This window comes from Streptomyces sp. NPDC005266 (genome assembly GCF_040607655.1).
GTDB lineage: Bacteria > Actinomycetota > Actinomycetes > Streptomycetales > Streptomycetaceae > Streptomyces.
This window is the reverse complement of the sequence record NZ_JBEXHC010000018.1, coordinates 99078-156340: the sequence shown is the minus strand read 5'-3', so window position 1 is coordinate 156340 and position 57263 is coordinate 99078. Positions and strand designations below refer to the sequence as shown.

Annotated in this window: 50 protein-coding genes, 2 pseudogenes and 2 CRISPR repeat arrays (1 of these 54 only partly in view); of the genes and pseudogenes, 25 read left to right on the top strand and 27 right to left on the bottom strand. The window is 70.8% G+C overall.

From position 1 onward, the window contains the following. The 3 genes from ABZU99_RS26720 to ABZU99_RS26710 form a co-directional block, all read right to left on the bottom strand. Positions 1–455, bottom strand: partial view of an acyl-CoA dehydrogenase family protein gene (locus ABZU99_RS26720; protein WP_356049164.1) — the start only. Its footprint begins 760 nt before the window's first position; only the first 455 of its 1215 coding nucleotides appear in the window; the start codon lies at positions 453–455; its stop codon lies off the left edge, out of view. A gap of 8 nt (positions 456–463) precedes the next feature. Beyond that, positions 464–1486 (bottom strand): phosphotransferase family protein, encoded by a 1023-nt coding sequence (locus tag ABZU99_RS26715; RefSeq protein ID WP_356049166.1) that lies wholly within the window; start codon positions 1484–1486, stop codon positions 464–466. A 99-nt stretch (positions 1487–1585) separates the two neighbouring features. After that, positions 1586–1984: a helix-turn-helix domain-containing protein gene (locus tag ABZU99_RS26710; RefSeq protein WP_356049167.1), complete on the bottom strand. Its 399-nt coding sequence runs from the start codon at positions 1982–1984 to the stop codon at positions 1586–1588. A gap of 109 nt (positions 1985–2093) precedes the next feature. Here ABZU99_RS26710 and ABZU99_RS26705 point away from each other — a divergent pair, with 109 nt between their 5' ends. Then, positions 2094–2744 carry an NAD(P)-binding domain-containing protein gene (locus ABZU99_RS26705; protein WP_355949461.1) on the top strand — a complete coding sequence of 217 codons (651 nt, stop codon included), beginning with the start codon at positions 2094–2096 and terminating at the stop codon, positions 2742–2744. Between the two features lie 402 nt (positions 2745–3146). Next, the gene (locus ABZU99_RS26700) at positions 3147–4073 is read left to right on the top strand and encodes an NADP-dependent oxidoreductase (protein ID WP_356049168.1); all 927 of its coding nucleotides are present in this window, start codon (positions 3147–3149) and stop codon (positions 4071–4073) included. A 492-nt stretch (positions 4074–4565) separates the two neighbouring features. Here the strand turns inward: ABZU99_RS26700 and ABZU99_RS26695 are convergent, their stop codons facing one another. Genes ABZU99_RS26695 through ABZU99_RS26680 form a run of 4 tightly spaced genes read right to left on the bottom strand, consistent with a single transcriptional unit; the run spans position 4566 to position 6681 of the window. After that, positions 4566–4901, bottom strand: coding sequence for a DUF202 domain-containing protein (locus ABZU99_RS26695; RefSeq protein ID WP_356049169.1), 336 nt, complete (start codon positions 4899–4901; stop codon positions 4566–4568). A gap of 4 nt (positions 4902–4905) precedes the next feature. Further along, positions 4906–5334: a DUF202 domain-containing protein gene (locus ABZU99_RS26690; RefSeq protein WP_356049170.1), complete on the bottom strand. Its 429-nt coding sequence runs from the start codon at positions 5332–5334 to the stop codon at positions 4906–4908. Further along, a complete protein-coding gene (locus tag ABZU99_RS26685) occupies positions 5331–5876 on the bottom strand; it encodes an NUDIX domain-containing protein (RefSeq protein ID WP_356049171.1) in 546 nt (181 codons plus the stop codon). The genes ABZU99_RS26690 and ABZU99_RS26685 overlap by 4 nt, the downstream gene beginning before the upstream one ends. A gap of 28 nt (positions 5877–5904) precedes the next feature. Next, positions 5905–6681, bottom strand: coding sequence for a hypothetical protein (locus ABZU99_RS26680; RefSeq protein WP_356049173.1), 777 nt, complete (start codon positions 6679–6681; stop codon positions 5905–5907). 198 nt (positions 6682–6879) lie between these two features. Here ABZU99_RS26680 and ABZU99_RS26675 point away from each other — a divergent pair, with 198 nt between their 5' ends. The 4 genes from ABZU99_RS26675 (at position 6880) to ABZU99_RS26660 (ending at position 11314) form a co-directional block, all read left to right on the top strand. After that, positions 6880–8535, top strand: coding sequence for an FAD-binding dehydrogenase (locus tag ABZU99_RS26675; protein ID WP_355949446.1), 1656 nt, complete (start codon positions 6880–6882; stop codon positions 8533–8535). A 185-nt stretch (positions 8536–8720) separates the two neighbouring features. Further along, positions 8721–9452, top strand: a complete 732-nt coding sequence (locus tag ABZU99_RS26670) for a molybdopterin-dependent oxidoreductase (RefSeq protein ID WP_356049174.1) — start codon at positions 8721–8723, stop codon at positions 9450–9452. Further along, entirely contained in the window at positions 9436–10134 is a 699-nt protein-coding gene (locus ABZU99_RS26665; protein WP_356049175.1) for a cytochrome b/b6 domain-containing protein, read from the top strand. Before ABZU99_RS26670 ends, ABZU99_RS26665 begins: the two co-directional genes overlap by 17 nt. A 139-nt stretch (positions 10135–10273) precedes the next feature. Next, positions 10274–11314: a glycoside hydrolase family 6 protein gene (locus ABZU99_RS26660; RefSeq protein WP_356049176.1), complete on the top strand. Its 1041-nt coding sequence runs from the start codon at positions 10274–10276 to the stop codon at positions 11312–11314. Positions 11315–11326: 12 nt separating this feature from the next. Here ABZU99_RS26660 and ABZU99_RS26655 read toward each other — a convergent pair whose 3' ends face one another. Beyond that, entirely contained in the window at positions 11327–13225 is a 1899-nt protein-coding gene (locus tag ABZU99_RS26655) for a glycosyltransferase family 2 protein (protein WP_356049177.1), read from the bottom strand. Positions 13226–13504: 279 nt separating this feature from the next. On the opposite strand from ABZU99_RS26655, the gene ABZU99_RS26650 reads away from it, so the two are divergent. Then, a complete protein-coding gene (locus ABZU99_RS26650) occupies positions 13505–14704 on the top strand; it encodes a glycosyltransferase (protein WP_355949432.1) in 1200 nt (399 codons plus the stop codon). 261 nt (positions 14705–14965) lie between these two features. Here the strand turns inward: ABZU99_RS26650 and ABZU99_RS26645 are convergent, their stop codons facing one another. Beyond that, complete coding sequence (locus ABZU99_RS26645) at positions 14966–15916, bottom strand: AraC family transcriptional regulator (RefSeq protein WP_355949430.1); 951 nt, start codon at positions 15914–15916, stop codon at positions 14966–14968. A gap of 90 nt (positions 15917–16006) precedes the next feature. Here ABZU99_RS26645 and ABZU99_RS26640 point away from each other — a divergent pair, with 90 nt between their 5' ends. Further along, entirely contained in the window at positions 16007–16852 is an 846-nt protein-coding gene (locus ABZU99_RS26640) for an NmrA family transcriptional regulator (RefSeq protein ID WP_355949427.1), read from the top strand. 73 nt (positions 16853–16925) lie between these two features. On the opposite strand, the gene ABZU99_RS26635 is transcribed toward ABZU99_RS26640, so the two are convergent. Next, on the bottom strand, positions 16926–17894 hold the full coding sequence (locus ABZU99_RS26635; RefSeq protein WP_356049178.1) for an NADP-dependent oxidoreductase: 969 nt from the start codon (positions 17892–17894) through the stop codon (positions 16926–16928). Between the two features lie 142 nt (positions 17895–18036). Between ABZU99_RS26635 and ABZU99_RS26630 the strand changes: the two genes are divergently transcribed. After that, the gene (locus tag ABZU99_RS26630; RefSeq protein WP_355949423.1) at positions 18037–18405 is read left to right on the top strand and encodes a helix-turn-helix domain-containing protein; all 369 of its coding nucleotides are present in this window, start codon (positions 18037–18039) and stop codon (positions 18403–18405) included. 196 nt (positions 18406–18601) lie between these two features. On the opposite strand, the gene ABZU99_RS26625 is transcribed toward ABZU99_RS26630, so the two are convergent. From ABZU99_RS26625 to ABZU99_RS26600, 6 genes are all read right to left on the bottom strand, one after another. Beyond that, positions 18602–19687 (bottom strand): hypothetical protein, encoded by a 1086-nt coding sequence (locus tag ABZU99_RS26625; RefSeq protein ID WP_355949421.1) that lies wholly within the window; start codon positions 19685–19687, stop codon positions 18602–18604. Between the two features lie 13 nt (positions 19688–19700). After that, positions 19701–20615: an NAD(P)H-binding protein gene (locus tag ABZU99_RS26620; RefSeq protein WP_356049179.1), complete on the bottom strand. Its 915-nt coding sequence runs from the start codon at positions 20613–20615 to the stop codon at positions 19701–19703. 1 nt (position 20616) lies between these two features. After that, on the bottom strand, positions 20617–21009 hold the full coding sequence (locus ABZU99_RS26615) for a hypothetical protein (RefSeq protein WP_356049181.1): 393 nt from the start codon (positions 21007–21009) through the stop codon (positions 20617–20619). Positions 21010–21155: 146 nt separating this feature from the next. Next, positions 21156–23285, bottom strand: coding sequence for a xanthine dehydrogenase family protein molybdopterin-binding subunit (locus ABZU99_RS26610; protein WP_355949415.1), 2130 nt, complete (start codon positions 23283–23285; stop codon positions 21156–21158). Next, the gene (locus ABZU99_RS26605) at positions 23282–24271 is read right to left on the bottom strand and encodes a xanthine dehydrogenase family protein subunit M (RefSeq protein WP_355949413.1); all 990 of its coding nucleotides are present in this window, start codon (positions 24269–24271) and stop codon (positions 23282–23284) included. The genes ABZU99_RS26610 and ABZU99_RS26605 overlap by 4 nt, the downstream gene beginning before the upstream one ends. Further along, on the bottom strand, positions 24268–24774 hold the full coding sequence (locus ABZU99_RS26600) for a 2Fe-2S iron-sulfur cluster-binding protein (RefSeq protein WP_356049182.1): 507 nt from the start codon (positions 24772–24774) through the stop codon (positions 24268–24270). Before ABZU99_RS26600 ends, ABZU99_RS26605 begins: the two co-directional genes overlap by 4 nt. A 273-nt stretch (positions 24775–25047) precedes the next feature. Between ABZU99_RS26600 and ABZU99_RS26595 the strand changes: the two genes are divergently transcribed. Next, complete coding sequence (locus tag ABZU99_RS26595; RefSeq protein WP_355949407.1) at positions 25048–25734, top strand: GntR family transcriptional regulator; 687 nt, start codon at positions 25048–25050, stop codon at positions 25732–25734. Between the two features lie 957 nt (positions 25735–26691). Here the strand turns inward: ABZU99_RS26595 and ribA are convergent. Next, a complete protein-coding gene (ribA, locus tag ABZU99_RS26590; RefSeq protein ID WP_355949401.1) occupies positions 26692–27348 on the bottom strand; it encodes a GTP cyclohydrolase II in 657 nt (218 codons plus the stop codon). Between the two features lie 99 nt (positions 27349–27447). On the opposite strand from ribA, the gene ABZU99_RS26585 reads away from it, so the two are divergent. Together ABZU99_RS26585 and ABZU99_RS26580 are read left to right on the top strand one after the other, a co-directional pair. After that, positions 27448–28197, top strand: a complete 750-nt coding sequence (locus tag ABZU99_RS26585) for a creatininase family protein (protein WP_355949398.1) — start codon at positions 27448–27450, stop codon at positions 28195–28197. Continuing rightward, positions 28194–28826: pseudogene (locus ABZU99_RS26580) on the top strand (RibD family protein); the annotation flags it as partial. The gene ABZU99_RS26585 and the pseudogene ABZU99_RS26580, both read left to right, overlap by 4 nt. A 186-nt stretch (positions 28827–29012) precedes the next feature. Here the strand turns inward: ABZU99_RS26580 and ABZU99_RS26575 are convergent. The 5 genes and pseudogenes from ABZU99_RS26575 to ABZU99_RS26555 all read right to left on the bottom strand — a co-directional run. Beyond that, a pseudogene (locus ABZU99_RS26575) lies at positions 29013–29951 on the bottom strand (lysylphosphatidylglycerol synthase transmembrane domain-containing protein); the annotation flags it as partial. Then, positions 29948–30787, bottom strand: coding sequence for an SAM-dependent methyltransferase (locus ABZU99_RS26570; protein WP_356049183.1), 840 nt, complete (start codon positions 30785–30787; stop codon positions 29948–29950). The gene ABZU99_RS26570 and the pseudogene ABZU99_RS26575, both read right to left, overlap by 4 nt. Further along, complete coding sequence (locus ABZU99_RS26565) at positions 30784–31890, bottom strand: glycosyltransferase family 4 protein (RefSeq protein WP_355949393.1); 1107 nt, start codon at positions 31888–31890, stop codon at positions 30784–30786. The genes ABZU99_RS26570 and ABZU99_RS26565 overlap by 4 nt, the downstream gene beginning before the upstream one ends. Then, the gene (locus ABZU99_RS26560) at positions 31887–32285 is read right to left on the bottom strand and encodes a 6-carboxytetrahydropterin synthase (RefSeq protein ID WP_355949390.1); all 399 of its coding nucleotides are present in this window, start codon (positions 32283–32285) and stop codon (positions 31887–31889) included. The genes ABZU99_RS26565 and ABZU99_RS26560 overlap by 4 nt, the downstream gene beginning before the upstream one ends. 102 nt (positions 32286–32387) lie before the next feature. Next, positions 32388–33365, bottom strand: a complete 978-nt coding sequence (locus ABZU99_RS26555; protein ID WP_355949388.1) for a zinc-binding alcohol dehydrogenase — start codon at positions 33363–33365, stop codon at positions 32388–32390. A 196-nt stretch (positions 33366–33561) separates the two neighbouring features. Here ABZU99_RS26555 and ABZU99_RS26550 point away from each other — a divergent pair, with 196 nt between their 5' ends. From ABZU99_RS26550 to ABZU99_RS26535, 4 genes are all read left to right on the top strand, one after another. Then, positions 33562–34413: a CDP-alcohol phosphatidyltransferase family protein gene (locus ABZU99_RS26550; protein WP_356049184.1), complete on the top strand. Its 852-nt coding sequence runs from the start codon at positions 33562–33564 to the stop codon at positions 34411–34413. A gap of 138 nt (positions 34414–34551) precedes the next feature. Then, positions 34552–35577 (top strand): cation diffusion facilitator family transporter, encoded by a 1026-nt coding sequence (locus ABZU99_RS26545; protein ID WP_356049185.1) that lies wholly within the window; start codon positions 34552–34554, stop codon positions 35575–35577. A 212-nt stretch (positions 35578–35789) separates the two neighbouring features. Further along, positions 35790–37232 (top strand): cytochrome ubiquinol oxidase subunit I, encoded by a 1443-nt coding sequence (locus ABZU99_RS26540; protein WP_356049186.1) that lies wholly within the window; start codon positions 35790–35792, stop codon positions 37230–37232. Then, the gene (locus tag ABZU99_RS26535; protein ID WP_355949377.1) at positions 37229–38221 is read left to right on the top strand and encodes a cytochrome d ubiquinol oxidase subunit II; all 993 of its coding nucleotides are present in this window, start codon (positions 37229–37231) and stop codon (positions 38219–38221) included. The genes ABZU99_RS26540 and ABZU99_RS26535 overlap by 4 nt, the downstream gene beginning before the upstream one ends. 32 nt (positions 38222–38253) lie before the next feature. On the opposite strand, the gene ABZU99_RS26530 is transcribed toward ABZU99_RS26535, so the two are convergent. The 5 genes from ABZU99_RS26530 to ABZU99_RS26510 all read right to left on the bottom strand — a co-directional run bounded on the left by ABZU99_RS26530 (position 38254) and on the right by ABZU99_RS26510 (position 43626). Next, positions 38254–39120, bottom strand: a complete 867-nt coding sequence (locus ABZU99_RS26530) for a nuclease (RefSeq protein ID WP_356049188.1) — start codon at positions 39118–39120, stop codon at positions 38254–38256. A gap of 178 nt (positions 39121–39298) precedes the next feature. Continuing rightward, a complete protein-coding gene (locus ABZU99_RS26525; protein ID WP_356049190.1) occupies positions 39299–40564 on the bottom strand; it encodes an APC family permease in 1266 nt (421 codons plus the stop codon). Between the two features lie 176 nt (positions 40565–40740). Then, a complete protein-coding gene (locus ABZU99_RS26520; RefSeq protein ID WP_356049192.1) occupies positions 40741–41547 on the bottom strand; it encodes a methyltransferase domain-containing protein in 807 nt (268 codons plus the stop codon). Between the two features lie 701 nt (positions 41548–42248). Then, entirely contained in the window at positions 42249–43097 is an 849-nt protein-coding gene (locus ABZU99_RS26515) for a protein kinase (RefSeq protein ID WP_356049194.1), read from the bottom strand. Between the two features lie 82 nt (positions 43098–43179). Then, positions 43180–43626, bottom strand: coding sequence for a hypothetical protein (locus ABZU99_RS26510; protein WP_356049196.1), 447 nt, complete (start codon positions 43624–43626; stop codon positions 43180–43182). A gap of 1150 nt (positions 43627–44776) precedes the next feature. Here ABZU99_RS26510 and ABZU99_RS26505 point away from each other — a divergent pair. The 9 genes from ABZU99_RS26505 to cas2 all read left to right on the top strand — a co-directional run bounded on the left by ABZU99_RS26505 (position 44777) and on the right by cas2 (position 55571). Next, the gene (locus ABZU99_RS26505; RefSeq protein WP_356049198.1) at positions 44777–46114 is read left to right on the top strand and encodes a tetratricopeptide repeat protein; all 1338 of its coding nucleotides are present in this window, start codon (positions 44777–44779) and stop codon (positions 46112–46114) included. Positions 46115–46487: 373 nt separating this feature from the next. Continuing rightward, positions 46488–47171: a CRISPR direct-repeat array (repeat unit 29 nt; unit sequence GTTTCGACCCCTCCAGGGGTGATGAGGAC). A gap of 372 nt (positions 47172–47543) precedes the next feature. Further along, positions 47544–48221, top strand: coding sequence for a CRISPR-associated endoribonuclease Cas6 (gene cas6 / locus ABZU99_RS26500; RefSeq protein WP_356049200.1), 678 nt, complete (start codon positions 47544–47546; stop codon positions 48219–48221). After that, positions 48218–49657, top strand: a complete 1440-nt coding sequence (locus tag ABZU99_RS26495; RefSeq protein ID WP_356049202.1) for a hypothetical protein — start codon at positions 48218–48220, stop codon at positions 49655–49657. Before cas6 ends, ABZU99_RS26495 begins: the two co-directional genes overlap by 4 nt. Beyond that, positions 49658–50716, top strand: a complete 1059-nt coding sequence (gene cas7i / locus ABZU99_RS26490) for a type I-B CRISPR-associated protein Cas7/Cst2/DevR (RefSeq protein ID WP_356049203.1) — start codon at positions 49658–49660, stop codon at positions 50714–50716. It begins immediately after the preceding gene. Further along, entirely contained in the window at positions 50716–51396 is a 681-nt protein-coding gene (locus ABZU99_RS26485; protein WP_356049205.1) for a CRISPR-associated protein Cas5, read from the top strand. The genes cas7i and ABZU99_RS26485 overlap by 1 nt, the downstream gene beginning before the upstream one ends. Then, on the top strand, positions 51378–53804 hold the full coding sequence (gene cas3 / locus ABZU99_RS26480) for a CRISPR-associated helicase Cas3' (RefSeq protein WP_356049207.1): 2427 nt from the start codon (positions 51378–51380) through the stop codon (positions 53802–53804). Before ABZU99_RS26485 ends, cas3 begins: the two co-directional genes overlap by 19 nt. Further along, a complete protein-coding gene (locus ABZU99_RS26475; protein ID WP_356049209.1) occupies positions 53801–54322 on the top strand; it encodes a CRISPR-associated protein Cas4 in 522 nt (173 codons plus the stop codon). The genes cas3 and ABZU99_RS26475 overlap by 4 nt, the downstream gene beginning before the upstream one ends. Beyond that, positions 54322–55302 carry a type I-B CRISPR-associated endonuclease Cas1b gene (gene cas1b / locus ABZU99_RS26470; RefSeq protein ID WP_356049211.1) on the top strand — a complete coding sequence of 327 codons (981 nt, stop codon included), beginning with the start codon at positions 54322–54324 and terminating at the stop codon, positions 55300–55302. The genes ABZU99_RS26475 and cas1b overlap by 1 nt, the downstream gene beginning before the upstream one ends. Further along, a complete protein-coding gene (gene cas2, locus ABZU99_RS26465; RefSeq protein ID WP_356049213.1) occupies positions 55299–55571 on the top strand; it encodes a CRISPR-associated endonuclease Cas2 in 273 nt (90 codons plus the stop codon). The genes cas1b and cas2 overlap by 4 nt, the downstream gene beginning before the upstream one ends. Before the next feature lie 99 nt (positions 55572–55670). Beyond that, positions 55671–57262: a CRISPR direct-repeat array (repeat unit 29 nt; unit sequence GTCCTCATCAGCCCAGGAGGGTTCGCAAC). Between the last annotated feature and the right edge of the window lies 1 nt (position 57263).

Here is a 57263-nt window from a genome sequence, read left to right as displayed (position 1 = left end):
GTCTCGATATTGGTCGCGTCGGACGAGGCCACCTCGGGCTCGGTCATCGCGAAGGCCGACCGGATCTCGCCCGCGAGCAGCGGCTCCAGCCACTGCTCGCGCTGCTGCTCATCGCCGAACTGGGCCAGCACCTCCATATTGCCGGTGTCCGGGGCAGCGCAGTTCAGGGCGGTGGGGGCCAGTTGGGGGCTGCGGCCGGTGATCTCCGCGAGCGGGGCGTACTGGAGGTTGGTCAGCCCCGCACCGTACTCGGCGTGGGGCAGGAAGAGGTTCCACAGCCCCTGCTTGCGCGCCTCGGCCTTGAGCTCCTCGACCACGGCCGGGGTGTCCCAGGGAGAGGCGAGAAGGGCGCGCTGCTCCTCGGCGACCGTTTCCGCCGGGTGGACATGCTCGTCCATGAAGGTGAGCAGCTTGGCGCGCAGCTCTTCGGTGCGGGCGTCGAATGCGAAGTCCATGATCTGTGTCAGCTCTCCTGCAGGGTGGTGAGGCCGTACTCGATGAAGCCGGGGACGATGTCGCCGATTCGGTCGAAGCCCGCACCGAGGGTCTGGCCGAGCGTGAAACGGTAGTGGATGCCCTCCAGGATCACAGCGAGCTTGAAGTAGGCGAAGGCGGCATACCAGGAGACCCCGCTGACGTCGCGCCCCGAGCCCTCGGCGTAGCGCTGGATCAGCTCGTCCGTGGTGGGGTGGCCGGGGGCGCCCGCGGTGGTGGACACGGGCGAGTCGGGGATGTCCGGGCGCTGGCTGTACATCACGATCAGGCCGAGGTCGGTCAGCGGGTCGCCGAGCGTGGACATCTCCCAGTCGAGAATCGCCGCGATCCGGTCGTCAGCGTCCACGAGGACGTTGTCGAGCCGGTAGTCGCCATGGATGACGGTGGGCGCGGGGGAGGAGGGCAGCGCCTTGGTGAGCCGGGCGTGCAGCTCGTCGATCCCGGGGAGGTCGCGGCTGCGCGAGGCCTCCAGCTGCTTGCCCCAGCGGCGCAGCTGCCGCTCCAGAAACCCGTCCGGCCGCCCGAAGTCGCCGAGCCCGGCGGATGCCGGGTCCACGGAGTGCAGGGTGACGAGCGTGTCCACCAGCGAGAGGACGACCCCACGGGTGCGCTCCGGGCCGATCGCGGCGAGTTGGTCGGAGGTGCGGTACGGGGTGCCCTCCACGAACTCCATGACGTAGAAGGGCGATCCGATGACGCTCTCGTCCTCGCACAGCAGCACTGGCCGCGGCACCGGCACGGCCGTCGGGTGCAGCGCGCTGATCACCCGGTGCTCGCGCGCCATGTCGTGAGCTGTGGCGAGCACATGCCCCAGCGGCGGACGGCGTACCACCCAGCGGGAGGTGCCGTCGGTGACGGTGTAGGTGAGATTCGAGCGGCCTCCTTCGATCAGCCTGGCGCTCAGCGGTCCGCGCACCAGTCCCGGCCGCTCGCGCTCGAGGTGAGCGCGGAGATGCTCGAGGTCGAGCCCTGGTGGGTTGCCTGCGTTCATCGAATCTCTTCCTCCATAGGGAACGGGCGGACGGTCCTGCCTCATGGTGGCCCCGACTCATGATGCCGACCAGTCGGTATGTAGTCCAGTGCGCGTTCGTCACCCGTCCCGTTCCCGCTGCCGCTCCGCCCGTTCCTGGGCCTCCACAACCGCGTCACCGTACTCCAGCGCCCAGGCGCCGAGCGCCTCGATCGGCCCCAGCAGGGTCAGGCCGAGCGGCGTCAGCCCGTACTCGACCCGGGGCGGCGCCTCCGCGTACCGATGCCGCTCCACCAGCCCGTCGTCCTCCAGACGGCGCAAGGTGTCATTGAGCACCTTCGCGCTGATGCCGCCGATCGCCGCGCGCAGCTCACCCGGGCGGCGCGGTCCGTCGCGCAGCCCGAAGACCACGACGGCGGTCCAGGTGCGGGTCAGCAGATCGAAGCCGATCCGGGCCCGGCAGTCCGCGATGAACCCCTCGGGCGTGGTGGTGCGCGGTGCCGTGGCCGGTTCCCTCATGTCATCCCCTCCCGGCTGCCGTCCTAGCGGATCCGTTGCACACCCGGAGGTGCGCAACGGAGTTCCTAGTGTCCTTGGCATACCGATGAGAGACCGGAGGAGGCCGCTGATGCGGATCGGAGTGCTGGGCACGGGCAACATGGCGGAAGCGCTGGCGACCCAGTGGGCGCGGGCGGGACACGAGCTGCTCATCGGCGGCCGGGCGCGGCCGAAGGCGGAGTCGCTGGCGGAGCGGATCGGACACGGCGCGCGGGCGGGCGGCCTGCGCGAGGCCGCCGAGTTCGGCGAGGTGGTACTGCTCGCCGTCGCGTACGAGGGGGTGGCGGCAACCTTGGAGGCGGCCGGGGCGGCCGGGGGGACGCTGAGCGGGCGCACACTGATCGACTGCACCAACGCGATCGCCCCCGGTTTCACCCTCGCCACGGATGGTGGGCCGGGGGTGGCCGAACAGGTCGCCGCCACCGCTGTCGGCGCGCATGTGGTGAAGGGGTTCGCGCACTGCGCCGACTCGGTGTGGCGGATGACGCCGCCGGTCTTCGCCGACGGGCCGCTCGCCGTTCCGCTGTGCGGGGACGACGAGGGAGCGCTGGAGGCCGTACGCACGCTGGTGCGCGACATGGGCTGCGTGCCACTGGACGCCGGCGGCCTGGAGCGCGCCCGTCACCTGGAGTCGACGGTCGCGTTCCTGCTGGGCTTCTGGGTCGCCGGGGTGGAGCCGCGCACCGCCCTGCCGCCGCTGGCGGCCCAGGCTCCGGCGTAGGCGCCCTTACGCCGCGGCGGCGAGTGGGTACGCCTGATCGGCCCCATCTCGGTGTGGGCCGTCGCCTCAGGCGTGACGGCTCACCGGATAGTCCCCGAGGCTGGAGGACGCCCGTCGGTTCACGGCGGAGACGCTATGCCGGCCTCTTTGAGCTCACGGCGTTCGCATGGCGGAGCCCTTTCCGGAGCTGCCGGCCGCGAGCTCACACCTCCTGGTGGTGGGACGCTGCCCCTCGCCGACCGCGCAGGGCCCGGCATAGCCGGGGCGGCTCGGACTTGCGGTGGCGGTCGGCGCGCAGGAGCGTCGAAGGGAGGGGCCAGGCGGAAGCGGGTCCGGCGACGGACCGGCCCCGGTAAGGACCGTACGGACCCGGCCCGGCAAGGAACCGCAAGGAGCGCCACCATGAAGGCCGTCACCTACCGCCGCTACGGCGGCCCCGAGGTCCTCGAATACGGCGAGGTCACCGAACCCAAGGTCGGACCCGACTGCGTCCTCATCCACGTCAAGGCCGCCGCCGTGAACCCCGTCGACTGGAAGGCGCAGGCCGGCCTTCTCGATCCCGTCCTGGAGACGGTCTTCCCGGTCATCCCCGGCTGGGACGTCGCCGGGGTCGTGGAGCGGCCGGGCCCGGCGGCGCCCGGGTTCCGGGTCGGCGACGAGGTGATCGGATACGCCCGGGAGGACTTCCTGCACCGGGGCACCTGCGCCGAGTATGTGGCCCCCCACCTGCGCGCCCTCGCCCGCAAGCCGCGGAACCTCTCCTTCGAGCAGGCCGCGGGCATCCCGCTGGCGGGCCTCACCGCGTACCAGGCGCTGGCCAAGGTGCTGATCGTGACCGAGGGCGAGACGGTGCTCGCGCACGCCGCCGCGGGCGGTGTCGGCTCCATGGCGGTACAGATCGCGCGGCATCTGGGCGCGCGCGTCATCGGCACCGCGAGCGAGCGGAACCACGACTATCTGCGCGGGCTGGGCGCGGAGCCGGTCACCTACGGGGAGGGGCTGGCCGAGCGGGTGCGGGAGCTCGCCCCCGACGGTGTCAACGCCGTCCTCGACCTGATCGGCGGCGAAGCGCTCGCCACCTCCGCGGACCTCCTCGCCCCCGGCGGCCGACTGGCCTCCATCGCCGACCCCGCGGTCATCGGCCTCGGCGGCCGCTACGTCTTCACCCAGCCCGACCCCGAGGACCTGCTGTACCTGACCGCGCTCGCCGAGCGTGGGGCCCTCGGCGTGGAGGTGGCGGCGGTCTTCCCCCTGGAGAAAACGGCGGACGCGCAGCGGCTCAGCATCGAGGGCCACACCAGAGGCAAGATCGCCATCAAGGTGCGCTAAGCGGATGCGGTGAAGTTCGCTGCTAATCCCTCGCCGTTCGGCCTGGCCGAGGGCTTGGAGGCCGAGAAGGATCAGCACTTGACTTCGCCGTAACCGCTGAGCCGGCTTCCCCCGCGCTCTGGACTCGGGTCCCGTCGCACGCCCCGGCCCCGGGGCGGAGCCCCGAAACCCAGTCTCTCCGGCGTTTGAGGAGCGGAGCCCCGTCCACGCCCTCGAACAACGAGAAGTGTCCAGCCGGGAACTGACACTCGCTCATGTGGATCGCATTGACGGTCACCCCCAGTACAACGCGGTGGTCACCGTCGATCGCGACGGCGCACTGGCCGCGGCTGCCGCTGCGGACGGACTGCGCGCCCGCGGCCGGGACGGTGGGGAACCGCGTATCGGAGGCTGCGGGAAGGGCGGGGTGGCGTCTCCCGCCGTAGGCGCCCCCGACCCGCCTCCGCGAGACGGCGCCGGCGCAGCACAAGGCCGGCACCCGGGGGCGACCCATCAGCGCAGCGTCAGCGCTCCGAACAGCGCCACCGCCGCCGCACAGCCCACCGCGGCCACGGCCGCCCGCGGGGACAGGGCGGGCGGCCGCGGCGCGTCCACGGCCCGGATGCGGCGGTGGGCCACGGCCAGGAAGGCCAGCCACGACAGCACGACCAGGGCCAGAGCGAGGAGCGAGACCGGGCCGACGCCGGCGGTGTGCAGGGTCTGCCGGCCGGCGAGCGAGGCGGCCACGGCGCAGGCCAGCGTCGTACGGCGCCAGGCGAGCCGGGTCCGCTCCGGCTGGAGACCGGGATCTCGCGTCCTCGTTCTGTTCGTCCCATTCCCCTCCGGCATGGCCTCACACACCCCAGCCGAGGGCCACCACGAGCACCATCAACAGCGCGACCACCCCGACGGCCAGCCCCAGCGCCACCGGGAAGCGCGACACCGGCAGGTCCTCGCCCCGCCGCATGGCCCGCTCACAGCGGATCCAGTGGTTGATGGCCCGCAGCGCGCACAGCGCGCCGCCCGCCAGCAGGGTGACCGCCAGCGCGAGCCGTAGCGCGCCCCCGGTGTCCGGCAGGAACTGGTCGACCGCGAAACCGCCGCCCACCAGGGCCATCGCGGTGCGCAGCCAGGCCAGGAAGGTCCGTTCGTTCGCGAGCGAGAAGCGGTAGTCGGGGGTGTCGCCCTCCTCCCGCAGCCGCTCGGGCGCGAACCACAGCCGTACCTCCGCGAGGGCGGAACGCAGGCCGTCGCGCGGCTCGGAGGGACCGCTTCCGGTCACGCTTCGAGCCTCTCACGGCGCTCGCGACGCCACTCCAGCAGCCGCCGGTACGCCTCCCGCCCGTCCGGCACCCACTCCCACTCGGGCAGTCGGCGGGTCAGCTCCTCCTCGGTGAGGAAGGCGTGCCAGGCGACCTCCTCGGCCTGCGGCTGGACCGGCAGCTCGCAGCGGACCTCGTAGACACGGCTCCACCAGGTGTGCTCGGGCGTCTCGTAGAGGAACGAGAACAGCGGTACGGGCGCGGGCAGCCCCGAGACGCCGAGCTCCTCCTCCGCCTCGCGCAGCGCCGCCTGGTCGTAGCCCTCGCCCGCGCCGACGACCCCGCCGACGAACATGTCGTACAGCGAAGGGAAGACGATCTTCTGCGGGGTGCGGCGGTGGACGAACATCCGGCCATCGGCGTCCCGGGCCAGGATGAAGACGCAGCGGTGCCGGAGTCTGTGGGCCATGGCGTCGCCGCGCCGGGCCTGGCCCACCACGCGGTCCCGCTCGTCCACGATGTCCAGCAGTTCATTGGCGGAAAGCGGTTCCTGATCAGGCATGTCGCCATACAAGCAGATCGCGCCGGGGTCAGCGCCGGTGGCCGCCGCCGTAACCGGAGCCGCCGTAGCCGCCGCCGTCTCCGTACCCGCCGCCGCGGCCATTCCCGTGGTGACCGTGGCCCTGCCCCTGCCCCTGCCCCTGGCCGTACGGCCCGGATCCGGATCCGTCGCCGCCGCCATAGCCGTCGTCGTCGGCGTGCTGCCTGGCGTACTCCTCGGCCCAGCGGTTCAGCTCGTCGGCGTCGTCCTGCCACTCGCCGTATCGCCCCGACTCCGCGGACGGCCAGGTCGGCGACGACGGGGTGGAGTGCTCAGCGGAGGACGCCGGGGTCCGGGACTTGGCCGCCGCGGAGCCGGTGGCGGGAGCCTGCGAGGCCGGCTTGGCGGGGGCCGGTGCCTGCGCCTTGGGCTCCTCCTCGCGCGAGCCGCGCAGCGGCGTGTCGCTCACCGCCGAGTCGGCGAGCGCGGCCGTATAGGTGTCGGGCTGGTCGGGCGCGGCGGTCGAGGTGTCGCGGTCGGGGGCGGCCGACGCCTGACGGCCGTCCTTGCCCATGAGGAGGAAGAGCGCGGTCGCGGCGCCGGTGGCGGACAGCAGGATCGCCCCGGCGGCGGCCTTGCGCCGGTTGTCGACCGGACGGGGGCGGGCATGCCGGGGGCCGACCACCTCACCCCGGAGCACCTGGGGTACGTCGGCACCGGACCCGGCCTCGACGGGCTGCGGGCCGGGAGTGACGAGCGTCGGGTTGACGATGCGACGTTCCGCCTGGGGCAGCGGCCCTGGTCGCTCAAGGGAGCGGTCAGCCATGGTCGTTGATGATGCACGGTTGGCCGAACCGTGTCCAATCTCGGTGAATGAATGTGACCTTTTGTTGTACATGGGGGGTATGGCCGGGGGATTGACAGGCTGAAACGCGCTCCCGGACACCGGGTTGACGCCGTACTGGCCGGTAGGCAGGATCGCACCGACGACACCGTCGGCCGGCTGACGAGGACGGGACACCACATGGCGTACGACGCGGATGTGATCGTGGTCGGGGCGGGGCTCGCGGGGCTGGCCGCCACCGCCGAACTCGCCGACGCGGGCCGCAAGGTGATCCTCCTCGACCAGGAGCCCGAGCAGTCGCTCGGCGGCCAGGCCCACTGGTCCTTCGGCGGCCTCTTCCTCGTCGACTCGCCCGAACAGCGCCGCCTGCGCGTCCGCGACAGCCGCGAACTCGCCTGGCAGGACTGGCTCGGCACGGCCGGGTTCGACCGCGAGGAGGACCACTGGCCGCGCCGCTGGGCCGAGGCGTACGTGGACTTCGCGGCGGGCGAGAAGCGGTCGTGGCTGCATGCGCAGGGGCTGCGTTTCTTCCCCCTGGTGGGATGGGCCGAGCGCGGCGGTTACGACGCCACCGGGCACGGCAACTCCGTCCCCCGCTTCCACATCACCTGGGGCACCGGCCCCGGCGTCGTCGCCCCCTTCGAGAGGCGGGTGCGGGCGGCGGCCGCCCGGGGCCTGGTCGACCTGCGCTTCCGCCACCGCGTCACCGGGCTCGCCCGCAGCGCGGGCACCGTCGACACCGTCACCGGCGACATCCTGGAGCCCAGCCGTGCCGAACGCGGCACCGCCAGCGGCCGCGAGATCACCGGTGCCTTCGAACTCCGCGCCCAGGCCGTGGTCATCACCTCCGGCGGCATCGGCGGCAACCACGACCTCGTACGCGAGAACTGGCCGGAGCGGCTCGGCTCCCCGCCCGAGCGGATGATCTCCGGCGTACCCGCGCATGTGGACGGCAAGATGCTCGGCGTCGCCGAGGCGGCCGGCGGCCGGATCATCAACCGCGATCGGATGTGGCACTACACCGAGGGCATCGAGAACTGGAACCCCATCTGGCCCCGGCACGGTATCCGCATCCTCTCCGGCCCCTCGCCCCTGTGGCTCGACGCCCGCGGCAAGCGGCTCCCGGTGCCGCTGTTCCCCGGCTTCGACACCCTCGGCACGCTCGAGCACATCACGCGGACCGGATACGACTACACCTGGTTCGTGCTCACGCGGAAAATCATCGAGAAGGAGTTCACGCTCTCCGGCTCCGAGCAGAACCCGGACCTCACGGGCAAGAGCATCCGCGACGTCCTCGGGCGCGCACGGGCCGGGGCCCCGGGTCCCGTCCAGGCGTTCATGGACCATGGCGCGGACTTTGTCGTCGAGCGGTCGCTGACGGCGCTGGTACGACGGATGAACAAGCTGACGAAGGAACCGCTCATCGACGAGGCCGAGCTGCGGCGCGAAATCACCGCGCGCGACCGGGAGATCGCCAACCCCTACACCAAGGACCTCCAGGTCACCGCCGTCCGCGGGGCGCGCCGCTATCTCCCCGACCGCCTCATCCGCACCGCCGCCCCGCACCGCATCCTCGACCCCGAGGCGGGTCCGCTGATCGCCGTCCGCCTCAACATTTTGACCCGCAAGACGCTCGGCGGCCTGGAGACGGACCTCTCCTCGCGCGTCCTCACCGAGGGTGGCGACCCGCTGCCCGGCGTCTACGCGGCGGGCGAGGCAGCCGGCTTCGGCGGCGGCGGCGTCCACGGCTACCGCTCCCTGGAGGGCACCTTCCTGGGCGGCTGCCTCTTCTCGGGCCGAACGGCGGGCCGCGCGGCGGCCAAGGCCGTCTCCTAGCGGCGCGGTCGGGGCCAGGGGCCCCGCCCCTGCCCCTGGGGCCCGCGTGCGCCCGAAGGGCGCCCCGGGCCCAGGGCCGGGGGATCTCCCCGGGGCGGGGGACAGGCCGTCGAAGTCTGACGGAAGTCTGACGAAAACCGGCAGGAGATGGCGCGCCACCCCCACCCGGTGCTCTCATCAAGGGCATGGACCCCACCACCGATGCCGCAGACGGCAGCGGCACCCCCGTAGGCCGTCGCCTCGTGCTCGGCATGCTCGGCCTCGGCGCGGGCGGGATGGCGGCGGCGCCCTGGTTGCAGGGGCGGTTGGAGGATGTGCTCGGGGCGGTGGCGGACAAGGACCCGACCGGGGTGACCGGGCTCCTCCCCAACGGCGGGGGGTTCCGCTACTACTCCGTCACCTCCTCCGTCCCCCACAAGGACGCCACCACCTACCGCCTCACCGTCGACGGGCTCGTCGACAAGCCCACCACCTACCACTTGGCCGACCTGCGCGCTCTCCCGCAGCACCGGCTCGTCCGCGATGTCCAGTGCGTCACCGGCTGGCGGGTGCCCGGGACGCCGTTCGAGGGGGTGCGGCTGTCGACGCTGCTGGATGCCGCCGGGGTCCCGCCACAGGCCAAGGCCGTGCGGTTCAGTTGCTTCGACGGCGCGTACACCGAAAGCCTCACCCTCGACCAGGCGCGCCGCCCGGACGTGCTGATCGCGCTGCGCATGCGTGACAAGCCGCTCGGGCACAGCCACGGCGGCCCGGTGCGGCTGTATGTGGCGCCCATGTACTTCTACAAGTCGGCGAAGTGGCTCTCCGGAATCACCGTCACCGACGATGTCCGGCCCGGCTACTGGGAGCGCCGGGGCTATGACGTCGACGCCTGGGTCGGCAAGTCGAACGGACGCGACGATGACCCCACCGCCTGAGGACGGGGGTCGCCCCCGGGTGCTCCGTTTCACCCCCGCCGAGCGCTGGATCCACCGCACCACCGCCGCCCTCATGGGCGTCTGCGTGGTCAGCGCGGCCTGTCTCTACCTCCCCGGGCTCGCCGAACTCGTGGGGCGTCGGGCGCTCGTGGTCACCGTTCACGAATGGTCGGGCATTCTGACCCCCGCCCCGGCCCTCCTCGGCCTCGCGTCCCGCGCCTTCCGGGCCGATCTGACCCGTCTCAACCGTTTCGGGCCGCATGACCGGCGCTGGCTGCGTGCGGCGCTGCGGCGCGACCACCGGCCCGAGGAGCGCCCGGCGGGGAAGTTCAACGCCGGTCAGAAGCTGTACGCCGGATATGTCGCGGGCGCCGTGCTGGTGATGGTGGGCACGGGGCTGCTGATGTGGTTCACCGGGCTGGCCCCGCTGGTGTGGCGCATCAGCGCCACGTTCGTCCATGACTGGCTGGCGCTGGCCATCGGCGTCGTACTGATCGGGCACATCGGCAAGGCGATGGCCGACCCGGAGGCCCGGCGGGGCCTGCGCACCGGGCGGGTGGACCCCGGCTGGGCGGCCCGTGAGCATCCGCTGTGGATCCCGGAGACCATCGCCGACCCCGTCGACAGTCACGCCGATGAGGAAGGGACAGAGCTGCTCCCCCACCAGCCCCACCTTCGGTGAACGCCTGATTTCTCCCTCGTGTCGTGAATGCGGCATCTTTCCGTGGCGATGTCATTATGCGCACGGGCCGCACGGGCCGCACGGGCCGCACGGGCCGCACGGGCCGTCAGTTCCGCACTCGGGGAGAAGGAATATTCGCATGGGTGAGAAAGGTGCCAGAAAAACGGTGCGGTGCTGGGCGCCGACCGTCGCGTCCACCCTTTTGCTGCTGCCGCTGAGTGGCTGTCTGGGCGCCCTCGACCAGCCGGTCCGGCGCGGCGGGCTGTGGGTGAATCCGGACAGCCCGGCCGCCCGGCTCGCCCGTGAGCAGCAGCGGGAGGGCCATGGCGGCGAGGCGGCGCTGATGCGGCGGATCGCGGAGGAGCCGGTCGCGGAATGGCTTGGGCCGGAGCCGCGCGACCGGGTGCGTTACGTGGTGGATTCCGCCGCGCGCACCGGGTCCACTCCGGTGCTGGTCGCTTATCACATTCCGTTCCGCGACTGCGGCCGCTATTCGGCGGGCGGCGCGGTGACGGCGAACGACTACCGGAATTGGATTCGCCAGGTCGCGGACGGCATCGGCGACCGGAAGGCGATGGTGGTCCTGGAGCCGGACGCCGTGGCGCAGGTCGTCGACGGTTGTGTCCCCGCCGCGCTGCGCGCACCACGACTGGCGTTGCTGCGTGACGCCGTCACCACGCTCGCCGCGCTGCCCCGCACCCGGGTGTATCTGGACGCGGGGAACGCGGACTGGATCGACGACCCCGCGCGGCTGGTGAAGCCGCTTGGCGACAGCGGCATCGACCAGGCGGACGGCTTCTCGCTGAACGTCGCCAATTTCCAGCCGACGGACATCAGCGAGGCTTACGGACATGAGCTGTCCGCCGCCCTCGGCGGCGCGCACTTCGTCATCGACACCAGCCGCAACGGAAACGGCCCGCTGAAGCCGGGGCGCGCTGCCCGGCACGGGATCAGGGCGGGGGAGTACTGGTGCAATCCCCCGGGGCGGGCGCTGGGCGAGCCGCCCAGCACCAGCACCGGGGACCCCGAGGTGGACGCCTATCTGTGGATCAAGCGCCCCGGGGAGTCCGACGGAACCTGCAACGGCGGCCCGCAGGCGGGGCGTTGGTGGACCGCGTACGCGCTCGACCTGGCCCGTAACGCGCTCAGTGCCCGTCGCGCTTACGACGCGCGCGGCTAGCGGGCGCGCCCGTCACAGCGCGCACACCGGGTCCTTCTCCTGCGGCGGCGCGCTCGGCGCCACGCCGCACGGGCTGTCCGCGTCGCGCGCCGTCGGCACGGTCGCGGCCGCGCGGCGCCGGCCGCGCAGCAGTCCGCCCGCCCAGATCGCCACCGGCGCCAGACACAGGGCGAGGGCGAGGATCGCCCACGTCCGCATCGCCGCATGCGTATGGCCGAAGAAGAACGAGCCGATCAGGGAGGAGCCGAACACCGCGGCCCACAGCAGATGGATCCGGAACGTGGAGAGCCGGTCGGGGCTGGACGAGTCGCCCTTGGGCGTGACCACGAACCGGCTGGAGCGCCGCAGCATCGCGTCGAACAGCGACTTGGCGTAGATCGGGGCGGACAGCGCGGAGAGCAGCATCCCGGCGAGGCCGCCGGAGCCTTCCGGCTCGTGCGGGGAGACATTGTGCCGCCGGTTCCAGATGTAGAGCCCGATCTGCAGCATGGCCGCGTCGCTGTACAGCATCATCCACATCTCGGCGGGGATATGAATCCCGGAGGCCCCCAGCATCAGGAACAGCGCACAGGACAGGGCGGAGAGCAGCCAGTTGATCGCGGTCATCGGGTAGTAGGCGATCATCAGCGAGTAGTTGAGCAGCTTGCCCGGCGACAGCGTGAACGGGGCCTTCCAGAACTGCTTGAGCACGGTCTCGTAGGTGCCCCGGCTCCACCGCATCTGCTGGGTGAAGAAGTCCGTCCAGGTGCTCGGGCCCTCGCCGACCGCGAGCACATCGGGGGTGTAGACCGAGCGCCACTTCTTCTTCGTCGCGGGATTACGGTGGCGGTGCAGCTCGAAACCGGTGGCCATGTCCTCGGTGATCGAGTCGTACAGCCCGCCGATGGAGCGCAGCGCGCTGATCCGCACCGCATTGTTGGTCCCCACGAACATCGGGCCGCCATAGGCGTTTCCGGCCCGCTGGATCAGTGCGTGAAAAAGGAACTGCTGGCTTTCGGCGGCCTTGGTGACGGAGGAGTCATAATTACCGTAGACCTGCGGTCCCACCACAAACGCCACATCCGGATCCCGGAAGTAACCCAGCATGCGCTCCAGGAAGTTGGGAAACGGCACATGGTCGGTGTCCACACACGCCATAAATTCATAAGCGTCGCCGTGCGCGTCCAGCCAGGCGTTGTAATTTCCGTGCTTGGTCTTCGCCCGGAAAGCACCCTTCGGCTGATTCCACTTCTCGACGCCCTTGCGGGAGAAGTGCCGTACGCCCAGCCGTGCGCACAGCTCCTTGACCTCCGCGTCGTCCCCCTCGTCCAGCAGCCAGACGTCCATCGGCCCGGTGTGCCGGATTCGCACCGCTCCCTCCAGTGTCGCCCGGACCATCGCGATCGGCTCCTTGCCGGGCACGAAACTGGTCAGGAACGCCACCCGGGTCCCCGGCTCGGCGATCACCGGCACCGGGTCCCGGGCCACCAGGGTCGCATGCGCGTTGGAGACGACCGTGAACAGCCGGAAGCTCTCGATCAGCGCGATCGAGACCAGCATCGTGACATCCGCCGCCCGCTCCCACACCGTCACCAACTCGCGCTCCACCCAGTGGTCCGGATGCAGCAGCCACAGCAGCAGCAACGCCGAGCACACCGGCGCCGCGCACAGCAGCAGCGCCGCCCGGAACCGGTGCGGCTCCTGCGCCAGCAGGCTGCGGGAGCGCACCCGGTACGGGCGGTCCGCCGGGGGAGCCGTCAGCGGGCCCGCCAGCTCGCTGTAGCGCTTGTACTCGTACGTCGCGGCGGTGCGGCGGTGCGGGGCCCGCGCGTCCGGCGCCGTACGCGCGGGCGGGGCTGCGGTGAGAGAGGCGGACGCGGCGTGTGGGGCGGTTTTCCGAGGAGAATCTCTGACGGGGGTCTGTGCGGACATCTGGGCACTCCCGCGGTCTGGCTGGAACCGAATGTCGCGCTCCGATGACCCGTCCGGACCATATTCTTCAGGTCATCGCGCGAGATGAGAAGGTAACAATCCCATGGGCCGTGACCGTGCAAATCGGATTTTCGGCGTGCCCTGTTGACGGTGCGAAGAATATCCACTCCGACGGCCCATCAGTGCGCGTCTTACGTGATTTACATCCCGCCCTCTGGCAGGGTCGGGACGCGTTGGAAGTCCGCGGAATTACGACGGAGGATGGGGCGCGGCCGCCCGATGAGAGTCCTGCACATCATCTCCCGCCTCGGAGCGGGTGGCGCCGAACAGCAGCTGCGGCTGCTGCTGCGCCACTTGCCCGTGCGCTGCGACGTCGTCGCCCTCACGGGCCCCGGGGCGACCGCCCACGGCATCCGCGCGGACGGCATCCCCGTCACCCATCTGCCCATGGACGGGGGTGAGCGGCAGTTCGCCGCGCTGCCCCGGCTGGTGCGGATCATCCGGTCCGGCGGCTACGACCTGGTGCACACCCACCTCTACCGGGCCTGCGTCCACGGCCGGATCGCCGCCCGGCTGGCGGGCGTCCGCGCGGTCATCGCCACCGAACACGCCATGGGCGAGCGGCGGATCGACGGCCGTCCGCTCACCGCCGCCACCCGCGCCCGCTATCTGGCCGCCGAGCGCCTGGGCTCGGCGACCGTCGCCGTATCGGCCGCGGTCGCCGACCGGCTGCGCGACTGGGGCGTGCCCAACCACCGCATCCATCTGGTGCCCAACGGCATCGACGCCCGCCACTTCCGCTTCGAACCGGCCGCCCGCGCCGCCGCCCGCGCCCGCCTCGGCATCCCCGACCGGGCCTTCGTGGTGGGCGGGGTCGGCCGGCTGACGGCGGGCAAGCGGTTCGATGTGGCGGTGCGGGCCGTCACCGAGGTCCCCGACGCCAGGCTGCTGCTGGTCGGCGAGGGACCCGAACGGCCCGCCCTGGAGGATCTGGCGGCCCGGCTCGGGGTGGCCGACCGGGTCCGGCTGCTGGGGGAGCGCGACGGCGCCGTGGCGCCCGCCGACGACCGGCCCGCGGGGCTGCCGGGGCTGCTGGCCGCCATGGATGTGCTGGTCTCCCCGTCCTCCGAGGAGGGGTTCGGCCTGGCGGCGCTGGAGGCGCTCGCGGCCGGGCTTTTGGTGCTGCACGCCGTCTGCCCCGCCCTCGACGAACTGCCCCGCGGCGCGGCCCCCGGCGCCCGCCGCGTCGGCCCCGGCACGGCCGCCCTCGCCGACGCACTGCGCGAGCACGCCGCCGAGGGCCCCCGCCGGTTCCCGGTACCGGACGCCGTAGACCGCTACGACATCGCCCGCAGCGCCCGCCGTCTGATGGATCTGTACGACCGCACGGTCACCTGCGGCCCGGACGGCTGCCTGCGGGTCGCGCCGGTGACCTTGCGGACGTCGCGGCGTGGGGAGCGGGGCGCCCCTGCGGGTTGACGGTCGGTGGGCGTTGGGGTGTGTGCGGCCCGGACGGCGGGTCGCGCCCGTCGCCCTGCGGGCGTCGTGGCGCCGGTGGAGCGTGGTGTGCCTGCGGGGGACGGGCTGTGGCGGGATGGGGGTGTGGCCCGGACGGCTGTTCCCCGGGCGCGCCGTCACCCCGCGGACGGCGCGCCGGGGGCTGGTGCGCCCGTGGGGTGACGGTCCCTGGGCGGGGCCGGGGTTCTGCGGTCCCGGGCGGCCGGGGACGGCGCGCGGCCGTCACCGCGCGGACGTCGCGGCGTGGAGAGCGCGGTGCGCCTGCGGGGTGACGCCCCGTTCGCGCTTGAAGGCGGCGCTGAGCGCGAAGGCGCTGCCGTAGCCGACCCGCCGGGCCACCGCCGCGAGCGTCGCCTCCGGCTCGCGCAGCAGATCGGCGGCGAGGGCCAGCCGCCAGCCGGTCAGGTACGCCATGGGCGGCTCGCCCACCAGCTCGGTGAAGCGGCGGGCCAGCGCCGCACGGGAGATGCCCGCCTCGGCGGCGAGCCCGGCCACGGTCCAGGGGTGCGCCGGGTTGTTCTGCAGCAGCCGCAGCGCACGGCCCACCACCGGATCGCCCAGCGCCCGGTACCAGGCCGGGGCCTGGGCCTCCGGCCGGGAGAACCAGGCCTGAAGTACAGAGATCAGCAGCAGATCCAGCAGCCGGTCGAGGACCGCCTCCTGCCCCGGTTCATCCTTGGTGATCTCCTCGCCGAGCCAGGGCATCAGCGGGCAGTCCGCTACCTCGCCGGGCAGCACCAGCAGTGGCGGCAGCGCGTCCAGCAGCCGCCCGCTGATCTCGCCGTCCAGCAGATAGGTGCCGATGAGCATCGTCGCCGAACCGTCCGGGTTGTTGCCCCAGGTGCGGACCCCCAGCGCCATCGCCTCGGCCAGGTCCTCGCCCGCCGCCGTACGGCACACCTCACCGGGGAGGATCCACGCCTGGGGCGCGGTGGCCGGGTCATCGGCGACCGTGTACGGGTCCGGGCCGCGCGCGATCGCCACATCCCCGGGGCGCAGCCGCACCGGCTCGCCCCGGTCCGGCACCACCCGGGCCTCGCCGCGTGCCATGGTCATCACACACAGCGGGGCCCGGTCCTCGATCCGTACCGACCAGGGCGGCTCCATCACGGCCCGGAGCAGAAAGGCCCCCCTGGCCCGCGGGCCGTCGAGCAGACTCGCCAGCGCGTCCATGGGGTTCAGCGTAGCCGTGGTGGACGCACGCGTATGCGGATGAGCTTTCCGGCCATGGTCCGTCTCATCGCGGGGGAGTTGACTGGCCGTATGACACAGACCACGCACACCACCTCATCGCAGATCTGTCTGGTCCTCGGCGGCACCGGCAAGACCGGCCGCCGGGTCGCGGACCGGCTGATCCGGGACGGGCGGCAGGTGCGGATCGGCTCCCGGTCGGGCGAGACACCGTTCGACTGGGAGGACCGGAGCACCTGGGCGCCCGCGCTGCGCGGCACGGCCGCCGCGTACATCGCCTACTACCCGGACGTCGGCGACCCGGGCGCCGCCGCCACCCTCGGGGCTTTCGCGGAGCGAGCGGTCGAGGCCGGCACGCGCCGGCTGGTGCTGCTCTCCGCCCGTGGCGAGGACGCGGCGCTGCCGGCCGAGCGGGCCGTTCAGGTGCCGGGGGCCGAGTGGACCCTCGTACGGGCCAGTTGGTTCTGTCAGAACTTCGACGAGGGCATCCTGCGCGACGGGGTGCTCGGCGGGGAGATCGTCTTCCCCGCCGGGGACGTCAAGGAGCCCTTCGTCGACGCCGACGACATCGCCGCGGTCGCGGTCGCCGCGCTGACGGGCGACGGACACGCGGGCCGCGTCTACGACGTCACCGGACCCCGGCTGCTGACCTTCGCCGAGGCGGCGGCGGAGATCGGCCGGGCCACCGGCCGGACGGTGCGCTATGTGCCGGTCTCCGTCGAGGAATACGGGGCCACGCTGGCCCGAGACGGGCTGCCGGACGAGCTCGTGGCCTTCTTGACCGAGCTGTTCGGCGCCCTGCTGGACGGGCGCAACGCCCAGCTCTCGGACGGGGTGCGGCGCGCCCTGGGCCGTGAGGCCCGGGAGTTCGCCGACTACGCACGGGAGGCGGCCGCGGGCGGCGCCTGGGCCGGGTGAGACCGTGCACGGTCGGGGGCGCCGCCGCCCCGGCCGTCCGGACACCCCCGGACCGCCGCCAGGGGCGGTGGCCTTACTCCGCGACGCGCAGCACCAGCTTGCCGCGGGTGCGGTGGTCCTGCAGCCGCCGGTGCGCGTCCGCCGCCCGCTCCAGCGGCAGCACGTCCTCGACCTCGACGACGACCTCACCGGCGTCGATGAGACCGGCGATCCGCCCGAGCGCGTGCCCGTCCGGCTCCACCAGATACGGCATGGCGCGCAGCCCCCGGGCCTTGGCGAGCTCCAGCAGGTCGGGGGAGGCGCCCGAGGGCACCGCCACCAGCAGGCCACCGGGGCGCAGGGTGTCCAGCGAACGGGTGCTGGTGTGCTCGACCTCGTCCCCGACCAGATCCACGACCACATCGACATCGCGCACCGCCTCCTCGAACCGTACGGCGGTGTAGTCGATCAGCTCGTGGGCGCCCAGCTTGCGCAGCCAGTCGTGTTTGGCGGACCGCGCGGTGCCGATGACATGGGCGCCCAGATGCCGGGCGAACTGGACGGCGAAGTGGCCGACTCCGCCGGCCGCGGCGTGGATCAGCACCCGCTGTCCGCGCCGGACGTCGGCGGCATCGGTCAGCACCTGCCACGCGGTCAGCGCGGCGAGCGGTACGGCGGCGGCCTGCTCATGGTTCAGCCGCACGGGCTTGCGGGCGAACTGCCGGGACGGGGCGGTGACGTACTCGGCGTAGCCGCCCGCCTCGCGCGGGAACCACGGCATGCCGTAGACCTCGTCGCCCACAGCGAGCGTATGCACCCCGAAGCCGGTCTCCTCGACGATGCCGGAGACGTCCCAGCCCAGTACGAACGGCGGCTCGCCCAGCACCCCGGCCATGCCCGCGCCGGCCCGGGTCTTGACGTCCACCGGGTTCACCCCGGCGGCGACGACGCGCACCAGCACCTCGGTCGGCAGCGGCTTGGGCCGCTCGAGCCGCACCGGGTGCAGCACCTCCGGGCCGCCGAACTCGTCCTGGCTGATGGCCTTCATGGAAGGTGCTGACACGGGTCCTCCTGAGGTTGACGGGCCGGGTTCGGACCGGCGGTACGGACACTTCGAAGCTATGCAATAGCCCCTGGTTACCCGCAAGGGATACTGCTACCTTCGGGGAAGTGTCCACGTCAGCGACGCGCCGAAGGACGTCCTCATGACCACGAGCTGTGCCTCGGGCCGCCATGACCAGCACGATGTCTACGCCGCCCAGTGTCCGTGCCGCGAGGTGCTCGATCTGCTCGCCAACAAGTGGTCGGCGCTGGCGATCGGCGCGATGGAGGAGGGCCCGCAGCGGTTCGGCGTGCTACAGCGGCGGCTGCAGGGCGTCAGCCCCAAGGTCCTCACCCAGACGCTGCGTCGGCTGGAGGACGGCGGATTCGTGGACCGCACCGTCTACCCGGCCGTCCCGCCGCATGTCGAGTACGCGCTGACCGATCTGGGGCGCGGCGTCGCCGAGCCGCTGGGGCAGCTGCGCGGCTGGGTCGAGGGCCACCTCGACGAGATCGGCCCCGTCCGCACCTGAGGGTCCCGAAGGGGGCAACGCCGGTCAGCGGAGCTGGCGCGAGTGCCCGACCGTCGACAACGCTCGTGATCAATACCGGCTCGTGATCAATACAGCTAAGCGGTTACGGCGAAGTCAAGTGCTGATCCTTCTCGGCGTCCAAGCCCTCGGCCAGGCCGAACGGCGAGGGATCAGCGGCGAACTTCACCGCATCCGCTTAGTCGGCCGGGCGGCGGTCGATCGGGGTCAGCGGGGGGCGGACGGCGAGGGTGGTGCGGCGCGATCCCGACCAGAGGGCCGGAACCGCGTCGATGTCCCGCGCCAGCCGGTAGGCGAGCCCCTCGTAGTTCACCCGCCAGCCGCGGAAGTGCGGCCATGCCTCCTCCGGGCTGCGTTCCATCGGATAGCCGTAGGCGACCATCTGGGCCACGCCGAGCAGGAATTCCTCGTAGCTGAGGTCCACCCGAGCATCCGGATGTGGATCCGGGTCGTACGCGATATTCAGCATGTCGGCGATGTCCCGCAGGCAGATGAAGCCCGCCCGTAGTGCCAGCCGGGTCTCGGCCTGCGACTTGGAGGGGTTGAGGGCCAGCCGCAGCGCCGCCGCGTCCAGCACCGCCAACAGGGCGATCAGCCAGTTTCGGTCCGCCTTGGGGGAGCGGAAGTGGATCAGGACCGGATAGGTGGTGTGCGTCTCGCTCACCTGGGCGCACCAGCGCTCCCACCCCCGGAACAGATCGCCAAGGTCGTTCAACATCTCGACCTGCGCGTAGCGGGCGAGGATCTGCGGGCCCCACGACGGGCTGCCCGCCCGGGTGTGCAACAGCGTGACCTCGGTCTCCCGGCGCTGGTACGCGCTGTACAGGGTGGGCAGGTAGCCGACCTGCAGGCCCACCACGATGGGCCCGGTGGCCGCGGCGCAGAAGTCGAGGGCGGTGAGCGTGCCCCGGCGGGCGCTGGCGAAGCCGAGCGTGAACAGCGAGGACCCGGCCTCGTACAGCGCGTCCCGGATGCCGAACCCGCTCACCGCCGCCAGCAGCAGCGCATAGCCGAGCATGAACGAGGCCAGCCAACTGATCAGCGTGATGACGATGGACACGGGAGCCACCGGGGCCAGCACCCGGTCCTTGGCCTCGACGCTCGGCAGCCGGTCGGCGGCGCATCGGAACGGCCGGCTGACCAGTCGCTGGACGAGCCCGGAGAATCCGGTGCGGGTCGGCCGGGGGATCACCAGCGTGCGCAGTACCGAGGCGAAGATTCCGAAAACGATGACGGCACCGATGATGGCCAGCAGTACACGCACCGTGGTCCCGTTCTCACGTCGCGAACAGCTCGGAATGGTCCCGGACGAACTCCCGGACGCCGGTCGCGGGCCCTCCGGTGATCGTCTCGATGTCGTCCGTCGCGCGATCGTAGCGGTTTTCCGCGTGCAGACGCGCCATGGTGGCGAGGTGGTCGGCAACATGCGCGGGAAGGCCCAGCGCGCCCAGGTCATGGTTGACCCACGCCTCGTAGGAGACGTCCACGTAACTGACGGGCCGGTTCAGGGCGTCGGCGAACTCCGCCGCCATGGTGGTCATATCGCGGGAGGTCCGGCCGGTCAGATGGTAGGTCTTTCCGATGTGTGAGGCGGGGTCCGCCAGAATCTCCGCCACCGCCGCGGCGACATCGCGCGCGGCCACCGGAGAGGTGCGCCCGGAGCCGAACGGCAGCCGGATCGTGCCCTCCTCGGCGATCGAGGAGTAGACGAAGACCTCGAAGAGCGGATTCTCCATGAAGACGGTGGGTCTGATGTGGGTGACGGGCAGCCCGGACCAGTCGAGGGCCTGTTCGGCCAGCCATTGCTGCCGGTGCTGATTCGATTCGGACGTACTGGTGAGGTCCATCTGGGCGACCGTCATCTGCGACATGTTGATGAACGCGTCCAGCCGGGCGTACGCGCGGGCGACCGCCGCCGTCGTCACCGTCGCCTCCAGGTACCGGGGCGAGACGCTCATGCCGAAATACATCCGCCCGCATCCGTCCAGCGCGCGGGCGACGTCCGGGGCGCGGGTCAGATCGCCGACGACCACCTCCGCGCCCGTGGCGCGCAGGGCATCGGCCCGCTCGTCCTCGCGGTGGACCATGGCGCGCACCGGCAGCTCGCGCCGCCGCAACTCCTCGACCACGCTCCGGCCCACCGCCCCGACGCTTCCGGCGGCCCCGGTGACGAGGATCGGCGGCTGGGACACGCTAGGCCCCGTCCCCATGGCCCGTGCGGGCCCGCGACACCGTGGTGCCTGTGGCGCCCGTGGCGCCCGCGATGCCCGTGGCGCCCGCGATGCCCGTGATGCCCGTGATGCCTGCGGCGCCCGTGGTGCCCGCGGTGCCTGTGGCGCCCGTGGTGCCCGCGGTGCCCGTGGCGTCCGTGGTGCCCGTGGCGTCCGTGGTGCCCGTGGCGTCCGTGGCGCCTGCGGCGCCCGTGATGCCTGTGGTGCCTGCGGCGCCTGTGGTGCCCGCGGTGCCCGTGGTACCCGCGGTGCCTGTGGTGCCCGTGGCGCCCGTGGTGCCCGCCGCGCCCGCGATGCCCGCGGCGGAGCCGCACCCATCGCGAGCAGCGGCTCCGCGGCGGGCGCGAGCGGCCACCGCGCGAGCGGCCACCGCCGCGGCGGGTCGCACCTCGCCGCCGGGTCGGGATCGCCCGGGCAGGTGTGCTTCGAGGGCAACCCCCCGCTTGGCGACGCGCGCCACGGGACGGCGCGGGCTGATCGGCGCAGGCCGGGCAGACCGCATCAGGACACCAGCTTGTCGAGGGTGACGGGCAGATCGCGGACCCGGACCCCGGTCGCATGGTGCACGGCGTTGGCGATCGCCGCCGCCGTGCCGACGAGGCAGACCTCGCCCAGGCCCTTGGAGCCCATCACATTGGTGTGCGGGTCCGTCTCGTCCAGCCAGTGGGCCTCGATCGCGTGCACATCGGCGTTGGCGGCGATGTGGTACTGGGCGAAGTCCTGGTTGACCACATGGCCGAACCGCTGGTCCAGCACGCTGTGTTCGTGCAGTGCCATCGAGATCCCCTGGGTCATCCCGCCGATCAGCTGTGAGCGCGCCGTCTTGGGGTTGATGACCTGCCCCACGTCGAACATGCCCAGCAGCGACGCCACCCGGGTCTCGCCGGTGTCCGCGTCCACCCGCACCTCGGCGAACTGGGCGCCGAAGCTGTGCATCGCATAGCGCTCGGCGTCGGGGTTGCCGGGCATCTCGGCGGTGACCTCGATACCCTCCGGCGGCACCGTGCCGCCGAATTCGGCCTCCAGGCGCGCCCGCAGCCGGCCGGCCGTCTCGGAGATGGAGCTGCCCCAGCTGGTGATGCCGGACGAGGCCCCGGCCACCGACGCGGGCGGCAGCGCCGTGTCCCCGATCCGCAGCTCCACCCGCTCGACGGGCACTTCCAGCGCGTCCGCGGCGATCTGGGTGAGCGCGGTCCAGGTGCCGGTGCCCATGTCGGCGGCGGCGATCAGCACCGTACAGTGCCCGTCCGGCCCCATCCGGATCGTCGTGGCGTTCCCCGGGAAGCGGGGCGAGGGATACGTGGAGGCGGCCACTCCGGTCCCGATCAGCCACCGCCCGTCGCGGCGCGCCCGGGGGGCCGGGTCGCGCCGCTCCCAGCCCGCCCGGCGGGCGCCCTCGCGCAGGCAGTCCACCAGATGGCGGCTGGAGAAGGGCAGTCCGGACTCGGGGTGGACCTCGGGCTCGTTGCGGATTCGGAACTCCACCGGGTCCAGACCGCAGGCTTGCGCCATCTCGTCCATCGCCGACTCCAGCGCGAACATGCCCTGGGCCTCGCCCGGCGCCCGCATGATCGTCGGCACCGGGACATCCAGCGGGGCCAGCCGGTGGGTGGTGCGCCGGTGCGGCGCGGCGTACATCATCCGCGTGCAGACGGCGATGTGCTCCGCGTAGCCCTTGGCCTTGGCGGTCTGCTCGATCACGTCGTGCGTGACCGCGGTGAGCCTGCCGTCGCGGTCGGCGCCGAGCCGGATCCGCTGGATGGAGGCGGGCCGATAGCCGACGACTGCGAACATCTGCTGGCGGGTGAGCGTGAACTTGACCGGCCGCTTCACCGTCCGGGCGGCCATCGCGGCCAGGATGGCGTACGAGTGGGGATAGACCTTCGAGCCGAAGGCACCCCCGACATGCGGGGAGATCACCCGGACCCGCTCCGGTTCCAGCCCCAGCACCCCGGCGATCAGCTGCCGGCTCATGGACACGCCCTGGGTGGAGCAGCGGACCGTCAGATGGCCGTCGGTCCAGGTGACGACGGCGGTGTGCGGCTCCATCGGGTTGTTGTGGTACATCGGCGTGGAGTACGTGGCGTCCAGGGTGACCGTCGACAGGGCCATCGCCGTATCGGCGTCCCCCAGCACGCTGTCGGCGGGCGAGCCGTCCTGGAGCTCACCGCCGCCCTGGCCGAACGTGGCCGCGCGCACCGGACTGTAGAGGTCGTCGCGGTCGGAGCGCAGCGCCACATCGTGCGGCCGCGGGGCGTACTCGAACCGTACGAGCCCCGCCGCGTAGCGGGCGGTCTCCAGGGACTCGGCGACCACCGCGCCGACGAACTGGCCGCGCCAGGCGACCTCGTCGGACTGCAGCACCGCCAGCTCCGGATCGTCGGGCCGGGTCAGCGAGGGGGCGTTGAGATGGGTGAGCACCGCCAGCACCCCCGGCTCGGCCTCCGCCGCGGAGGTGTCCACCCCGGTGACCCGCCCGGCGGCGATCGTGGACTGGAGCGGATGCAGATAGACCGGGCGGTCCAGGGGCCATTCGTAGGCGTAGGTGGCCGTGCCGGTGACCTTCTGCGCGCCGTCCACCCGGTCCATCGGGGTGCCGATGGCGCGGGGACGGGCTCGGACGTCGCTCATCGCGCCTCCTCCAGCAGCTCGCGCAGCGTGCTGACGATCGTGTTGCGGGCGAGCGGGACCTTGAACGCGTTGCCCGGCAGCGGATCCGCCTGGGCCAGCTCGGCCGCGGCGGCGTCCCGGAAGCTCTCCGTCGTCGCGGGCCCGCCGCGCAGCGCCGCCTCGGCCGTGGCCGCCCGCCAGGGCTTGTGCGCCACCCCGCCCAGCGCGATGCGCACGTCCCGTACGGTGCCGTCGGCGACGTCCAGCGCGGCGGCGACCGAGACCAGCGCGAACGCGTACGAGGCGCGGTCGCGCACCTTGCGGTAGCGGGAGTTGGCGGCGACGTGCGGGGGCGGCAGATCGACGCCGGTGATCAGCTCGCCGCGCCGCAGCACGGTGTCGCGCTCCGGGGCGTCGCCCGGCAGCCGGTGCAGCTCGGTCAGCGGAATCCGCCGCTCCCCGTCCGGCCCGCGCACGGAGACGACCGCGTCGAGCGCGGCCAGCGCGACCGCCATGTCGGAGGGGTGCGTGGCCACACAGGCGGGGGAGGCGCCGAGGATGGCCAGATCGCGCTGGTAGCCCTCGATCGCCGAGCAACCCGAGCCCGGTTCCCGCTTGTTGCACGGGGTGGTGAGGTTCTGGAAGTAGGGGCAGCGGGTGCGCTGGAGCAGATTCCCGCCGGTGGTGGCGAGGTTGCGCAGCTGGCCGGAGGCGCCCGAGAGCAGCGCCTGCGACAGCACCGGGTAGCGCCGCCGGACCCGGCGGTCGGCCGCCAGGTCACTGCCCGTCACCGCGGCGCCGATCCGCAGGGCCCCGTCCGGCAGCTCCTCGATCCGGTCGGAGGTGAGGCGGCGGACGTCGATCACCACCTGAGGGGTCGCCACCTCCAGCCGCATCAGATCCACCAGATTGGTGCCCCCGGCCAGATAGGCCGCCTCCGGCTCCTCGGCCAGGGTGGTCACCGCCGCTGACACGTCGTCGGCGCGCTCGTAGCGGAAGGGCCTCATCGGTGCGCCACCTCGGCGATGGCGGGGACGATATTGGCGTAGGCGGCGCAGCGGCACAGGTTGCCGCTCATCCGCTCGGCGATCTCCTCGTCGTCGAGCACCACATCGGACGCGTTCGGATCCTTGCTCACGGCGCTCGGCCAGCCCTCCCGCGCCTCGTTCAGCATGCCGGCGGCCGAGACGATCTGGCCGGGGGTGCAGTAGCCGCACTGGAAAGCGTCATGGGCGATGAACGACCGCTGCAGCGGGTGCAGCTCGCCGTCGGCGAGCCCCGCCGCGGTGACGATGTCCGCGCCCTGGTGGGCCACGGCCAGCGCGAGACAGCCCAGGGCGCGGCGCCCGTCGAGCAGCAGGGTGCAGGCGCCGCACTGGCCGTGGTCGCAGCCCTTTTTGGGGCTGGTGTTCCCCAGCCGCTCGCGCAGTGCGTCCAGCAGCGTCGTACGGGTGTCGACGGTGAGCCGGTGCTCGGTCCCGTCCACCCGGAGCGTGATCTCCAGGTCCATGGCCTCTGTCCTTGATCGCTGTCCGGCCGAACGTCACACGGAAGGTCACACGGCACGTCACTCGTCACGTCCGCGTCAGGTCGCGCGGCTCTGACCATTCTCGGACATATGTGCGCTGATCGCCCGTCCGGCGGCGCTCGGCTGGCTCCTTGACGCCCGCCATGCCCTTTGGTTGCATGTGGCTCATCCACTCATCCACTCATCCACTCATCCACTCATCCACTCGCCCACTCATCCACTCAGTCGCTGGGGACGCACCCCGAGGAGACAACCGTGGATCCACTGCCCCGCGAGACCATCGTCGACGTCCTCGAGAACCGGCTGCGGCAGGACATCTTCAGCGGACGCCACCCGGCGGGCACCCTGCTGCCCCCCGAGCGTGAACTGGCCGACGGATACGGCGTCACCCGCACCACCCTCAAGCACGCCTTCGGCCGGCTCGCCCAGGCCGGCCTGGTGGAGACCCGGCACGGCGTGGGCACCCGGGTGCGCGACTACGCCCGGCTCGGCGGCGCCGATCTGCTGCCCATGCTGGTGCGGCACAGCCCGGACTGGATCGCGGAGGTCTTCGAAGTACGGCGCTCCATCGGCACGTTGATCGCCGAGCGCGCCGCCGCCCGCGCCACCGCGCCGCAGAAGGCCGAGCTGCGTACCCTGCTGGCCGCCGTAGGGGACGCCGCGGACGCGGACGCGGTGCAGCTCGCCGACGTCGAAGTGCACCGGGCGCTGGCCCGCGCCACCGGCAACCGCGTCTACGTCCTGCTCACCAACACCCTCTTCAACGCCTATCTGCCCGTACGCACCGCCCTCGCCGGACCCTTCACCGACCCCGCCGCCGCCCACGCCCGGCTCGCTCCCGTGGTCGAGGCCGTGGATCAGGGCGACCAGGGCGCCGCGCACCGCGCCGCCGAGGCGTATCTGACCGCGACCGAACGCATCATGCTGGAGGACCTCGCATGAGCACGGGCACACCGGACCGGCGACGCGGTTCGGGACGACGTTCCGGGAGACCATGGTGGGCCGGGTGCGGCTCGACGGCGAGGACGGCGTCCGCCCGGTCCGTCTCGATCTGCGCGCCGAGGCCGATGGGCTGCCGCGTCTTCGCGGCACGACACGGGCGCGCGTCACCGGGCGGATACGCGTCGCCGGATGGGCCGACGATCCCCGCGCCACCGGTGAGTCGGAGATCTCCCCACTGGCCGGGCGGCGCATCCGCTACCGCGTCTCCTTCGCCGCGGGCGGGCGACGGCACACCCTCGGCGGCTGGAGGTCCCTCACTCCACGCCGGCTGGAGGTCCCTCACTCCACGCCGGCCGCTCGCCTCGATGACCGTGCTGCCGTACACGACGGCGCGGCGCGCCGGCCGGGCAGGGCACCTTGCGCTTCCCGCTCGCCACGGGGCTCATCCCCTTCCTCGCGAGCTTCCGCTTTCCGCGCCGTGATGGCGTTTCGGGCGACGACGCCTCTGCGCGCCATGAGTCCGCGGACCGGCTGCTCGCCCCCCGCCGGCGCGGCGAGCCCGGCCGTACCGAGGTCTGGTACACCACCGCGACCGACCCGGCGACCGGCGCCGATCCGCAGGCGGCGCCCGCCGACGGCGCCGGACGCCCGCGGGATGTCGGGGGAGTGCTGATCGCCGACGGCGCCGGACGCCCGCGGGGTGTCGGGGGAGTGCTGATCGCCGACGGCTCGCTGCTGCCCAGCTGCCCGGAGTCAACCCCCAACTCTCCATCATGGCCACCGCCCTCGCGGCCTGCGAGGCCCAGTTGGAAGAGGGACCGCGCCGTGTGCCGTGACCCGGTCGGTCAGCCACCGGCATCTTCCGCGACTGCTCGGTCCGCGATGTCGACATCATCCGCTGGGTCACCGGCCGCAAGGTCACCGAGGTCTACGTCACCCCCGGGGATGCGCCGCGTCTCAGGACCGGTTGACCACGGCCTCCAGGTGGGGCAAGTAGTGGTCCATCCGGTCCCGCTTGGTGAGCAGGTAGGACAGGTTCTCCTTGTGCGGGGGCATCAGCAGCGGCACCTGCTCGGTGATCTTGATGCCGTGGCGCAGCAGCGCGTCCCGCTTACGGGGGTTGTTCGACAGCAGCCGTATGGAGCGCACATCGAGGTCGTGCAGGATATCCGCCGCCACCCGGTAGTCACGCGCGTCGGCCGGGAGTCCGAGGGCGAGATTCGCCTCGACCGTGTCCAGACCCTCCAGCTGAAGCTTCATCGCCTGGAGTTTGGCCAGCAGCCCGATGCCGCGGCCCTCATGGCCCCGGAGGTAGACGAGGATGCCACGCCCTTCGGCGACGATGGCCCGCAGCGCGGCGGAGAGCTGATCCCCGCACTCACAATGCTTGGAGCCGAACGCGTCCCCGGTCAGGCACTCGGAATGCACCCGGGTCAGCGCCCCCTCGCCCTGGACGTCGCCGTACACCAGCGCCATTTGTTCATCGCCGCGATCGCGGTCCAGGTAGCCGAAGGCGTGGAAATCACCGTGCACGGTGGCGAGTTGGAGATCCACCACGCGCTCAACACCCGAGAGACGTTCAGCGGCGTCGAACACGCCATCACTTTCTGTCATGAGACCCAATCCTATCTGGCAAACCCCTGCCGGGGTAAGGAAAAATACAACAGAAGCAGCAATCCGCTGCGCGCTTCACGCACGAAAGGCCCGAAAAGCATGAGCAGTTCGGATGCACGGCACCAGGTAGCCGACCTGTTGCCGGTGGCGACGACGGAGGACATACGGGCCGCTCGGCCCGAGGTCGCCGTCCTTCCCATCGGCAGCTTCGAGCAACACGGCGCATTTCTCCCGCTGGTGACCGACACGGTCATCGCCTGCGCGATAGCCCGCGAGGTCGCCGCCGCGTATCCGGTGCTTCCGCTCCCTCCGCTGACGATCTCCTGTTCTCATGAGCACGCCGCCTGGCCGGGCACCGTCTCCATTTCCGCGGCGACCCTCTACGCCGTCGTCCGCGACATCGCCGACTCGCTCCGCGGATCCGGTGTCCGCTCCCTGATTCTGGTGAACGGACACGGCGGAAATTACGTCCTGCGAAACGTCGTTCAGGAATCCGCCGACAGCGGTATCCGCATGGCGCTTTTCCCGGGTTCGACGGACTGGGACGCGGCACGGAAGCGGGCCGGGGTGGAGACTCCGTCGCACAGCGATATGCACGCGGGCGAACTGGAGACGTCCATCCTGCTGCATGCTCATCCGGAACTCGTCCGGCCCGGTCACGAAACCTCCGACTGGACCGCCGACGACCGGAAGCATCTGCTCACCCTCGGTATGCTGGCCTACACCGAGTCCGGTGTCATCGGCCGCCCGTCAAGGGCCTCGGCCATAAAGGGAAAAGAACTGCTGGCGGGACTTGTCGACGCATTCGCGGAGTACCTTTCCGTGCTGGGTGCGGGGGAGGAGCGATGACGGTGCTGGAGTGCGAGCCGGCGTGGGAGCGGCTGTGTGCCGTCCGGTCCGAGGCGGATGCCGAGGCCGCCGGTCTGGTCAGGGGCGCGGACGGCGGATGGCGGTGGGCGGGTCCCGCCTCGTCCGAGGCGCAAGCGCTCGCCGACCGCTATCTGCCGGTGTGTCTGGCCGGTCCGCGCTTCGCCTTCGCGCAGCTGGGACAGAGCCTGGACGGTTTCATCGCGACCCGGACCGGCGACGCCGACTATGTCACCGGCGAGGAGGACCGCCGCCATCTGCACCGTCTTCGCGCCCTGGCGGACGCGGTGCTCGTCGGGGCGGGCACCGCGGTGGCGGACGATCCCCAACTGACCGTGCGCGCCTGCTCCGGAGCCCACCCGGTGCGCGTGATCCTCGATCCGCATGGCCGGGTCCCGCTGACACATCGCGTCTTCACCGACGGCTCAGCGCCGACCCTGTGGGTGGTGGGCGCGGACAGCGAGCGCGGGCAGCCGGCTCCGCGCGGGGTGGAGGTGCTGACGCTTCCTGACCGGGCCGCCTTTGCCCCGGGGAACCTGGTGCGCACGCTCGCGCGGCGCGGCCTCGGCCGGATACTGGTCGAGGGTGGCGGCGTCACCGTGTCCCGCTTTCTGCACGAGGGGGCCCTGCGCCGGCTCTACGTCACCGTCGCGCCGGTCCTGCTCGGCGACGGCATCCCGGGGCTGCGCTTCGCCGGTACGCCCGTGATGCGCGACGCCCTCCGGCCGCCCGTGCGGCGCGCCGTCCTCGGCGAGGACACCCTCTTCGAACTCGACCTCACGACGTCGCCGCCGGGCGAACCACTGGCCGACGAGCACCCCGATACCGGGCAGGCTGGCGGCGAACGTGAGCACCCCGTACACGACGGCGACGGTCAGCCCCTGGGCCGTGCCCAGGCCCGCGGCGCCGAACGCCCAGGCGGTGACACCCTCCCGGGGGCCCCAGCCGCCGACGTTGAGCGGCAGCGCCATCGCGATCAGGGCGAGCACCATCAGGGGCACCAGCACGGTCAACGGAGCGGTTGACCCCGCGGCCCGGGCGGCCAGCAGGAACATCCCGAGGTGTCCGGCCAGGACCAAGACGGACGACACCGCCACCCCGGGCCAGCTGCCCCGGGCCAGCAGCCCGCGGCGCGCCTCGCCCAGCGCGGAGCGCGCCGCGCGCTGCCACCGCGAGGTGCCGGGCGCGCCGCGCAGCCGCCGCCACGCGGCGAAGGCCACGGCCAGCCCGCACACCGCGGCGAGCACGGGCACGGCGCCAGGTGTCGCGGTGACGCGGTGGGCGAGGTGACGGGTCTGCTCCACGGCCAGGGAGGGCCGGGAGAGCAGCAGCGCCACGCCCACCGCGATCAGGACCACCTGGCCCGCGACCCGTTCGAGGACGACCGCGCGCACCCCTCGGCCGACGTCCCCGGCGCTGCGTCCGTGCCGTACCGCGCGGTGCACATCGCCGAGGACGCCGCCGGGCAGCGCCGCATTGAGGAACACGGAGCGGTAGTAGTCGGCGACGGCCGGGCCGAGCGGCAGCCGGATCCGCAGCCCCCGGGCCACCAGACACCAGCGCCAGGCGCTGAACACCGTGGTCAGCAGCCCGATGCCGAGCGCGGCCAGCAGGGTGAGTCCATCGATCCTGCGCACGCCGTCCAGGAAGGCTCCGGTGCCCAGCCGCCACAGCAGTACGGCGAGGATGGCCGCTCCGGCGAGCGCCCCGAGGCGGCCCCTGACCGCCGCGCTCACGCCGCCGCTCCCATCGGCACGGGCGCGGGCAGCGCCAGCAGATCGGTGTGGTGCACCACCACCCGCAGCGCGCCCGCCGCACACTCGGCCAGACGGCGCCGCAGATACGCCTCGGCGCGCGGCGCGAGGTCCGGCCGGTGCTCGACGGCGGCGCCGACCCAGCCCCGCAGCCACTCGGCGGTCAGCGCGGAGTCCTCGGACCCCAGCTGCCAGGGGCTGGCTTGCGTGCGTACGGTCGCGCCGTGGCGGGCGAAGACCTCGGAGGCCACCGCGATGGCGTCGGGCCCCAGCAGACCGCCGCGCCGCTGATGGGCGTTGAACGCGTCGGCGATCTCGGCGTCCAGCGGATCGCCCGGGGTCAGCTCGACCCGCCCGGCCACCGAGAGGGCCAGCAGCGCCGGGCATCCGGCCCCGGCGCAGGCGGCGGCGATGCCGTCCACCTCGTTGCGGGTGAGCACGTCCAGCAGGGCGGAGGCCGTCACCAGCGAGGCGTCGGCGAGGGTGTCCGCGGTCAGCCGCGCGAGGTCGCCGCGGGCGGTGGCGACCGTAATACGGCTGCCGTCGGGGCACGTCCGGGGCGTTCGCACGGCGGCCCGGTCCAGCAGGTCGGGGTCGCGGTCGTGCAGGATCCACAGCTGGGGGCCGTGGCCGAGCCGGGGCGCGAGCCAGCGCCCCATGGAGCCCGTGCCGCAGCCGAGGTCGTGCACCACCAGCGGCGGGTCGGTGAGGCGGGCCCGCAGCGGCTCGAGCAGTTCGGCGGCGCGGGCGGACGCGTCGGCGCCCTCCCGCAGCTCCAGCCAGTCGGGGGTGTAACGCGGTACCTCGGTCGTCTTCACGCGGCCCTCCGGGGCTCTTGTCGCATCTGTTCCAGCGCACCGGCCAGATGTTCGGTGGTCGTCTCCCACCCGGCCAGCGCGGCGCGCCGCTCACGGGCGGCGGCCGTCAGCCGGCGGCGGGTGTCGGGTTCGCCGAGCCAGCGGCGCAGCGCCCCAGTGAGCGCCTCCGGGTCGTCCGGGGCGACGAGCAGGCCCGGCACGCTCCCGTCGGGCGCGTGCCCGAGCGCCTCCGGGACACCGCCGACGGCCGTCGCCAGCACCGGGATCCCGCGCGCCAGCGCCTCGGTCACCGCCATGCCGTAGGTCTCGGCGTACGAGGTGAGCACCAGGAGGTCGGCGGTGGCGTAGCTCGCGTCCAGCTCGGCGCCGTGCCGCGGGCCGGTCAGGCGCAGCCGGTCGCCGAGGCCGCACCGCTCGATCAGCTCCCGCAGTCGGGCGACATAGCCGGGGTCCTGGCCGAGACCCCCGACACAGTCGCACTCCCACGGCAGATCGATGATGTCCGCGAGGGCCCGTGCCAGCCGGTGCTGCCCCTTGCGCGGGGTCACCGAGGCGACGCACAGCAGCCGTGAGCCGTCGTCGCTGCCCGAGGCGAGCGGCGCGATATCGGCGCCCGGCGCGGCGACATGGACCCGGCCACGGGCGAGCCCGTGCCGGGAGACGAGCCGCCGGGCCGCCCAGTCGCTGGTCGCCACGACCGTGCGCACCGAGCGCAGGGTCCTGCCCTCCAGCGCCTCCAGATCCGCCGCCCGGCCGGGGGCGAGCCCGGTCTCGTCGGCCAGCGGCAGGTGCACCAGTACCGCCATCCGCAGCCGTTCGGCGTGCGGTACGACGATGTAGGGGAGTGCGCAGGCCACGAGCCCGTCGAGGAGCACGACGGAGTCGTCCGCCAGCTGCGAGAGCAGCCGGGCCAGTTCGGCGTGGGCGGCCGGTACCGGCTGGGGCCAGCCGCCCGCGAGAGCATGCTCCTGGACCTGCCAGCCGGCGCCGGGCAGCTCCCGGCAGACCCGGCGGTCGTAGACGTTGCCGCCGCTGGGCGCGGCCGGGTCGTCCACGCCGCCGGGCAACACGAAGTGCACGGTGGGCATGTCGGCGCGGCTCATAGCGCACGCTCGTAACTCGCCCACGCGATGTGCGATTCATGCAGGGTGACCGTGATCCCGGCAAGGCCGCGCGCGCCCTCGCCCAGCGCTCCCGCGTGCACCCGGTCGGCGAGCCGGTCGGCGATCACCTTGGCCAGGAACTCGGTGGAGGTGTTGACGCCCTTGAAGTCCGGCTCGTCGTCGAGATTGCGGTAGCTGAGCGCGCCGGTCACCTCGCCGAGCTCCCGGGTGGCCAGTCCGATGTCGACGACGATGTTGTCGTCGTCCAGCTCGGCACGGCGGAAGGTGGCATCCACGAGGAACGTCGCCCCGTGCAGCCGTTGCGCGGGTCCGAAGACCTCGCCGCGGAAGCTGTGAGCGATCATGATGTGGTCGCGGACGGTGATGCTGAACAACGGATGACCCTCCCGGTGCGGCGCGTCGGGGCCCCCTCTGCCGGGGCCCGGCCTCTAGTACGGCCGCCGTGTTCTCGGTGTTCAGACCGATGTCGCGACAGATTACGGGCGGTACGTCACGCGGTGGCACAGCCCCGCAAGCTCGCCGGACGCCAGCTGTGGCAGCACCCGCGGCAGTTCCTCGAAGGCGCACTCGCCGGTCACCAGCGCGTCGAAGGAGGGGTCGGCGAGCAGGTCGAGCGCGAGGGCCAGCCGGTCGGCGTAGCCGCGGCGGGAGCCCCGGGCCGGGGACACCGTCCCCACCTGGCTGCTGCGCACCGTCAGCCGGCGGGAGTGGAAGGCCTCCCCGAGCGGCAGGCTGATCCGCCGGTCCCCGTACCAGCTCAGTTCGATGACGGTGCCCTCCGGGGCCAGAAGCTCCAGCGAGCGCGCGAGCCCCGCCTCGGTGGCGCTGGCGTGCACGACGAGATCGCAGTCGCCCGCGGCCTCCTCGGGGAGCGCGAAGTCCACGCCGAGCGCCTTCGCGATATCGGCGCGCGCCGGCTGTGCGTCGACCAGTTGGACCCGTACGGCGGGAAAGCGGGCGAGGACGGCGGCGACACTGGCGCCCACCATTCCGGCACCCACCACGGCGATCCGGTCGCCGAGCAGCGGCGCCGCGTCCCATACGGCGTTCACCGCGGTCTCCACCGTCCCGGCCAGCACGGCCCGGGACGCGGGCACCGTGTCCGGCACCGGGGTCACCGCGCTCGCCGGGACGACATAGCGGGTCTGATGCGGATACAGGCTGAAGACGGTCCGGCCGAGCAGGGCCGGCGGCCCCTCCTCCACCAGACCCACGTTCAGATACCCGTACTTGACGGGCCCGGGGAAGTCGCCGTCCTGGAACGGCGCGCGCATCGCGCTGTGCTGGCTCTCCGGCACGCCGCCCCGGAAGACCAGGGTCTCCGTGCCGCGGCTCACCCCGGAGCAGAGCGTGCGCACCACGACGTCGTCGGGGCCGGGGTCGTCCAGGGCGACCTCACGTATCTCACCGTGGCCGGGGGAGCGGAGCCAGAAGGCGCGGGCGGCGCGCGTCATCGGCGTCCTCCTGAGGGATCGAGCGGAATCATCGGGGTGGCTCCACGGGGTGGACATCGGGGTGAACCGCGCCGTCGGACAATCGGCGGGACATCGGGCTGAACAATCGGGCGGCGGCTCACGTACCGATCACCATGAAGCCGCGAACACGGTACGCGGCCCCCATCCACTCCGCCACACAGCCGGAGGGTGCACGGTGGCCCTGAACAATACGTACAACTCGAGACTGTTGCTCCACGAGACCGCCGTCGGCGCGGCCGCGCAGCTCCTGCTGCTGGCCCTGCTCGGCACGGCGATCGACCTGGGCCCCGTGGGCTGGTTGACCGGCCTGGCCTTCGCGATCGTCACCTGGGCGGTGCTCACCCGGGCGCTGTCCCGGACGTGGCTGCAGTCCTTCGGGGCGGCCAACCGGGTCACCCTGGCCAGGGCGACCCTCGTCGGCGGGGTGACCGCGCTGGTCGCCGACTCCTTCGAGAGCCCGCCCCCGGTCACCGTCCTGGTCGCCCTCACCGCCGTCGCACTGATCCTGGACGCGGTCGACGGCCAGGTCGCCCGCCGCACCGGGACATCGTCCTCCCTGGGCGCGCGCTTCGACATGGAGGTCGACGCGGTCCTCATCCTGGTGCTCAGCATCTACGTGGCCACCGCGCTCGGACCGTGGGTGCTTCTGATCGGCGCCATGCGCTACGCGTTCGTCGCCGCGGCCCGGTTCCTGCCGTGGCTGAACGGCTCGCTGCCCCCGAGCAAGGCCCGTAAGACGGTGGCCGCGCTCCAGGGGATCCTGCTGCTCGTCGTCGGCTCCGGCCTTCTCCCGCACGCGGCGGCCGTCGCGGCGGCTCTGCTGGCGCTGACCCTGCTCAGCTGGTCCTTCGGCCGCGACATCCGGTGGCTGTGGCGCACCAGGGACGAGCGTCAGATCGGCGGGGCGGCCGAGCTCCGGACGGAGCGTCAGCCCGAGGGCGCGGAAGCGGCAGCCGTTTGCCTGAACGGTGCTGCCATCGCCCGGCCTCCCTCCGACCGAAACAGTTTCGTACCGGCGGGACGGTAGCGCGGCCGGGCGGGGAACCGGGCTACGGCGCCCGCAAGTTGCTCCTGCGAACCCTGTGCATCTGAGAGATGCATGTGTGCGCCCATCCGCACACAATGGGCCGTGGGCACGTGCGGTGCCCACGGAAAGGCGGTTTGCGTGAGCCACCAGCAGGGACACCCCCACCCCCGCCCCCATCCCGCGACCTGGCGGCACCGGCTCGGGCATCTGCTGAGACCGCATACGCACGAAACGGCCGACAAGGTCGATTCGGCGCTGGAGTCCTCCGCCCAGGGCATGCGCGCGCTGTGGATCTCCCTCGCCGTACTCGGGGTGACGGCCGTGGCGCAGGCAGCGGTCGTCGTGGTGTCCGGGTCGGTGGCGCTGCTCGGCGACACCGTCCACAACGCCGCCGACGCGCTGACCGCGCTGCCGCTCGGGGTCGCGTTCGTCCTCGGCCGGCGGGCGGCCAACCGCCGCTTCACCTACGGCTACGGGCGGGCCGAGGACCTGGCCGGGATCGTCATCGTGCTCACCATCGCGGCGTCCGCCGGATTCGCCGCCTGGACCGCCGTCGACCGGCTGCTGCACCCCCGGGAGATCAGTGCCCTGCCCGCCGTCGCCACCGCCGCCGTCGTCGGCTTCCTCGGCAACGAGTGGGTGGCCCGCTACCGCATCCGCGTCGGTCGCGCGATCGGCTCGGCGGCCCTGGTGGCGGACGGACTGCACGCCCGTACCGACGGATTCACCTCGCTCGCCGTGCTCTTCGGCGCGGGCGGCGCGGCCCTGGGCTGGCCGCTCGCTGACCCGATCGTGGGCCTGCTCATCACCGCAGCGATCCTGCTGGTGCTGCGGGACGCCTGCCGGGAGGTGTTCCGGCGCCTGATGGACGCCGTCGACCCCGCCCTGGTGGAGGCGGCCGAAGCCGCGCTGCGAAAGGTCGCGGGCGTACGGGAGGTCGGCGAGCTGCGGCTGCGCTGGATGGGGCACCGGCTGCGCGCCGAGGTCGCGGTCGTGGTCGACGGCACACTCACCGTACGCGAGGCCCACCGGGTGGCCGTCGAGGCCGAACACGCCCTGCTGCACGCGGTGCCGAGACTCACCGCCGCCCTGGTGCACGCCGACCCCGCCCCCGTGCCGGGGCTGCCCGACCCGCACGCGGCGCTGGCCCACCACGCCGTCTGACTCGCGGATGAAGGGGGGCTCACGGCGCGCCCCGCGAGTGCTTGGGCGGTGCCTTGCGGGCTGAGGATGTGGGCTCCCTTCGTCAGCGGCAGCGTACCCAGCCACCGGCGGGGCCATGGGGGCGGCCACCGGCTGGGCCGTACGAGTGACGTGGCGCCGTCCGTGGACCAGGTGGTTGCGCCACCCCCCGGGGTGAAGCCGACTATGTCCGGGTGACCCCTTCATACCTGGCATTCCGGGCGCTGTCCGGGCTGCCGGCCGCCGTCGCCGAGCCGTCGCAACTCCTGCCCGCGCGCGTGCAGATGGCCTTCACCCTGGGTTTTCACATCGTGCTGGTCCCCTTCGGGGTGGCCTTCACGTTCATGATGCTGCTCGCCCACCGCCGCGGGTTGCGCCACGGCGACGACCAAGCGCTGCTGCTGGCCCGGCGCTGGTCGAAGGTGGCCGCCGTGCTGTTCGCCGTCGGGGCCGTCTCCGGGACGGTGCTGACCTTCGAACTGGGAGTGCTGTGGCCCGGACTGATGGGACGGTACGGAGCCGCCTTCGGCTTCCCGTTCGCCATCGAGGGGCTCTTCTTCTTCCTGGAGGCCATCTTCATGGCCATCTACATCTACGGCTGGGACCGGCTCCCGCCCTGGCCGCACTTTTGGACCGGCGCCGTGGTGACCTTGGCGAGCGTCGGCGGGACCGCGTCCGTCGTGGCCGCGAACGGCTGGATGAACCAGCCGGGCGGCATCGTGCTCCGGGCCGGCCGTATCGTCGATGTGGCCCCGGCCAAGGTGTTCTTCAACGGTGCCTTCTGGTGGGAGACGGTGCATATGCTCCTCGCCGCGTACATCGTCGCGGGCTTCACCGTCGCCGGCGTCTACGCGAGCGGCATGCTCAAGGGCCGGCGCGACCCCTACCACCGGCTCGGCTTTCTGATTCCCTTCACGACCGCGGCCATCGCCATGCCCCTGCAGTTCGTGGTGGGGGACTTCATCGCCCGCGAGGTGTTCGAAAAGGAGCCCGCCAAGTTCGCGGCCCTCGAACTGCTGCCCACCACCGGCGACCATGTCGCGGAGACCCTCGGCGGAATCCTCGTCGACGGGCAGGTGCGATACGGCATCCCCCTGCCGAACGTCGGCTCCGTCCTCGCCGGCTTCACCCCCTCCACCCGCATCAAGGGCACCGACGCGATCCCTCCCGCCGTGCGCCCCGACGAGGGAGTGGTCAACGTCGTCCATCTGGCGTTCGACATCATGGTCGGCACCGCCACGCTGCTGCTCCTGCTGTCGGCGTGGTTCGCCTGGCTGTGGTGGCGACGGCGTACGGTGCCCGCCGGCCGGTGGTTTCTGCGCTGCGCGACCGTGGCGGGCCTGGTCGCCCTGGTGTGCTTGGAGAGCGGCTGGGTGGTGACCGAGGTCGGCCGCCAGCCCTGGACGGTCGTGGGACTCCTGCTCACCCGCGACGCCGTCACCACCACCGGCGATCTGTGGCCCTTCCTCGGCGCCGCGCTCGCCATCTACGCAGGAGTCGCGATCGGAGCCGGGTACGCACTGCGGGCCATGCACCGGCGCTGGCGCGCGGAGGGCGACGCGGCCGTCAGCGTCCCCTACGGACCACCGCCGGCCCCCTCACCCGCGCCCTCGGCCACCGGAGGTGACGGGGCATGACGGACCTCACCGCGATCGTGATGTTCATCGGGGTCATCGCCTACGCCCTCTTCGGCGGGGCCGACTACGGCGCGGGTTTCTGGGATCTGACCGCCGGAGGCGCGGTACGCGGCCGGCGGACGCGCGCGCTGATCGACTCCTCGCTCAGCCCGGTATGGGAGGCCAACCACACCTGGCTGATCTTCTGCCTGGTCATGATCTGGACCGGCTTCCCCCCGGCCTTCGCCGCCATCACCACCACGCTGTACATCCCGCTCGGGCTGACGGCGCTCGGTATCGTCGCCCGCGGTTCCGGCTTCGCCTTCCGCAAGGCGCTGCTGCGCACCGCCCACCAGCGGGTCACCGGCGCCGCGTTCGCCCTCTCCTCGGTGTGCACGCCGTTCTTCCTGGGCACCGTGGCCGGCGGGATCGCCTCCGGCCGGGTGCCGACGGGCGGTCACGGTGACCCGATCACCTCCTGGGTGAACCCCACCTCCGTGCTCGGCGGCGTCCTCGCGGTCGTCGCCTGCGCCTACCTCGCCGCCGTCTTCCTGACCGGCGAGGCCCGGGAACACCATGACGACGCGCTGGAGCGGGGCTTGCGCCGCCGCGCCCTCGGGGCGGGGGCGGTGGCGGGCCTGGTGGCGCTCGCGGGTGTGTTCGTCCTGCGCGCCGACGCCCCGCGCCTGTTCCACCACCTGCGGACGGTCGGGCTGCCGCTGCTGATCGCCTCGGCGGTGTGCGGGGTCGCCGCCCTGGCCCTGCTGTTCAGCCGTCGCTCGCACCTCGTCCTGCGGACCCTCGCGGCGGCGGCGATCGCCACCGTCGTGGCGGGCTGGGGCGTCGCCCAGTACCCGGATCTGCTGGGCACCCACCTGACCATCCAGCAGGCCGCGGCCCCCGCGCCCACCTTGTGGGTGCTCTTCGGGGTCTCCTGCGTCGCCGCGCTGCTCATCGCCCCCTCGCTGCTGCTGCTCTACGCCCTGCAGCTACGCCGCAGACTCGGCTGACCGGCGGCGTGGGCTTGTGCCTTCGTCAGACCCTAGGCATGTTCGAAGACGAAGTCGTCGATGGGGTGGGTCATCCGCACGGTGTTGCTGTCGGTGATCTCGACCACGTGGTGCAGGCCGGTGACGAGCTTGTTGTCCGGCAGGATGCGGAACTCGTCCGCGGCCCCGGCAAGGAAAGAGGGGAAACAGGCCAGGGCCGGATTGCCGAGGTCCAGGTAGTCCTTCAACCGCCGGAACAGCTTCGGGAGCATCACCACCTCGTGGGTGATCGAGTACATCCCGGTGACCTTCACCCCGGTCATGGTCGCGTCGCTGGGCCACAGGCCCTTGGCGGGCGCCGCCTTGGCCTGGTGGACGGCCACCGTCAGCTCGTCGCGCAGGGTGGAAGGCAGGCTTGTGTAGTAGGTGGGGTAGGCCAGGCCGAGCGCGAGCAGGTGATGGTTGGCGGTTTTCCTCAGCAACTCCGGGCCGACGCGGATCTCGAAGCCGCTGGGCGCCGGTGGGGCGCCGCGGCCGACCAGGGCCACGCACCGGTTGTGGACGTCCGCGCCACTGGTGAGGATGAAGCCGGGCACGCTGTCGGGGGTGGCGGTGACGGTCTCGTCCGGATTGCGGTGCACATTGGTGAAGCCGAGCCAGTTCAGCAGTTCGTCCGCGGCGGCGTGGCCGAAGGCCAACGGCTGGTGGACCTCTGGCCCCTGGCCGGAGTAGTGGGTCTCCAGAGTGTCGATGCCTTCCATCCGTACGTTGACATGGCCGTCCGCCTTGGGCACGACCTTGCGGAACCCCGGTACGAGCTTCCAGTCGGTCGGGTGGTCGGGGGTGAAGGGGACGGTGTCACCGTCCGGCTTGGCGCCGCCCTTCACATGGAACGACCCTTTGATCACCAGCATCGGCATGACGGCCCCACACGGTTGGATCATCGGATGAACGGCACGTCCCGGACGAACGTACCCATGCCCGTGACCCGACGGCCAGCCGCCGAACAGGTGACGCAACGCCGTTGAAGACGAACGACCGGCTCAGTGTGAGCGCGACCGCCACTGAGCCCGCGTCGCGGTCCGGCCCGGGCCGCGGTCAGGCCCGGGCCGCCGCCGAGCGCAGCCCGTAGACGCCGGCGCCGAGCACGAGCACCGCCGCTCCCCACACGACCGAGACCAGCGGCAGGGCGAAGGCCAGGGCCAGACAGCCGGTCGTGCCGAGCACGGGCACGATCCGGGCGGGGCGTCCTTCGGCGGGGGTCAGTGTCCAGGCACAGACGTTGGCGATGGCGTAGTAGGCCAGCACCCCGAAGGAGGAAAAGCCGATCGCACCGCGCACATCGGCCGTGGCGGCGAGGACGGCGACGATCGCGCCGACCGCGAGCTCGGCGCGGTGCGGAACCTGGAAGCGCGGGTGCACGGCGGCCAGGGCCTGCGGGAGGTGGCGGTCGCGGGCCATGGCCAGCGTGGTGCGCGAGACTCCGAGGATCAGCGCCAGCAGCGAGCCCAGCGCCGCTACGGCCGCACCGGCGCGCACAACGGGGACCAGGCCGGGAACGCCCGCGGCCCGGACCGCGTCGGCGAGCGGCGCGGTGGCGTGGGCGAGGCGATCGGGCCCGAGCACGGACAGCACGGCCACGGCGACGGCCGCGTAGACGGCCAGCGTGATGCCGAGGGCAAGGGGGATCGCGCGCGGAATGGTGCGCCCGGGGTCGCGGACCTCCTCGCCGAGGGTGGCGATGCGCGCATAGCCCGCGAAGGCGAAGAACAGCAGCCCGGCAGCGCTCAGCACCCCGCCGAAGCCGGCGTCGGCACCGATTGCCAGGCGGGCGGCCTCGGCGGTGCCGCCGGTCAGGCAGGCGGTGACGACGGCGGCGAGGACCGCCAGGACGACCGCGACGATCACCCGGGTGAGCCAGGCGGACTTCCGCACGCCGACGTAGTTCACCGCCGTCAGCGCCACCACGGAGGCCACCGCGACCCCATGCGCCTGACCCGGCCATGCGTACGCGCCCACGGTGAGGGCCATCGCCGCGCAGGATGCCGTCTTGCCGACCACGAAGCCCCAGCCGGCCAGGTAACCCCAGAACGGGCCGAGCCGCTCACGGCCGTAGACATACGTACCCCCGGACCGCGGAGAGCGGGCGGCCAGCCGCGCGGAGGAGGTGGCATTGCAGTACGCCACCACCGCGGCCAGGCCAAGCCCCGGCAGCAGTCCGGAACCGGCCGCCGCCGCGGCGGGCCCAAGGGCCGCGAATACCCCGGCACCGATCATCGACCCGAGCCCGATCACCACGGCGTCGAACACGCCCAGATGCCGCTTCAGCTCACCGCCCTCGGCAGCTGCCGCCGACCCACCCATCGCTCACCCCCTTGAACCTGGCGCACGTTGAACCTGGCGCACGGGAAAACGCCGATGGTGCCGGCCGACAATCGACCAGCACCATCGTTGCCTTGCGGTACATGTGTCCAGGGGAACTGGGACCAGTGCCCCATGGATCGCACCCATCGTAACGAGCTGGTGCTGCCGTGGTCACCTCAGTCGGAGGCGGTCCGTACACCCCCGCCGGACGCGGTGGTGCCAGTGGGGTCATCGCGGGCGCCGAGGACGAAGGCGAAACGGTCGGGGAACACCAATTCTGGTTCCGGATGCCGGGCCCGGATCTCCTCGATCCCCGCTCGAAGCTCCTCATCACTGAAGGTCGACAGTACGGACATGTACCGGGCCCTGACCATGGACAGATACCGCCCGGTGTCCAGACGCAGCTCATGCTCCACGAAGGTCAGCTCGGTCCGGAGCCCCGCATCGGCCAGGTGCTGGGCGATGTCGGCCGGGTCGGGCTGGAACTCTTCGTACCGCTTGAGGGCTTCCGCGAACAACGGATACTCGATGGTGGTCGGCAGCATCGCCACCAGGAGCCGCCCGCCGGGCGCCAGAAGCCGGGCCAGGCCCGCGAGGGTGGCGGCGGGGTCGGTGACGTGGTGCACCGACTCCTTCAGCCACATCGCGTCCAACTGCCGATAAGGCAAGGCGACGGTCCGGTCTGCCACCTCCTCGGCTGAGGCCAGAAGCGGTGACAGAGCAGAAGACGAGTGAAGCTGATCGAGCATCGCCGCCGAAGGATCCACGCACAGCACAGGGTGGTGCGGGCGAAGAGCCTCCGCGATGCCCCTGGCAAACAGGCCAGTGCCGCACCCGATGTCCGCCATACGATCGTCCGCCGACAACTCCAGAGCGGAGGTGATCCGGTCGGACATCCACCGCACGAAGGCCGGGCTGTAAGCCCAGTTGTCGTCGTACGCGCTGGCGAGATGTTGGTAGTGCTCCCCCATGTCACGCCGCACCGACGCCTCCCGACGACCCGGATCACTCACGCTGCCATGGCTTGGCAGACTACCCACATGAGCGGCCCCGGCAACGGGGCGTGTGTCAGCGACCGCGCCGATGTCCGGGTCGAGTGCTCCGCGTGTCCAGCCGACCGATGATCGTCTACTGAGCCACATTCCCACGGGAATCAGGGACTACCGGAGTGCCCGCCAGGCCGAGGGGCTCGAATCTCCGACGGCCTCGCCGGCCCAGGTCGCATAAGTGCCGTCGGCAGCCTTTTGGCCGAATTCTTCAGTCGCCCGCCATCCGCTTGACCCCGGCGTCTGAGGCCTCGAACACCCCTGGAAATCCTGGGCCGCCCGCCGGTGGGGCAACGGCGGCTGCGCGGTCGCGGTCGACGGGGCGCCGAGGTCACGCTCGACCCGAAGAACGACACAATCCCACGGTCGATCAACGACCGTGGGATTGTGGTAAGTGTCCGAGGGGGGACTTGCACTCTCCACTCGGGCACCAGCTCTTTAGTTAGCTGACCAGCGGAGACGTACTCTCTGAGCCCCTTTGGAGACCGTGAGGGTTGGTCATGCTCACCTGCTGTTTCTGCCCGTTCCTGGCCGCTGTTGGTCATGCGTTGGTTACGTGACCAACCCTGCCTGAACAGCAGCGACCCCCGCCCATCCGTCCGGGGGGTGGATCAGATGGGCGGGGCGATCAAGGGGGCTCAGCGCCCGCTACTCAGTTCCTTACAGACTTCGGCACTCGTGGGCCGGTCGGCAGGGTCAGGGCTGAGCATGGCTTCGATGAGCTTGCCGAGCACGCCCGGCACGTTCACCGGGCGGTGCGGTCCGTCCACGATGGCTCGCCGCTGATCCTTGCGGCTGGCGTCGTCGGGATACGCGACGTGTCGCAGGCCGGTTGCACTGATGAAGAGCGAGGCACCGAGGGCATAGACGTCCGCCTCCATGGTCGGCGTGGCCGTACCGGCGTTCAGCACGCTCTGCGAGATTTCCGGGCTTTCGTAGTGGACGAGACAGCCCCGATAGCTGAAGTCGTACGCGGTGGGGATGTCTCCGCCATGAGCCAGCGCGAGATCAATGAGCGCCGTTCCCTCATCGCTGATGATCAGGTGCGCGGGTTGAATGTCCCCATGCGCCCACCCCGTGGCGTGCAACGCGGCTACGGCTTCCGCGCACGACAGTGCTTCACCCAGGTCGGGCTCTGATGAGGCCCCTTCGGCGCGGTGCGGCTGCCAAAGGTCGTACAGGCTGTCGCCCTGGTGCCAGGGTTGGACGTTCCAGGTGCCGTGTTCCCATTCGCCGTAGTTGACGTTGCCCCTGTTGAGCTGTTGCAAGATCGCGCCCTCGCGGGCGGGGGCCAGGGCCGTCCATTCCTGAGCCTCCCATTCGCTTGTTGCTTCGATTGGATAGCCAAGCTTCACGGCATACCGGCCCTGCTGCGTCTCGATCTCCCAAACAGTTGACCCGCGCCGGTCGAGTACGAGCCGCCTTCCTGAAGCCACCAGCGTCTCTAAGACGCTGGTGGGAATCTCGTACGATGCTGCTTCCGCCACTAAATCTGATCCCCTCTAGAGGAGCGAACCGCCCCTCAGCATGTGCCGAGGGGCGGCCCTGTCTCACATCACCGGCCGGAGATTACTCCGCCTGTCCGTACGGCCGTCCGCAGTCGGAATCGCACTGCGCGGCGTTCTCGCCGTTCACGGTCCACAGGTCATCGAAGACCATGAACCCGGCCGCCTTCATGGCGTGCGCGCTGGCTGTGACGGCTTCCAGGGTGCGCCCGCCACCACCGGGGGCCGGGTTGTGGTGCAGGAAGCGCCCGGCGTGCTGGTCGCAGAACTCCCCATACGCCTTGGTGTGCAGGATGAAGGCGTGCAGACCCATGTCCACGTCGTCCGACGGGACCATGGACACGGTGGCGGTGGCCACGGTCGCGAGGAACGCAATCGCCTGGTCGGCGATGCGCTCGGCACGCTCCGGGGTCTGCGCGTTGTGGGTGGCCACGAAGTGAGCGAGGCTACCGAATAACTCTTCGCTGACCAGTGAGCGGCCGGTCCGCTGGTCGTTCACTACTGCTGTCATTGCTGTGATTCCTCCCTGGTTGGAGTGGTGCACGGCACTTGCTGACCCGCCCCGACCGCTAGCCTTTCCTGTTGCGAACGATCGGGGCGGGGGCTCACCCACCCACCAGGCGGGGATCAACACCGTCCGGCGGGTGGAGCCATGGGATGCGTCGTCAGGGGCTACTCGTCGCCGGAGTCGGGGTGCGGCCGTGCCTCGTTGGGGAACTGAACGTTCCTGGAGTCAGTCATCCACTCCTGTCCGCCCCTCTGGGGGCGGAGAAACGCGACGAGTGGGCCCGGCATCTGGTGATCGAAGAAGAGTTCATCGACGTCACAAACGGCTTGAAGAACGCCCAGACGCCCCGTGGCGGCGTCGTAAGCCTCCTCGCCCGGCTGGGGCCCGTTGTACGGCGTCGGCTCATTCACCCGATCCACCCCCATCGAGGTCCGAACGGAGGCATCTTGTGACCGTCCGGACGGTGCCGCTTCAGTTCAGGATCGGCGGCCAGCCGATAGTCACCGGCTTCCATGGCCTTGGCTTTCTCCTGCTTCAGCCGGGTGCACGTGGCACATGAGGTCATCGGTTCCGCCCTCCGCGCCCAAGGTGCTTGTCGATCTTCTTCTTCAGGGTCTCCGCACGCTGGTCCAACTCCTTCTGCGTTGAGGGCTTGGACGCGTTTTGCTGTGCCTCCTGCGGTTGGGCTGGAGGCTCGATCGCGCTCACCGCGAGACCCCCAAGGCTCGCTGCCGCTCGTGCCGGAGGACGTACAACGGCACGGGGTCGGTGTCCCAAGCGATCGGGAACCGGTCTTCAGTCGGGATACGCGGGAGCTGAAGCGTGGGCGAGTCCGCGATACAGACAGGCGCACAGGCCGAGGTGGGTACGGGCACGGCGACGCGTGCCGGTGTGGGCTTTGAGGCATCGGTTGTCCGATGGCGCCCAGGGGCGGGGAATAACCTTCGTCCCCACCGTTCCATGGATCGGGCGATACGCTTTCTCATGTTGACGCTCCCTACGCAGCGTTGACCATGCCCCCGGGCCGGTCGCACGGTCGCGGGGGTCCTTCTCGCTCTAGGCAACCGCTCCACTACGCATCGCGGTACCGTGGCAAGAGCGGCAGTTTTTAAGAGCTTTAAGCGCCTGCTTTAGCTGAGGGGTTGAGCGCCGAATGAGTGAGCGGGAGCCGAACGAGGGCCTGGAACGGCTGTTCCGAGAGACCGGGTGGACGCTGCGGCGGCTCGTCCAGGAGGTCAACCGCATTGGTACCGAACGCGGAACGCCACAGAAGTACCGGGAGCCGTCCGCCCATCAGTGGCTTAAGGGGCACATGCCGAAAGAGGCGGCCCGACCACTGATCTTGGAGGCGTTCGCCCGGAAGCTGGGCCGACCGATCACGCACGCTGAGGCAGGGTTCCCCCTGCCTGCCAACGAGTCGAACGCACGCCTGGGTACCGTTGAGGCGTTGATCGACTTGGGGAGGCAGGACATGGAACCCTCGCGCCGCAGTGTCCTTGGCGTGAGCCTCTTCTCTGTCGCGTTGACTGTGCCCAACTGGCCGGACGTTGTAGGCCGGATGGAAGCCATTCAGACAGGGCAAGCGCAGCGCATAGGGATGCCTGACGTCCATACGGTCGTGGCCATGACTGAACGGATCTCAGAGCTTGATGATCAGTTCGGTGGCCGACACGCACGCCCCATGGCTGCAGCATTTCTTGTCAATACGGTGGCTCCGTACCTTCGGGCCGATGCCACAGAAGAAGTCCGTAAAGCGATAATGTCGGCTGCGTCGGACCTGTGTTACCTCACCGGGTACATGGCTGTGGATGAAGGGGTTCACGGGCTGGCTCAGAAGTATTACTTGAAGGCTTTGGAGTTGGCTGGAGCCTCAGAGGATCACCTAACTTACTGCACTACGCTGCGAGGAATGAGCGTTCAAGCGGTTGATCTCGGGCACGGCCGGGAAGCCATGAAGCTAGCGAATTCCGCTGCCGCCGCTTCCCCCAACGCGGGGCCGAGAATGCGGGCCTTCCTTGCTGGACAACAGGCCCACGCTGCCGCACAGCTCGGGGAGCGCAATAACGCCCTTGGGTACCTCAAAGAAGCAGAGGTCGCCATGGAGAAGGCCGAATCCCGATCGAAAACGTTCGGCTCATATAATCCGTCATCGCTCACGTATCACATTGGTCAGGTGCGATACGAATTGGGTGATGTTCGCGGCTCCATCGAGGCACTTGAGGAATCCGATAAGCTACGACACCAGTCATTTCGCCGGAACCGGATCCGCTATCTGTCCATGCTTGCCGAGCGGCAGCTAGAGGTTGGCCACCTCGAAGCCGCATGCGCCACATGGACGAAAGTCGTGGACATCTATCCGCAAGTCCAATCAGGTCAATGCGACCGAAGCATTTCGAATATGGGTTCTCGCATTCGACCTTACCTCAAGAACCATGCGGCTCGGGAGCTTTACGAACGGGCACGAGTAGTGACCCCCGCATACCTCATTTAAGTGCGCGTACCTCGCTACCCCTTATCTGAGATTCGACAAAAAGGCGAACCAGTCGGAATAGTCGACTGGCGCACCTGAATCATTTATTAGAGTAGGTCGCGGAACGGGTTTCCCTGGACAGGGGCGGGAGCGGTCGACCGCTTCACTGGTTGGGGGCGTCGGCGACCAGTCGGAGGCGGGGCCGCTCGGCCGGGACGACTGTGGGCTCGTCCGCTGCCCCGTTTTCCTCACTCTCCGCTCTGGCTGGCGGCGTCACAAAGTGACGGGAACTGTCATGGCGGAGCGTAAAAACGGTGGCCGGTCGGCCAGTCTTACCCGACCGTTCCACGGTCACCACGATGCGCATCGCCCCCGCGGCCGGCATCCGGCCCGGGTTTCGACCCCTCCAGGGGTGATGAGGACCTGCCCCTCGGTGGGCAACTCAGCCTGCTTGTCCGGTTTCGACCCCTCCAGGGGTGATGAGGACGTTGCGGGGCGGGCGGGGTGGTGTCCGGATCCAGGTGTTTCGACCCCTCCAGGGGTGATGAGGACCCGCCTCGGGCGAGATGGACACCTCTTGGGTGTCGAGTTTCGACCCCTCCAGGGGTGATGAGGACTGTTGGGCTTGGTCCCCGGGTGGTCCACGCGCCGCGGTTTCGACCCCTCCAGGGGTGATGAGGACTCGGGAAGCCCGGCTCCGGAGTCCGGCAGCTCCCTTACGCATTTCGACCCCTCCAGGGGTGATGAGGACCCCGCACCGCGCTGGATGAGCTGGGCTGTGAATGGCTGTTTCGACCCCTCCAGGGGTGATGAGGACCGCGGCTGCCTGATCGCACAGACCGCCCCAGCGCAAGTTTCGACCCCTCCAGGGGTGATGAGGACAGGCGCACGATTCGTCAAGTCCAGCCACAGCGACCCGTTTCGACCCCTCCAGGGGTGATGAGGACGTACTCGGCCGTGAGTCTCGGCGGGGACAAGTGGATGTTTCGACCCCTCCAGGGGTGATGAGGACCGGTGGTCAGGAGGCTTTCCCAGTGTGTGTCGAACAGGTTTCGACCTCTCCAGGGGTGATGAGGACCCCGAGGGTAAAGCCACCGGTCAGCGCCGCCTTGTATCGGTTTCGTGGGGTGGATTTTGCAGCGATCCGGCGGTAGCGCATCAGTACAGGTCAGAGCGTTGAAGGCTGGGGGCCTTCGCAGTTGCGGGTGGCTGTCGTAGGCGTCCGCTAGTTTGCGGGTTCGGTTCAACCACGGCAACTCCATCGTAGGTCGCTTCCAGGTTCCGGCCTCGCGGCTGCTAGCACAAAACGATGAGTTTCACAAATGTTTGCGGTTAATCATTCCTTGCCGCCCTTCGTTCGCTAAAGTCCGAGTCCCTCCACGACTGTGGGCCATGGAGGTGCAACAGCTGGTATGGGCACAAAGCCGTTGGGGGTGCGATGCGGATCAGGGTGGACGTCGAGGCGGATGTGCCCAGTCTTCGATGGGAGGACGTGCACGGGCCGGCCAGAGCGGTGATGTACGAGCTGCTCGGTAGCCAGGACGCCGCTATGGCTCGGTCGCTGCATGACGAAGGGTGGAGGGGCCAGCCGCTCAAACCCTTGGGCCTGACGATTCCCCAGTTCAAGGGGGCGCCCAAGAAGAACGGTGTCTATACGACGTCGAGCGATGGGTCGGTGTGGTTCGGCTCGCCGATTCCGGAGATCGCAGCCGCCTTGGTGGCGTCGCTGGCATCCCGTACCGAGATCGTGTGGGGCGCGGCGCGTCTGAAGGTGCGCGGGTTCAACGTGGATGTCGGCAGCCAGGTGTCGGACGGTCCCGTGGAGTTGAGTACGACCACGCCCGTGGTGGTGAAGTACGAGAGTCGCTATCTCCTCCCGGGGGACGACCATTACCTCGAACGGCTTCAGCACAATCTGGCGCACAAGGCGGATGTGCTGGGACTTCCGGCCCCGCATGGTTTACGGGTGTTGGAGGCCGGGCCCCGGAGGCGGTTCACGGTGCGGGGGGCGCCTCGTATCGGGGCGCAGGTGCGCGTGGCGATGGAGGCCGACGCCCGTTTCGTGGAGGCGTTGCGCTCATGGGGGCTGGGGTTGGACACGGTGCAGGGTTTCGGGTGGATCCGGTGAGCGCCCTCGCCATGGCGGCCGGGGCCATGGCACCTCTGTCGGCGACCAGCCATCCCCTCCAGCGCGCTGGGGCATGGGCGGTCGCCGTGTTGGCCAAGCGCGAGACGCCGGGCGAGGTCATCGAGGCCGACCTGGAGGCGGTGGCTTCCCGCATCATCAGCGACGTGAGTGCAGCGGCCGTGGCCGCGAAGGACACCCCGGCGTACGACTGGTGGAAAGTACTCTTCGCCCTCTACCCGAACTCCAAGGCGACGCACAGCAAACGCTCCCGCGACCAGGCGGTGTTGCGGGCGGCCATCGCGGAGATGTTCGTGCCCGAGGACAGCCAGGCACCCACCCGACCGTGCACGTTCTGCGGAGCGCCCGCCGCAGCGGTGTGGGCTAAGTCGACTCTGCCGATGTTCGATACGAACAAAGCGCTGAACACGTTGCCGCCGGGCGTCGCGGGCTGGCCCGTGTGCCGGGGCTGTCGTGTCGCCGCATGGGCTCTGCCGTACGGCGCTTGGGTCACCGCCGGATCGGCGACCGTTCTCTCCTGCGAGGAGGAGACGGCAGAGCGGGCGTTCTCGGCGCGCAATGTGCAGCGGGCCCAACGGATCATGCACCTCGGCTTCAGCGGCCTGCCCGCCGACGCCCGGGCCGAGCTGGTCGCCGTCCGGGCGATGAGGTCCCTGCGCGCAGGGCTACCGGCAGCCGCCACCTTGTGGAGCTTCAAGAACGACAACCAGGAGCCGTGGCTGCGGGTGACGCGTACGCGTCGTGCCGTGCCCGTCTTCCTGGCCACGGTGGAGGGCAACGCCGAGCTGAGCCGGGGCTGGCGGTTGCTGGAGTTGGCGCTCACCCGGCACGACAAGAACGGACAGTTGTTGGCAGGCGGCCCAGCCGAGGCGGCCCGGCTGCTGTTCGAGGCCGAGGACGGCCGGAGCCGTTCGCTGCTGTGGCAGCTGCACTCCGTGCTCCACCAGTCCGACGGTCACTGGAGCACGCGGAACCGAGCAGCCCTGACCCGGCTCGCCTTCACCTACGCCGAGGAGGTTCTCGGGATGAGCCCGGACCTGAAGCCCGTGGCGACCGTGGTCGCTGACTGGATCGAGCACGGCAGCGGTAGCCCCCGTGGCCGACTGGCGGAGTACCGGAATGTTGCGCTGAGCGATTACAAGCTCGGCACTCTGCTGTTGCAGGCCCACTTCCGCCTGACTCTCGATGGCCGTCCTGTGGTGGCCGGCCCGGAGGACTGGAGGCCGCTGATCCAGCAACGCCCCCGCGCCTGGGAGCAGCGCATGCTGCTGGCCGCCACGGTGCTGCAGATCCTTCAAGAGCGCGGCGTGGCCGTCAGCGAAAAGCGGGCCGAGGCGGACGAGGAATCGCGGACTGAGGAGCTGCTGGAGCAGCCATTGCTCGGCCTCGACGAAGACGACGAGATGGGAGCGGTCTGAATGGCCTACCTGGCAGGAAAGATGGTGCTCGCAGTCGAGGCGGGCGCGCCCAACAACGGCAAGGCGGAGGAGACCAAGGCCAGGGTAAAGTTCGCCCGGATCCGGGGCCGGCACTACCCCTATATCTCAGCCCAGGCGGTACGGCGCTGGACTCGGGACGGCATGGTCGAGCTCGGTGCCGTGCCCTCTCCCGTCACTCGGGTCGGCAAGGCGCAGAACAAGGCGCAGAAGGCCAACACCGAGGCGGACCCGGTGCGGTACGCCGACGATGACCTGTTCGGCTATATGCGGGCCGGTGCCAAGAAGGACGACGCAGCGACCACTCTGCGCGACAGTCCGTTCATGCTGGGCACCCTGATGTCGGTCGAGCCGACGTACCCGACGGAGGACTTCGGCGTGATGTCGCGCGGGGTCATCGAGCCGGTCCTTCACGGCCATGAGTTCTACACCGCCGATCTGGCCGCCCCGTTCCTGCTGGACATGCCGCGGATCGGTACGTTCACCCTGCCCGACGTGAATGGTGTGGGCAGGCCGAACTACCTCACCCAGGAGCAGGCTCTTGCCGTGGCGGACGCCGCCGCTGCCGGAGCGACCACCACCACGTTCCGGAGCCAGCCTGCAGTGCGGCTGCCGATTGAGGAACGCCGGAACCGAGCGGCGCTGTTGCTGGAGGCGCTGGCTCACCTCAGCGGCGGAGCCAAACAGGCCCTCCATTACGGGGACCGGGTGCCCGCCCTGATCGTGATGGTGCCGTTCAAGGGCGGCATCAACCCACTGGCGCACTGCGTCGACGGTCAGGAAGGCGCTGGGCTGCGGGTGCGTGGCGAGGTGCTGCGGGCCGAATTGAAGGCGTGGGAGGGTGAGTGGGAAGCGCCGGTCCGTATCGGCTGGCGCCCCGGCTTCCGGGACGACTTGCGCGAGGACTTCGCGAAGGAATGTGCCGAGGAGATCGCGGACGGCGCGATCGTCGTCGACCATCCTCGTACGATCCTGCGGACCTTGGCCGCCGAGCTGCGTGAGGGCCGGCTGGACGGCTGGTTCGACGACCCGGCGCGGTGATGTCCGTGCAGCGTGAGCCGCAGACGGCCTGGCGGGCGGAGTTCTGGGCGCCGGTCGCGTCCTTTCGGGATCCTCTCTTTCCCGGTCTTAGCCGGGGTCTACCGCTGCCGCCGCCCTCGACGGTGCGAGGGCTGTTGGCGGCAGCGACCGGCGAGGTGGCGGAACCGCTCGCCCTGGGCATAGCGGCCTGGAGCGAAGGTGCCGGTGTGGACGCGGAGACGTACCATCCCATCGCCGCCGACGGCTCCAATCCGGCCGTCTCCGGACGCGTGCGCGCTGTCAAGGGCGGCATGACGATCCGCGACCGGCCGTTCCTCGCTCATGTGCACCTGACGGTGTGGCTGCCTGGAGGCGACGGAGACCGGATCGCCAAGGCACTCAGCCGCCCCCTGTGGCCTCTGCGCCTGGGGCGTTCTCAGGATGTCGTCCACCCCCTACGCCTACGGCGCACCACGCTGTACCCCACCGAGGAAGCGACCGTGGACCACGCCTTGGCTCCAGCGGGCGGGCATGACGTGCCCGTGGCCACGGTGCACCGTATGGCGGCCAGCGTCTCCACCGACCGCCTCAGCACCTCCTGGGCGGACTACCTGTGGTGTGACAGTCCTACGGGCCTCCACCCCGTCCGGAACGCCTACCAGGACGACCAAGGACAGGCAGTGTGGCTACTGACTCCCTGAGAGCGGAAGGCCGTCGGCGCTGGCTGACCGACATCCGTGCGAAATCCACGCCCGCCGACGACCCCGAGCGGCTGACCACCCACTCCCGAGCCGTGCATGACGTCGTCAGCCAGATCGAAGCACGGGTCGCGACCACCGGAATCATCGCCACCGAGCCCGCCTTCTGGTCCCGTGTCCGCAAAGCCGCCCTTCTGCACGACACCGGCAAGGTCGCCGAAGGCTTCCAGCAGCAGCTCCAGCCCGGCGGGCAACTGTGGGGCCAGCGACACGAAGTACTCTCGCTGGCCTACGTCGACCTCCTCGCCACAGCGGCGGGCTGGAGCGACGAGGACCGGCTGGTGATAGCCACGTTGGTCGCGACCCATCACCGGTCCCTGCACACCTCGTCGTCGGGCGCCGCGGGGGGCAAGCCACCCCTGGCGCAGATCTACAACGCCCAGACCCGATGGGACGAAGCGTTCACCCGCAGCCCGCATCCGTCAGGCGTACAGGTCCAGGTCACGCGCGGACTGCACCAGGAGCTGCTCGCATGGCTCGCCGGCTTCCTTGCCATCGACCCTCCGTTTGCCGCGCCTGGCGAGGCCACGTTGGCGGACCGGGCCAGATCACTACTCGAACACGTCCTCGCCACCTGGCAGCTCCCCGTCAAAGAACACCAGGGGCTGCTCGCCGTCCTCGCGCAGGGCGCGCTCACGCTCGCCGACCATGCCGGTTCGGCACACCAGCACCTTCAGACCCACATGCCGCTCCCCTCCGACTACATAGACCGCATCCCGCACCCGCCCTACCCGCACCAGCTGGAGGCAGCCGCCACCGACGGCCACCTGATCCTCATCGCACCCACCGGCAGCGGCAAGACAGAAGCCGGACTGGCCTGGGCAGCCCGGCAGATGACCACGATGCCCGGCTTACCCCGCCTCGTCTGGACCCTGCCCTACCGTGCCTCCCTCAACGCGGCACGCGAGCGCTTCCGGCGCACCCTCGTCCCCGCGCCAGGAGATCGCAAGGTCGACATCGGCCTGCTCCACGGCACAATCGCTCACACCCTCCTCACCCAGACACTCGACGACGACTGCGCGAGTTCCCAGAGCACTGGCCGCCGTGAACCGACCGTCGCCCAGGCACGCCAGGCGCGTGCCCGCGCCGGCGCCATGCGGCTGTTCGCCCAGCGCCTACGCGTGGCGACGCCGCACCAACTCCTGCGCGGCGCCATCGCGGGGCCCGCCTACTCCTCCGTCCTCCTGGAGCAGACCAACTCTCTCTTCGTCCTGGACGAACTTCACGCCTACGAACCCGAGACCTTCGGCCGCCTCTGCGCCGCCATGGGGCTATGGGAGCGGCTCGGCAGCCGCGTCGCCGTGCTGTCAGCCACACTCGCCCCGCCGATGACCGCGCTGATCGACGAAAGCCTTACACAGCACCTCGCCTGCCACCGCGCGCCGCAAGGCACCAGCCCGGTGCGCCACCGCCTCGTCGTGGACGACGCCCCGCTCACCTCCCCTCAGAGCGTCGACCGCCTGCGTACCTGGCTCCAGCAGGGCCACAGCGTCGTGGCTGTCGCCAACACGGTGACCACCGCCCAGCACCTCTTCGACGAACTCGCCGACGAAGCACGCGAAGCCAGCCATGAGGATCCTTGCGCCGCTCTCCTGCTGCACTCCCGCTTCAAGAACCGCGACCGCGCAGCCATCGAGAAGAACCTCCTGGCACGGCATCCGGAACGGCGGACCGGGGACCGGGCTCGTTGTGGCGGACTGACGGTCGCCACCCAGACCGTCGAGGTCTCGCTACAGCTTGACTTCGACCGCGGAGCGGTAGAGCTCGCCCCGGTCGAGGCGGTCGCCCAGCGCGCCGGCCGGGTCAATCGCCGTGGTCTGCACCCCGACGGTCCGGTGGAGTTCCGGGTGCACCGGGCGCCTGGGCCCCGGCCGTACGACGCGGGTGCCATGGAGGCCGCCTGGCAGGCGCTGACCAAGCTCGTCGAAGAGGGGGCCGACACCCTCAGCGAGCAGGACATCGACCGCCTGCTCGCCCTGGCCTACGAAACCGATTGGGGCAAGGACTGGGCAGACGCAGCCCGTCGCGCTCGCGACGCCTTCGCCTCCGAGTTCCTCACCTTCACTGACCCGTTCCACGATCGCAGCGAGTTCGCCCAGGCGCTCAGCGAGCAGTTCAACAGCGTCGAAGTTCTCCACCGTGACGATGTCGAGGAATACGCGACACTCACCGCCGGAAGGAAAGGGGAGCAGTTCCTCCTCGCGGCAGACCTCCTCATCCCCCTCCGCTACAGCCAGCTCAAGATCTACCAGGCACAGTACGACCGCCATCTGGGGGTCCACGTAGTCAACGGCGAGTACGACCTGACCACCGGGCTGAAGCCCTCGCAGGAACCGGAGACCATCCTGTGACCGGCCCCACCGAGGAGCCCGCCGACGACGGCTTGCGCTTGGGCGGGGTCCACATCAAGTACTTCCACCACTGCCCCCGCCAGCTGTGGCTCTATAGCCGCGGCTACCGGCCCGAGCAGCGCAGCGATCTCGTCGCCTTCGGTGAGGTCATCGACGACACCACCTTCACCCGGCGCCGGGACATCGACCTCGGCGAAGCGAAGATCGACTGGGTGACCACCGGCGCAGTCGTGCACGAAACGAAGTCCTCCCGCGCACCGGCACCGGCCCACGCTGCTCAGGTACGGCACTACTGCCTCCTCCTGGAACGCCGGGGCATCACCGTCCGCGGCGGCACGGTCCACTACCCCCTCATCCGCCGCACCACCGACGTCCCCTGGGACGCGACCGCCCGCGCCCAGGCCGAGGACTCCGAAGCCCAGGCCCGCGCCACCATCGCAGCCGCCGAACCACCCGCCCGCCTCACCCGCGCCGACTGCCGCGGCTGCTCCTACCTCGACTACTGCTGGGGAGACTGATGCCCGCTGTCGGCCGCACCTACTGGCTGACCGAACCGTGCCGCATCCGCCGCGAGGACAACAGCGTCCGAATCGAGCGCCCTGACGGCAGCCCGGTCCGCATTCCCATTACGGACATCCGCGACCTGGTCACTTTCGACCACGTCGACATCAATACCTCCGCGCTCTCGCTCCTGAGCCGCAACGGCGTGACCCTCCACGTCCTGGACCACTACGGCAACCACGCCGGGCACTTCAGCCCCTCGGAATCCATGTCCTCCGCCAGTGTCATCCGACGCCAGGTGGAGATCACCGCCGACCCGGACGAACGCACCGCGATCGGCCGCTCCCTCGTCCTCGCCACCGCCGAAAACCTGCGCTGGGCCCTGGACACCGACCTCCTCGACCCTGCTCTGACGTCGCTGCGTACCGCCCTCCCCGACTGCAAGGGCAGCGACGAGATCATGGCCCAGGAGGGAAACTTCCGGCGCACCGGCTGGGCCGTCCTCGACACCCAGCTGCCCGCCTGGCTCCGCCTCAACGGCCGCACTCGCCGACCACCCACAAACGCGGGCAACGCCTTCATCAGCTACCTCAACGCCCTTGTCTACGCCCGCGTGCTCACCGCCCTGCGCACCACGCCCCTGCACCCGGCCATCGGCTTCCTGCACTCGGACACCGACCGACGCCGCAACACCCTCGCCCTCGACGTGGCTGAACCCTTCAAGCCCCTCTTCGCCGAACGACTCCTCAAGCGCGTCGCAAGCCAGAAGAAGCTGAAGCCCACCGACTTCGAGACCGACGTAGCCCGGGCCTCCCTCAGCAAGGACGGTCGCAAAAAGGTCGCTGCTCTCGTGAAGGAGGAGCTGGCGACGACCGTCTATCACCGCACGCTCAAGCGAAAGGTGAGCTACGAGGAACTCATCCACCTCGAAGCGCTCAAGATCGTCCGCATGTGCCTCGAAGGCAAGTTGTACAAGCCCTTCCGCCCCTGGTGGTGATCAGAATCTTCGTCATCCTCGTGTACGACACCGCCGTCGAACGCAACCCGAAGGTCCTCAAGACCTGCCGGAAGTTCCTTCACTGGACGCAACGAAGCGTTTTCCAGGGTGAACTCTCCACCGCCCAGTACCGCGCCCTGATGGCCGCCCTGAACACCACCATCGACCCGGAGCACGACAGCATTGTGACCTACACTGCCCGGTCTCCCGACATGGTTGAGTCCAGCACTCTCGGAGTCGCCTTAGGCGGCCCCGGCGACATCCTCTGAACCGCTCTGACCTGCGCAGATGCACTACCGCCGGATCGCTGCAAAACGACAACGGAAGCCGTTCTTCATCGGTGCTCTGACCAGCGGCTTTACCGTCGGGTCCTCATCAGCCCAGGAGGGTTCGCAACCCGGCGACCGCCGCCGCGATGCCCGCGTATGCGGCCAGTCCTCATCAGCCCAGGAGGGTTCGCAACCCGGGATCATCTCGGCGTTCACCCCGATGTCGGACGTCCTCATCAGCCCAGGAGGGTTCGCAACCCATCAGGGTCTACCGGCCCAGCAGAGGCAGGGCCTACCGGTCCTCATCAGCCCAGGAGGGTTCGCAACCTGGAACAGGCTCATGTACCCCGGCCGGCGCCTGTTGTCCTCATCAGCCCAGGAGGGTTCGCAACGCAGGGCCGGGAGCGCATCTATCGCCCCCGCGCCGAGTCCTCATCAGCCCAGGAGGGTTCGCAACAGGCTTTTGCCGCTGATGGTGACGGGCCCCTCGTGTCCTCATCAGCCCAGGAGGGTTCGCAACTCCATACCGGGGTGACGGTGAGGAGGTCGGGCAGTTCGTCCTCATCAGCCCAGGAGGGTTCGCAACGTATACATGAGAGAACCGACGCCGTTCGGGGTCGGGTCCTCATCAGCCCAGGAGGGTTCGCAACATGCGGAGCCGGGTGAGCTCGGCCAGGTCGGCAGCGGTCCTCATCAGCCCAGGAGGGTTCGCAACCTGGTGGAGCGGATCGCCCACCGCCTCCACTGCGGGTCCTCATCAGCCCAGGAGGGTTCGCAACTCCAGCTCCTTGAGCGCCTGGTTCACCAGCCGCAGCGTCCTCATCAGCCCAGGAGGGTTCGCAACTCATCTCACCCACCCCGCAGACGATGGCCCGCTCCCGTCCTCATCAGCCCAGGAGGGTTCGCAACGTGTAGGTGCACACCCATCCGGTGGCCCGGTTCGAGTCCTCATCAGCCCAGGAGGGTTCGCAACCTGGTCAGAGTCCTGGTGACCAGCGGTGATGTGTTCGTCCTCATCAGCCCAGGAGGGTTCGCAACGCCGGATCGGGCAGCGTGGCCCGCTGCGGGGGCAGGGTCCTCATCAGCCCAGGAGGGTTCGCAACGCGTAGAGCGGGTACCGGCCCCCGCCCGCCAGGGCGGTCCTCATCAGCCCAGGAGGGTTCGCAACCGCGCGCACAGGACGAGCTCGGCCTCCAGGGCCTCCGTCCTCATCAGCCCAGGAGGGTTCGCAACCGCGCGTACAGGACGAGCTCGGCCTCCAGGGCCTCCGTCCTCATCAGCCCAGGAGGGTTCGCAACGGGGAAGCCTGCCGACGTCCGCACGGTGACGCCCGTGTCCTCATCAGCCCAGGAGGGTTCGCAACCTTTTTTGCGCGGCCCGTATGAAGGAGGGGAACCGGTGTCCTCATCAGCCCAGGAGGGTTCGCAACATGGGGAACATGACCTCTTGGCCGTCGATCTGGTGGAGTCCTCATCAGCCCAGGAGGGTTCGCAACATGCGTGCGCGCTCGACAGCCGCGCGGGCCTGCCGGTCCTCATCAGCCCAGGAGGGTTCGCAACGTGTAGGCGGGGTTGTGGTCGGCCATGGTCAGTCCCTGTCCTCATCAGCCCAGGAGGGTTCGCAACAGCAGCTGCGTGTCCTTGCCGCGCCCGAGGTAGGCGAGTCCTCATCAGCCCAGGAGGGTTCGCAACA

Coding starts and splice junctions, on each gene's coding strand:
- ABZU99_RS26715 (WP_356049166.1), bottom strand. CDS start 1,486: ATGAACGCAGGCAACCCACCAGGGCTCGACCTCGAGCATCTCCGCGCT.
- ABZU99_RS26710 (WP_356049167.1), bottom strand. CDS start 1,984: ATGAGGGAACCGGCCACGGCACCGCGCACCACCACGCCCGAGGGGTTC.
- ABZU99_RS26705 (WP_355949461.1), top strand. CDS start 2,094: ATGCGGATCGGAGTGCTGGGCACGGGCAACATGGCGGAAGCGCTGGCG.
- ABZU99_RS26700 (WP_356049168.1), top strand. CDS start 3,147: ATGAAGGCCGTCACCTACCGCCGCTACGGCGGCCCCGAGGTCCTCGAA.
- ABZU99_RS26695 (WP_356049169.1), bottom strand. CDS start 4,901: ATGCCGGAGGGGAATGGGACGAACAGAACGAGGACGCGAGATCCCGGT.
- ABZU99_RS26685 (WP_356049171.1), bottom strand. CDS start 5,876: ATGCCTGATCAGGAACCGCTTTCCGCCAATGAACTGCTGGACATCGTG.
- ABZU99_RS26680 (WP_356049173.1), bottom strand. CDS start 6,681: ATGGCTGACCGCTCCCTTGAGCGACCAGGGCCGCTGCCCCAGGCGGAA.
- ABZU99_RS26675 (WP_355949446.1), top strand. CDS start 6,880: ATGGCGTACGACGCGGATGTGATCGTGGTCGGGGCGGGGCTCGCGGGG.
- ABZU99_RS26670 (WP_356049174.1), top strand. CDS start 8,721: ATGGACCCCACCACCGATGCCGCAGACGGCAGCGGCACCCCCGTAGGC.
- ABZU99_RS26665 (WP_356049175.1), top strand. CDS start 9,436: ATGACCCCACCGCCTGAGGACGGGGGTCGCCCCCGGGTGCTCCGTTTC.
- ABZU99_RS26660 (WP_356049176.1), top strand. CDS start 10,274: ATGGGTGAGAAAGGTGCCAGAAAAACGGTGCGGTGCTGGGCGCCGACC.
- ABZU99_RS26655 (WP_356049177.1), bottom strand. CDS start 13,225: ATGTCCGCACAGACCCCCGTCAGAGATTCTCCTCGGAAAACCGCCCCA.
- ABZU99_RS26650 (WP_355949432.1), top strand. CDS start 13,505: ATGAGAGTCCTGCACATCATCTCCCGCCTCGGAGCGGGTGGCGCCGAA.
- ABZU99_RS26645 (WP_355949430.1), bottom strand. CDS start 15,916: ATGGACGCGCTGGCGAGTCTGCTCGACGGCCCGCGGGCCAGGGGGGCC.
- ABZU99_RS26640 (WP_355949427.1), top strand. CDS start 16,007: ATGACACAGACCACGCACACCACCTCATCGCAGATCTGTCTGGTCCTC.
- ABZU99_RS26630 (WP_355949423.1), top strand. CDS start 18,037: ATGACCACGAGCTGTGCCTCGGGCCGCCATGACCAGCACGATGTCTAC.
- ABZU99_RS26610 (WP_355949415.1), bottom strand. CDS start 23,285: ATGAGCGACGTCCGAGCCCGTCCCCGCGCCATCGGCACCCCGATGGAC.
- ABZU99_RS26605 (WP_355949413.1), bottom strand. CDS start 24,271: ATGAGGCCCTTCCGCTACGAGCGCGCCGACGACGTGTCAGCGGCGGTG.
- ABZU99_RS26600 (WP_356049182.1), bottom strand. CDS start 24,774: ATGGACCTGGAGATCACGCTCCGGGTGGACGGGACCGAGCACCGGCTC.
- ribA (WP_355949401.1), bottom strand. CDS start 27,348: ATGACAGAAAGTGATGGCGTGTTCGACGCCGCTGAACGTCTCTCGGGT.
- ABZU99_RS26585 (WP_355949398.1), top strand. CDS start 27,448: ATGAGCAGTTCGGATGCACGGCACCAGGTAGCCGACCTGTTGCCGGTG.
- ABZU99_RS26565 (WP_355949393.1), bottom strand. CDS start 31,890: ATGAGCCGCGCCGACATGCCCACCGTGCACTTCGTGTTGCCCGGCGGC.
- ABZU99_RS26555 (WP_355949388.1), bottom strand. CDS start 33,365: ATGACGCGCGCCGCCCGCGCCTTCTGGCTCCGCTCCCCCGGCCACGGT.
- ABZU99_RS26535 (WP_355949377.1), top strand. CDS start 37,229: ATGACGGACCTCACCGCGATCGTGATGTTCATCGGGGTCATCGCCTAC.
- ABZU99_RS26530 (WP_356049188.1), bottom strand. CDS start 39,120: ATGCCGATGCTGGTGATCAAAGGGTCGTTCCATGTGAAGGGCGGCGCC.
- ABZU99_RS26525 (WP_356049190.1), bottom strand. CDS start 40,564: ATGGGTGGGTCGGCGGCAGCTGCCGAGGGCGGTGAGCTGAAGCGGCAT.
- ABZU99_RS26510 (WP_356049196.1), bottom strand. CDS start 43,626: ATGACAGCAGTAGTGAACGACCAGCGGACCGGCCGCTCACTGGTCAGC.
- ABZU99_RS26505 (WP_356049198.1), top strand. CDS start 44,777: ATGAGTGAGCGGGAGCCGAACGAGGGCCTGGAACGGCTGTTCCGAGAG.
- cas7i (WP_356049203.1), top strand. CDS start 49,658: ATGGCCTACCTGGCAGGAAAGATGGTGCTCGCAGTCGAGGCGGGCGCG.
- ABZU99_RS26485 (WP_356049205.1), top strand. CDS start 50,716: ATGTCCGTGCAGCGTGAGCCGCAGACGGCCTGGCGGGCGGAGTTCTGG.
- cas1b (WP_356049211.1), top strand. CDS start 54,322: ATGCCCGCTGTCGGCCGCACCTACTGGCTGACCGAACCGTGCCGCATC.